Genomic DNA, 53,304 nt, shown 5'->3' with positions numbered 1-53,304 from the left:
CCGTTAGGCCCGACCACGCCGGTCCATCCGGTCGCGAGTGTGAGCGTGACGTCGTTCAGAGTGGAAACGGAATTGGTATATGAAAAAGAGAGACCTGAAAGTCGCACGAACATAGCTGCTCCCACTGAAAAACCCGCGCGCCGAAAAAAAACGCGCGAGCTGTTGTCCGAAGACACGAACGATGGAGTAACTACTTCCGCACGCCTTCAATCTCTCCTGTGTTGGATGTTGTTGAAAATATCCGCGCAGTCGGCGCGAATCAAGCCAGACGCCTGCGCGGCGGGCGGCAGGGGTGACCCCTGCACCCAGTATTAAAAAGAAATCGCGAAATCGCGCGGACGCGTTTTCGCTCTCAGGTTTGGGAGGGGAACAGTGCGACAGCTATTCGATGATCCCATTTGTCGCAATCGAGAGACGATGCCTTCAGTGCATCATCAGGGGATTGAACGCGCCTTCGGTCACCTCGCCGCTGTTGATCACCTGATTGAACTCGTTGTGCGCGGGAACCAGCGAGCGGAAGAACGATCCGCGATTCTCGGGGTGATAGAAACTGCCGGCGAGATCGAACAGGCTGCCGCCCTCCGACGACGGCCGCATCCGCCACAGCGGCATAGCGGTCGCGGTCAGGCCGCTCGAGTCGTAAAACTCAGCTGCCAGCCAGACGTACACTTCGCTGTCTATATAGATGAGAGTCCGCATCGCTGACGGCGATCCTCGCGGCCGCATCTCGAGGATGTACGCGTGGCGGAGTTCGAATGGCTCCTCGCCGAGCGTGAGGCCGTCGGCGCCAGTCTTGAATCCTGCCGGTTCGTCATCGGCCGCAAGGCACGCGAGAATCACGGTGCTGCCGAGCAGGCGATACTGATAGTTCTCGGTCTTGGGCAAAGCATAGGCCCAGTACGGCTGATGGCATCCGCGGCATGCTTCGTTCGGATAGGCCAGGTTCACGGCGATGCGACGGATGCGGCGCGACTCTTCACTGAATGAAAAAAATTCGTCGGGATGCTTCGGGTCGAGGTAACGAACCCAGATACCCGCGCCCTCGCTCGGAGTGCCGGTGATGTCGGTCATCCATCGATTGCATCTCGCCTTCCACTCGACGCCCATCGCGTCGCTGCCGATCGTCGGGCGCGGATCGACGTCGGTGCGATGAGCAAATCTCAGGAACTCGAATTGCTCGCAGGCGTAATCGGCGTCGCTGTTTGGAACGATTTTCAGCGGGCTGGCAGGATCCGATGCGTACGCGTTGCTGCTCCAGGGCGCGATCGAAAAATCATCCGGCATGAACGGTCCCATGTGCCAGTTGTACGCAATTTTCACGGCGCCCTTTGGGTCGCTCGCGTCGATCAGGGGAAACGGCATGCCGGCGACGTAGTTCTTGATGTAGTCGTCGTTGTCGAGCGCGACTTGCGCAGCATACTTTTCGGTGGCGTGCTGAAAGCCTTGCGACCATTCGACGCGCCGCTCAGGTAGCACGCGCATCCGGAACCCATGAGCAATCGCAAACCTGGCAGCGGCCGGGACATAGCGCGCGTACTGATCGACGTTGTCGGCGGCGATAACAGTACCGGGCTTCAGTTCGGCAGCAGCCGCGGGACTCGCCGATGCGTTCGGAGTCGTAGAAGCAGCAGATTGCGCTCGCACCTCGCCGCGCGCCATCAGCGACATTGCAACGATCGAGTAAAGAGTGATTCGAGCGATCAGGCGCATAGCGCGCAGAATCTTAGCTGAACTCTCTCTTCGATTGCTCCCCTTCCCTCGACGAGGGAAGGGGCCGGGGGTTAGGTTGCTCGGCGCGCCGCTCCGCTGGCTGCTACAGACTCTTCAAGAACTCGATGAGGACTTCGTTGATCTCTTTCGGGCGCTCCTGCTGCACCCAATGGCCGGCGCCGGGGACAATCACTTTCTTTTTCAGGTTTGGTGTGAACGCGCCCGCCGATTCGTAGCCGCCGGGAATCATTTTGCCGACTACGTCATGCTCACCGGCGGCGAACACCGCAGGCTGACGCAGCTTCGCACCGTCGAGGAAGGGCGTCAGTTCCCAATTGCGATCCGAATTGCGATACCAGTTAACGCCACCGCGAAAACCCGAGCGCTTGAACTCGCCTGCAAAGAAATCCAAGTCGGCTTCCGTCAGCCACGGCGGCAGCTTGTCCGGCACCATGCCGGTCTCGATAAATTTTTTCGTCTTGGGAAACAGGAACGAGAACTGTCCGTCGCGCGGCGCGTCACCCGACGCGGAGTATAGGACCATCGCCATCGAGCGGCGCGGATCGGCGTCGAGTTCCTTCTCGACTTTGCCCGGCTCCTGGAAATAGAGCTGATAAAAATGCTGGTCGCCGGCGAGAGCCTTCATTCCGTCGGTCGGACGCATTGGACCTCGCGGAAAATACGGAACGCTTAGCAATGCGATCGCGCGAAAGATGTCGGGTCGCAGCAGCGCCGAGTTCCACGCGACCGGCGCGCCCCAATCGTGACCGACGATCACCGCCGAGTCGACGCCAAGACTGTTGACCAGCCCGACGATATCGCCGACCAGGTTCAGGATGTTGTACGACTCGATCGGCGCCGGCGCGTCAGTCTGGCCGTAGCCGCGCTGGTCCGGCGCGACAACACGAAAGCCCGCGCCCGCAAGCGCGGGAATCTGATGCCGCCACGAGTACCACGACTCCGGCCATCCGTGGCACAACACAACCAGCGGCCCGCTGCCCTGCTCGACATAATGCATCCGAATGCCGTTGGTGTTGACAAATTTATGTTGCAGGTCGGCCATCGCGGATGCCTCTTTTTCTTTTAACACCGGGTGCAGGGGTCACCCCTGCCCAAGGAGGTGCGGAACCCACGGCGGGTTCCGCTTAAAATCACGAATGCTTGAGCTTTTTGATTTCTTCGGCCATCTCGGGCACCGCTTTGAACAAGTCGGCGACCAGGCCGTAGTCGGCGACGGCGAAAATCGGCGCCTCCTCATCCTTGTTAATCGCGACGATGACCTTCGAGTCTTTCATCCCCGCCAGATGCTGAATCGCACCTGAAATTCCGACTGCGATGTAGAGTTCCGGCGCAACCACCTTGCCGGTCTGCCCGACTTGCAGGTCGTTGGGCACGAAGCCCGCATCGACCGCCGCGCGCGACGCTCCCATCGCGGCGCCCATCTCGTCGACGAGCGGCTCGAGCACGGTCTTGAAGTTTTCGCCCGACTTGAGACCGCGGCCGCCCGACACAATTATCCGCGCCTCGGTCAGTTGCGGGCGATCGCTCTTGGTCGCGTTGAACGAAACAAATTCCATCTTGAGCGCGGCCGCGTCGATTTCGGCATCCTGCTTTTCGACCGGAGCAACGGCGTCGCCCGGCTTGGCGGCGTCGAATGCGGTCCCGCGCACGGTCAACACCTTGATCGGTCCGTCGAGCTCGACCGTCGCCATCACGTTGCCGGCATAAGTGGGGCGCACGAACGTGTGCTCGTCGTTGATCGCGGTGATTTCCGACGCCATCGGAGCGCCGAGTCGCGCGGCCAGCCGCGGAAACAAATCTTTGCCGATCGCCGTCGCGGTCGCGAGCATGAATTCCGCATTTTCTTTTTTGGCCAGCGCGGCGAGGGCCTGCGCATGCGCGTCGGCGAGATAGTTCTTCAAGGCCGGATGCGCCAGCGCGATCACCTTGGCGACGCCGTACTTGGCGATTTCGGCCGCCGCCGACTCGGGCGCGTCGCCCGCGACGACCGCGATTGCTTTGCCGCCGCGCTTTTTCGCCAGGTCGAGGCCCGCGTGAACCGCAGTCAGCGTAGTCTTGGGGAAATGTCCCCCCTGATGCTCCGCGAAAATCAGAACGTCACCCATTTCAATTCACTCCGGAAAATCGATCGTAAGATCGTTCAAATAACTTTGGCTTCAGTATGAAGAACAGCGACCAGCTCCTGCACTGACGCGACCTTGCGCCCGGCCTGACGCTTGGGCGGCGCGGCCATCGTCTTAATCTTCAGCTTGGGATCCAGATCGATGCCGAGGCTGTCGGCCGCGACCTCCTTCAGCTCTTTCTTGCGCGCCTTCATGATTCCCGGCAGCGACGCGTAGCGCGGCTCGTTGAGGCGCAGGTCGGTGGTGATGACGGCGGGGAGCTTGAACGCGACCGTCTCGAGGCCGCCATCAACTTCACGCACGACCGAGGTTTTTTCGGGCGTTATCTCGACCTTCGATGCGAACGTAGCCTGCGGCCATCCGAGCATCTCGGCGAGCATCTGGCCGACCTGGTTCGAATCGTCGTCGATAGCCTGCTTGCCCAATATGATGAGGTCGGGCTTCTCGTCGCCGGCAATCTTCGCGAGGATTCTGGCTATAGCAAGAGAATCGAGCGCGGTGTCGGTCTTCACCAGGATTGCGCGGTCGGCGCCCATCGCGAGCCCGGTGCGCAACTGCTCCTGCCAAGTCGATTGCCCGACCGTGACGAGCACGACCTCGCCGGTCTGCTTCTCCTTGATACGGAGCGCCTCTTCGATCGCGATTTCGCAAAACGGGTTGATAACCCATTTCACATTGTCGGTCGCGATACCGGTGCCGTCGGGCAGCACGCGAATGGTGGTCGCAGGATCGGGAACTCGCTTGATTGGAACCAGGATTTTCAACGCCTTAACACTCCACGCATGATTTCATGCATCGAAAAGAATCTGAGAACAGAACAGTTGCACAGGGAATCGCCCAGAAAGGCCGATAAACGCAAACTTTCTAACAGCGGCCCGCCAGTCAGTCAAACCATACTAATGAGAGAGCGGCGGCGCAAAGGGCGCAGGAAGGATCCGGGATTCTTCGCTTCGCTCTGAATGACACAAAGACGAGAAACACAAAAACTGGTCAAGCGGGCACGGTGCTGCGATCGCGGAACCCTCACCTACCGGCCGTGCGGCCGGCCGCCTCTTTCGTGAAATAACCGGCGAGGTAATTCCACGCCACTTTCCCCCGAACCTGAGAGCGAAATGTCGTCCTCGACGTTTCGCGATTTCTTAATACTGGGTGCAGGGGTCACCCCTGCCCAAGGAGGCGCGGAACCCACGGCGGGTTCCGCATCTGATTATTCGTTGTAGCCTAGCCGATGTGACAGTTCGCGGCCGGCGTCTAGCAGGCTGGGGGCGATTTCGGCGGTGATTCGTTCCGGGCCGATGCGGTAGGTGGGACCGGCGACCGTGACTGAGCCGACGACTGAGCGGGTGTAGTCGCGGATTGGGACTGCGACCGACGAGACCTCTTCGATGAACTCGCCGGAGTCGGTGGCGTAGCCGTCGCGCGCGACTGCTTCGAGCTGCGCTAGCAGAATTGCGCGATCAGTTATCGTGCGATCGGTGAAGCGCTTCAGAGCGTCGGGGAGCGCGGATTTCAGCTGACCTTCGGCGTCGAAGGCGAGATGCGCCTTGCCGGCTGCGGTACAATGAAGCGGGAGCGTGATTCCGATTGGCGGAGTAATCCGCACGGCGCGATCTTCGGCCTCGGCGGCTTCGAGCGGCACGACGCCGTCGCGACGGACGATCGCGACGTAGGCGCTCTCACGGCATTTTTTGGCGACATCGTTGAGGATCGGGCGCGCTTGCCTAACGAGGCCCATATGATGGATGTAACGGCGACCGAGGTGGAGGCACTTGATGCCGAGGCGATAGTTCTCGGTGGCTTTATTTTGCTCGATGTAACCGCGCGCCTCGAGCGTCGCGAGCAGTCGAAAGACGTTGTTCTTGTGCAGCTTGAGCCGTTTGGAAAGTTCCGTCACGCCGAGTTCATCGACGTCGCCGAAGAATTGTTCGAGCACGTCGAGCGCATGCGCGACGGATTGGATCACGTAGTTGGTTTTATCGCGTCGGACCATTTCTTTTCAGTGACTACTCGGGCGATTCGGAGGACGAGTCGCCCGGATATGTAAAAGTGTTTTACTTTAAGTGGCGGGCGCGAAGTTTGTCAACGATGCTTTGTAAATTCTCTCAAATTCGCGCCAACTAGTTGATATTTAAAGGAAAAGATAACCTATCAACAGGCTCTCAAAACAGGATTTCCGCATGCCCAGACAACTTCCCGCCGATTTTTTCAGACGTGTCGACGACGACGATGATGAGGTATTCTACTCGGTCCCGCGACTCGTCACCCATATCGACGACGGTGCGATCGCGAAGGTCGGCGAGATCTACGCGCAACTGCTGCCGCAGGGCGGCGCGATCCTCGACCTGATGAGCAGTTGGCGATCGCATCTGCCGACGCATATCCGGCCGTCGCGAGTGGTCGGGCTCGGGATGAATCGCGCGGAGATGGAAAATAATCCGACCCTAACCGAAGTCGTCATTCACAATCTCAATCGCGCGCCGCGGATGCCGTTTGCCGACGCCGAGTTCGACGGTGCCGTCGTGACGGTCTCGGTGCAGTACATGACGCGGCCGATCGAGACGTTCATCGAAGTCGCGCGAGTGCTCAAGCCGGGCGCGCCGTTCGTCGTCACGTTTTCAAATCGCTGTTTCCCGACCAAGGCGGTTGCGATTTGGCAGCACCTCGACGACTACGACCATGGCAAGCTGGTCGGCAGCTACTTTATGGAAAGCGGCGCGTTTGAGAATATAGATTTCATAGACCGCAGCGCGCCGACCTCGCCGCCGTCGGATCCGATTTGGGCGGTGGTGGGGTACAAGACGCGCGAGGCAACCACTTGATCAAGAATCGCGGCATGCGTCATCTGGCGCTCAAGGTTTCCGACGTCGAGCGCGCCAAGGATTTCTACGTCCGCGTGTTCGGAATGAAGCTTGTCTGGCAGCCCGACCCCGACAACGCGTATCTGAGCTCGGGATGCGACAACGTCGCGTTGCATCGCGGTGACTATGGCGGCGACGCGCAGCGGCTCGACCATCTTGGGTTTATCGTGCCGACGATCGCCGACGTCGAGGCTGGATATACGTGGGCCAAGAGCATCGGCGTCGAGATAGTGCACGAGCTCAAACACCATCGCGACGGCTCGGTGTCGTTCTACATTCGCGATCCCGACGGCAACGTGATCCAGGCGCTCTACGAACCGACGATCAGCCCGCAGTCTTTTCAATAATTTTTCAGTAAAGGTCAGTTTAAGGTGCGCGAGCGCGCAAATCCTCTGCCATAGGAGAAAACCTCATGATGCTCAAAGGGCGCGCGACCGCCGAAGCCACTGCCAAGTACGCGAGCCGATTCCCCGAGCTGCCGGGAAATTTCCGGCCGGCGCTCGGAGTGTCGGTCTCATCGATTGGAATCGGAACCTACCTGGGCGAACCCGACGAGGAGACCGATCGCGCCTACGAGGAGGCGATCAAGGCGAGTCTGCGCGGCGGGATCAATCTGATCGACACGGCGGTGAACTACCGCTTCCAGCGCAGCGAACGGAATATCGGCAAGGCTCTTGGCGAGCTGGTCGCGGCGGGCGAGATTGAGCGCGAGCAGGTGGTGGTCGCGACCAAGGGCGGGTACATCACGTTCGACGGCGAAGTGCCGCCGAATCCGCGCGCCTGGTTCGAAGAGCATTACGTGAAGACCGGAATCGTGTCGCCCGCCGATCTGGTCGACGGGTCGCATTGCATGACGCCGAAATATATCGGCACGATGCTCGAGCTGTCGCGCAGGAATCTCAATCTCGAGACGATCGACATCTACTATATTCACAATCCTGAGACGCAACTCGAAGCCGTCGACCGCAAGGAGTTCCTTAAACGAACAGCGACGATTTTCGAGTTCCTGGAAGGCGCGGTGGCCAACGGAAAGATCGGCGTCTATGGCACCGCGACCTGGAATGGCTTCCGCGCCGCGCCGACGGAGCGCGGATGGCTGTCGCTCGACGAGCTGATGCGAACCGCGCGCGAGGTGGCGGGCGACGCGCATCATTTTCGCGCGATCCAATTGCCGTACAACCTGGCGATGCCGGAAGCGGTCACGCGATCGAACCAATTCGTGCATGCTGGAAAGGCGACTCCCCTTGCCGCCGCGAAGGCGTTCGGACTCGCGGTCTGCGCGAGCGCGTCGCTGCTGCAGGGGCAGCTATCGCGCGGGCTGCCGCCGATCGTCGCGAATGCATTCGGCGGGTTCAAAACCGATGCGCAGCGATCGATTCAGTTCGTGCGCTCGACGCCCGGCGTGGACGTGGCTCTGGTCGGAATGAAATCGGTCGATCACGTTCGCGACACGCTCGAGACCGCACGCAAGCCGCCGGCTACCGTCGAGGAGCTGATGCGATTATTCCAGCAAGGCGAGGAGCCGTAGCAACATTGGCATCAAACAATTCACCTCACCCCTGACCCCTCTCCCTTCAGGAGAGGGGAATAAGGATCAAAGTTCGACGTGCAGGCGCATCCCGGGGACGACGACCGGGCCGCGCGCGCGATTGTAGCCGGGGTTGTCGATGTATTGGAGGTCCAGCGCCCCGAAAAAACCCGCGTGTATCGGAATCGGAAAGTTGTAGTAGCACTCCATAATTTTCTCAGGACCATAGGAAAGGGCGCCGTCGCCCAGTATGAAGCCCAGTCCGCCCAAAGCTAGATACTGGCGATGTCTCTGCGACAATCCGTTGCCGACGAACGCGACCCCAAACTTGTCCTGCGGCCGATTCCACACAGTGCCGCGGATATCGCCGCCGAATGCAACCGTATCGTTCACCTCGGTGTAGTTGAACGATTCGTGCTCGCTCTCGTTCCATCCGGCGCGCGCGAAGCCGCGGATCGTGTCGGTGAACTCCTGCTCGGCGTTGATGCCAAATCCGTACTTGAGTGTGTTCTGCATCCGATGATCCGTGATCTCCGGCACGGGGGTCTTTCCCGCCTCGAAGAGATCAATTGCCTGATGATAGTCGCCCATGTTCGCGAAATTCGTGAACGCGAGGAATCGAACCGCGGTGAAGCGCTTTGGAATTAATTCCGGACGAACCTCAATTTCGTAGTTCTCCGAGTGCGCATCCTGGAGGTTCTTTTGAAGATTGAGACCGTTGGCGCGCTTCGATATGAGAGCCTCGGCGAAGCGCGCGCCAAAGAATCGATCTTCGTAGTCGATCACGCCGCCATAAGTGTAGCCGCGGGTGTCGGCGGGATAGTCGTAAGCTCCGTTGTTTACGACCGTCCAGTTCATGAACTGGGTATGGCTGTCGTTGGCGACACTGTTGAGGTCGAAGAAATCCACCATCGAGAATTTGCCGATGTGGATATCGAGACGGCGCACGGGGAGCGTGGTGAGGATCGAGAGCGGTCCACGCTCGGCGTCGACCGTTTCATCGCTCAACGGAATGACCAAGCGGTACCAGAGCCGTGCGACATACGGCATTCCGTCCAGATCTCTCGTCGCATCCAGATTTGTCAGACCTGCCAGCCCGGTTGAATCGCTGAGGCCGCTGCCGCTTCCGATTTCAAAATCCGCAATTGCTTCGAGCGTCGGCGACAGCTCGAGGCCGGTGTAGAGTGTGGCTACTTCTGTAGCAGCTTGATCGGATCTGCGATCGAGGCTGTTGGGGCCGCTGTAGTCGGCGTGAAATGGCGGATGCCATTGGAAGATGGTGTTACTTTGCGCCGACAGCCACCACGGCAGCGTGTCCGAATGCGCAAAGAAGGTTTCGCTGCCGGAGGTGTAGTCGTCGATTTCGGCGAGAGCGAGGGACGACGTGACGACGATCGCGCAAAGTAGAAGAGCGGCGCCCGACAAAAATATCCTGACCAACGAGGACACGCCGATCTGTCTTATCGGATCGGTTCGGTCTAAGCGATGCGGGCGGCGGAATTGTTCCTGTCACTCGCCGACACCTGACGCATCGTGGGACTGAGAGCAACGAAAAGCGTAAACTCAAAGCCGATGGCGGCCACCCTCAAGAAGTGGGAAGAGGCGTGGAACCGGCTCGCCAAGGCACGGGAGAAACTCCAATCCTTCGAGCGCGACTATCCGATCGTCAGGCACATCCTGATTCTGGACAATATAAAACCCGGCGACACGATAAGTTTCGACAGCGGTCTCCTCGAAGGGCCACCGCCGGTTGAAGTTCGCAAAGCAATTCAGAATTTCGACAAGACGCTGCGACACGAGGACCTCGTGTTTCGAGAACTTCCCGAGCCCGACCAGGCAGTAGCCGCGGCCAAGCGGAAATTCGACTAGCGCGCGGCGACGCTCGAAGTGCCGACGCCATGTTCGTAGACCAGTTCGCCTCCGGTCTTGCCCTGGTAGAGAAGGGCGCCTGCCGCGACTGTCGCCACAACGAGGAAAGCGATTCGCGTTCCTTCGAAACGGCTGGATAACTCGAGCATCACGCGCCACGCGGCAAGAATCAGAAAGACGTACATGAGGTACTGCCCGAGTATCGCGTGAGAGAGGTAAGCCGCGCCGTTCGATGATGCGAGAATCTGCTGCGCGGCGGGCGACATCGTATCCCACAGCCGATCGGCCTCGGCGTCGCCAGTTAAATACGACATGACGCTTGCGGCCGCTCCTCCGATCATCAGCAGAAGCGACGCGCTCGCAAGCTTCTGGCCCCAAACCGCCAGGAAACCCGATTGCCCGCGAGAAAGCCGGATCGCCGCGGCGGAGAAAATTTCCGCGGCGATCCCAAAGGTCAGCAGTGCGATGGTGAAGTGATCGACGATCGGATGAAGGTGATAGGTGCTGACCAATTGCGCGAACATGACGTCACTCTTACTCGACGACGGTTACTTTCATCTTCATGTTGCCGTGGCCGGTGCCGCAGTAGTGGTCGCAGATCACGGTGAAGCTGCCGGCGGTGTCGGGAGTTACGGCGACGTCTTTGGTCGTGTCGTCGGGAATGTCTGTATCGATCTTGAGCGGCTTCGACATGAAGCCGTGCACGCGATCGCTGCTGGTCAGGCGCAGGATTACGGGCTCGCCTTTCTTGATCGTGATCTCACTCGGCGTGAACTCGAACTTTTTCGCCGTGATCTCGATCACCTTCGGGTTGTCCGCCCGAGCCAGGTTGACCTTCGGAGAGAGGACTGCCACCGCGATCCCGCACGCACCCGCCAGCAGAAACGTGTTGACGATCTTGTTTTTGAATATTGTCGTTTTCATTTTCTTACTCATCCTTTGCGTCGTTGTTTCCATGTTTGAGCATCTGATCCATTCCGACCGTCCCCGAGAACTCTGCTGTCGCCAGCGCGACTTCCTCGATCTGCAGATCGTTGCCGTAAGCGTTGCCGTTGACGCGCCTGATTCCGAGGTCCTTGAAGGGGGCAGCCTTGTCGAAGGGCGTCGGCTTTTTCACGGGACTGGTCGCGGGATCCGGGAACGCGAAGATCAACGACCGGGCCGCATACATCTTGGTGGTCCCGGCCTGGTGAAAATTCTCGCGATGAATATGGCCGTAGAGCACCGTCACGTTTTCGTACGGCGCGAGCGCGTTCATCACGTCGTCGCCGTCGCTGGTGAACCATTCCCATTCGGGCTTGAGATCGAACAGCGGACGATGGGTGAAGACGATGATGGGCGTGGTCTTCGGAAAGCGCGCGAGGTCGGATTTCATCCACGCGATCTGCGCGGCGCCCACCTCGGGCCGGCCGGCCGAGACGTTGTCGAGCGCGACGAAGTGCACGCCGCGATGATCGAACGAGTAGTGCGTCGGCCCCATGAATTCGCGGAACATGACGCCACCGTCGAGCGCGGCGTCGTTCTCGCCTGGCACGACTTTGATTTGCGCGCCACCGATTTTGCTCGAGATCTGCTTGAACAGCTTGAAGCGTTTCGCGTGCTCGTCGGACGAGTCGGCGTCGTGAGTCAGATCGCCGGTGACGATGATCAGCTCGGGGCGATTCTTCAGCCCGTTGACGGTAGCGACCGCGCTTTCGAATGCCTGGGTGCCAAGAGGATCAGGCGGTCCGTTGAATCCGACGTGAGTGTCGCTCAGCTGCATGAACGAGAACGGCGCCGGAGCTTCGCCGTTGAGCTCGGCGAGCGTGCGGGTTATTCCCTCAGCGCCGGCGCTGCGCGTGAGGCCCGGGAAGACGCTGTAGAGCGCGCCAATACTGAGCGCGGTGCCCGAGACGCGCAGGAACGATCGACGATCAAATTTCTTTTCCATCAAAATCACCTCGCGCTGATGTGCGCTTTCAGGGAGATGACTCGATGGCGCAGAGAAAATTCCCTCGACTGAGGTTAAAAAATTGTCGGGAATAAAATTGCTGTGTGCGCGGTCTGGGACTATTTGGGGACGATCGGACGCACGGGGGAGTCTATGACGACATCGCTACGCAGCTTTGGCGCAGCGACAATCGATAACTTTTGATGATTTACGATCTTGGAGATGCGGACCGTTTCGTCTGCTACCAGACTGACGACCGGCATCTCTATTCGTGACGGCGCGGAATTGGTGATTCATGTGCAATCGGCGCGATTCCTTTCCGCACGGAACCGCGGCGCTGACGATGTGCTCGCGGACTTTCGTCCATCCGAGCTATGCGGTCACTTCGAGCTCAGATGATTCTCGCTCACGGCGAGCGGGGACGCACCGGGCGCCACCGACGCGAGCCAGTGATCGATTGCCTCGACGGTAAACCGCCAATCGCTGCCGACACGGAACGCGGGCAACTGATTCCTCTTGAGCATCCTGTAAATCGTGGACGGATGCACCCTGAGATAATTGGATACGTCACGTACCGTTAGAACTTTGCCATTGATTTCATCGAATCGATCCATGTGACTCCTCTATCTTACGCGGGTTTTAGTCGATTGTCCCAAGTCTCGGATTTATGAGTCTCCACAGCTCCGAAAAGGGTAAAAGCCCACACGGCGAAACAATTTTTCTGCGGGGGAGGGGGACAGAAAAGGGGCGTCTCGGCCGTGTGGGCGATCTTTTTCCGACAATTTCACTTCCAATCTCTCCGTGGCTAAAGGCGTGAAAAATGACCGCACAAAGCGGTAGTGTGCTGGACGTCCATACTGAAATTCACCTCACGCCATTAAGTACTTTCACATTGCAGGACTCAGCAGGTGAGAGATTATTCCCCGATTGAGGCCCAATGACGGTCGGGAATAAGATTGGTCCGCTCGCGGTCTGAATCTATACGGGGACGGGCGGGCGAAAGAAAAGCGATTGCCTGACGAAGCCAAAGCCGTCGATTTCGACCGCACGTTCCTGCCGCATATGGATGCTGCGTACAACCTCGCGCGATGGCTGGTGCGTGACGAGCACGACGCCCAGGATGTCGTGCAGGAGGCCTACCTGCGCGCCTTCAGGTTTGCCGGTGGATTCCGCGGCGGCGATCCGCGCGCGTGGATTCTTGCGATCGTGCGCAACACCGCATTCACCTGGCTCAGGCGCAACCGCGGTGCCGAGTCGCCGACTGAGTTCGACGAGAAGATCCATGGCGGGTCCAGCGAGGAAGTCGGCCTCGAAGCCGATGCGGTTCGCAAGGCCGATGGCGCGATGATCCGCGCGGCGCTGGATGAGCTGGCGGACGAGTTTCGCGAGGTGATCGTGATGCGCGATATCGAAGGACTTTCGTATAAGGAAATCGCCGACGCGGCCGACGTACCGATTGGGACCGTCATGTCGCGGCTGGCTCGAGCCCGCGGCAAGCTTGCGCGTTCGCTCCAGGAGCGAATCGGCAAGGAGCGATGACGTGAACTGCGACGACGCGCGAATGCTGATGCATGGTCATCTCGACGGCGAACTGGACCTCGCCGACGACCTCGAGGTGCAGCGGCATATCGAGGAATGCCCGCGATGCGCCAGCGAGTACGCCGCCTTGCGCGCGATGCGCACGCGTCTCAAGGACGAAGCGTTTCGGTTCGAGGCGCCGCCGGCGTTGAAGGAAAAGATTCGCCGCGCAATCCCGGCGGCGACGGTATTGCGCTCGAACGGGTATCGGTCGCGGCGCGGAGCATGGGTTCAACGCACGGTTCGATTTGCGGTGCCGATGGCGATTGGCGCGATGCTCGCGCTGATCATCGCGCCACGGACTCTCACTCCTGCGCTCAATCAGCAGCTCGCGAACGAAGTGGTCACCAGCCACGTCCGGTCGCTGATGGCGACGCATCTGATGGACGTCGCCTCGACCGATCAGCACACGGTCAAGCCGTGGTTCAACGGCAAGCTGGATTTCTCGCCACCGGTGACCGATTTCGCGAAAGACGGATTCCCGCTGGTGGGCGGTCGTCTCGACTATATCGACGGGCGACCGGTAGCCGCGCTCATCTATCAGCATGGCAAGCACGTGATCAACGTTTTCATGTGGCCGACCGCCGGCGAGACCACCAGCGCTGAGCGAATCGAGACCGAACACGGATACAACGTCGAGCAAATGACGGTCGCCGGGATGAATTGCTGGGTGGTCTCTGACTTGAATCCGGTCGAGCTCGGCAAGTTCGCCGGCTTGATCCGCGCCAAGGGATGAACGCGGTTTTCCCCGCCCCTTAAACTGCGGATAACTCACGCGTTAACAGGTTGCGCAGTTGGGGCGCTGCTGAAAGAATGCATCGGTTGCCGCCCGCCCATAGAGGTGGCTCCCACCTGCCGATGCGCCGCGTCGAGACTATTTTCATCGTTATAGCGATTGCCTTCTACGCCTGGTTCCTGACTCATTACGGGCCGCGGGAGGTGATTGGCTATGTACGGATGGCGGGATGGGGGCTGGCGCTGACGATTTCGCTGGAGGCGGTTGCGCGCATCGCGAACACGTTTGGCTGGCGCGTCACGATTGAGGACTATCCCCCTGCGCTGAGGTTCTACGAACTATTTGCGGCGCGGATTGGCGGCGAGGCGGTCGACTATGTGACGCCGTCGGCCCAGCTCGGCGGTCAGTTCGTCATGGCGGTGGACGTGCGCGAGAAGTTGCGCATGCCGGTGGCTCTGGCGACGGTGGTCGTCGCGTCGCTGGCCGAAGCGATCGGGCAAATCGTGTTCATGTCGATCGCGCTGGTGATTTCGTTGCGCATCATACCGGTGGCTGCTCATCTGTACTGGGCGATCGTCGGCGGGTTCGCGCTGGCGGTTGCGCTCGCGGGCGGGTTCTTTTTCATCCAGATGAAACGGCCGTTCTCGCATCTATTTCGAGCTGCGACCAAGTTCGACATCGCGCGAATCAACACTGACGAAATCCGCGATTCCGCCGACGAGGCCGATGCGGTCCTGCTGGACTTCTATGCGCGCAATCGCGGACGGTTCGCGGCGTCATGCGTGTGCTACGCGATCGCATGGAGTCTCGGGCCGCTCGAAATCTATATACTGCTGACGCTGCTGCATCAGACGGCGACCTTTCAGACCGCGCTGTTGGTCGAGTCGGTCGGGCTGCTGATCGAGCGCGCGACCTTTCTGATTCCAGGCAAGCTGGTAAGTCAGGAGGGCGGCAAGGCGCTAATCCTGGGGATGTTGGGTTATCCGCCGGGAATCGGCTTTGCAGTCGGGTTTCTGCGGCGTATCAAGGAAATGGTATGGGTGTTGTTCGGGCTATTGGCCCTGATGATACATCGGACGATCATACGGCAGCGCGGCGATATTAAGGGCGCCGCGCCGGCCGGCCGCGACTCTGTGATGAAAATACAACGAGCACAAGGAGAGCAATCGCTATGAGGAAATTAACCGCCCTGGTTGCGGGGATGACGCTCGCAATGACCGCGCTGCCCGCGGCCGCCGGGGTCGTCATAACGCAAAAGCAGCACGTGACCAGCGGCACCAATACCCGCGACTCCGAACAAACGATTTCGGTGCAGGGCAACAAGCAGAAAATGGTGACCGAGCGTCACACGATCATAACCGACCTCGACGCTGGGAAGATGTACGTGCTCGATCCGAACGCGAAGACCTACTTCGAGATTCCGTTTCCGCCCAAGGGCCAGATGGCGACGATGATGGCGGCGAGCACCAACGCGGCAATGAACTTCAAGCGGGCCGGCAGTTCGCGTGAGATCGCCGGCTACAAGTGCACCGACTACAACGGCGGCGGGCACATGATGGCGGGCGACTATACCGTCAAGGAATGCTTCTCGACTTCGGCACCCGGCGCCCAGGAGTTTGCGGCCTTCGAGAAGAATATGGCGGACAAGCTGAAGAACGCGGGCACGGCGGCCGGCACTGGCGAGATACCCGGCGGAGTGCCGCTCGCGCTGGACTCGACGATGAAGATGGGAAAGGTGAACATCCCGGGGATGGCGCCCGATCAGGCGGCCAAGATCAACGAGATGATGGCGAAACGTCCGCCGGTCACGACCAGCACGATGGTCGAGAAGATCGAAACCAAGAAACTGGCCGAATCCGATTTCGCGCTTCCCTCGGGCTTCACCAAGCGAGAACTGCCGGGACCGGGATCTATGATGATGAAGCCGGGCGCAATGAAGCCGCCGCCGCCAGCGGGCGCACCGTCGCCAGCAGCGCATTAGGTTGTTGGTGCTGACTCGCGCCGTCGCGAGTGAGTGAAGATAAGAAAAGAGCGGGGTCCATCAGGGGCCCCGCTCTTGGTTATCAATCGGACGCGAAAACTACATCGAGTCTGATGCCCGCGCCTCGTGCTGCTTCGGCGCGTTGAGCGCGGCGCATGCGTCCCAGATCCATTTCGCGGTCGATAGCTCGTCTTCGGCGAACAGCCGCAGCGCTTCCTTGGTCGAGAGATCTTCCTTCAGCAATGCGGCGAACTCGCAGATCGGTTTGATGGCATCCTCGGGCTTGCCGACGCGCTTGGTGAAATCGAGCAGTTTTTCATTGTCGGGAATCGACGGGTCACCCAGGTAAGCGGTTGCCTTGCGTCCCGCTTCGGTGACCATCGCGCGCGCCTCACCGCCGAGTTCCGCCAACCGCTGCGCGAACACTCGGGAATGATAAGCCTCGCGCTCGGCGACCATGCGAATGCCGGTGCGGATGCAATCTGTAGTGCAGACTTCCGCCCACGCCGAGAATGCTTCGCCGCCACTGGCCTCGCCCGCGCGAACCTTGTCGAGAAAGCTGACGACTGCGGCGCGTTCGGATTTGTAGGTGCGGCCGAACGCCTTGAAGCCACCGCCGCCATTGCCGTTGCCGTTGGTCGGCGCGCCGGCTTCGAGCCACGTCAGCTCGGCCTCGAAGGTGGACTGGGAGATCACTCCGTTTCGGTAGGCCCTAAGCAGTTGTTTGAATTCAAAATCGTAGCTCATTGGGTGTGTCCTCCACCTTGCTTGACCGCTCTCATTCATTAAACGAGCGTTCAGGATGTTGGATCTCAGAGCATAGGGCGACCTTCGCGTTTCTGTCAATTGCGGATTCGCTCACTCGGAGTGCTGGCATCGATGCGAATATTGCCGGATGATTCCCGGTGCTGCGACGACGGGTATATCAGCATCACCATTTCAAAAGATGGCGGGCACGGCCGCCCGCACCACTATCAAGAACGGATTTCTTCGAGGTGCATGCGATGAGCGAAATCAAGCACAGCTTCGTCCGGACCAACGGGATCAAGATGCACGTGGCGGAGACCGGCGACGGCTTTCCGGTGGTGTTTTGCCACGGCTTTCCCGAGATGTGGTACTCGTGGCGGCATCAGATGAAGGCGCTGGCCGAGGCGGGCTTTCGCGCGATCGCACCCGACCAACGCGGCTATGGCGAGACTGAAGCGCCCGCGCCGATCGAAGCGTACACGCAGCGAAAACTGGTCGGCGACATAGTCGGCATGCTCGACGCGCTCGGAATCGGCAAGTGCGTGATCGTCGGTCACGATTGGGGCGGCATGGTCGCGTGGAACACCGCGCTGATGGCGCGCGACAGCGTCGAGCGCGTGATTGGCGTCAATACGCCGTTCATCCCGCGGGCACCGATCAAGCCGACCGAGGCGATGCGCGCGATGGCGGCGGGCGGCTTCCACTACATTCTCTATTTTCAAACGCCGGGAGTGGCGGAGGCGGAACTCGAACGCGACGTCGCTCGATCGCTGCGCGGCTTCTACCAGGATCCGCCGGAAGTCGATCCAACCGGGATTCGTAAGACAGTTCCGGGCGTGTTCGGGGCGGCGGGTGGCGGACTGCTCGATCGATTCGCGGATCGTCCGCATGGAAAGTTTCTCACCGATGGCGACTTCGAGGTCTTTGTGAACGCGTTCAAGAAGAGCGGCTTTCGCGGCGGCCTGAACTGGTATCGATGCATCGATCGGAGCTGGGAGGAAAGCGCCGGTCAGACTGATCGCGTCGAGCAGCCCGCGCTGATGATCACGGCCGAGCGCGATGTCGTGCTGCGACCCGAGATGGCAGAGGGCATGAGCACGTGGGTGCCGAACCTGCGCAAAACCGTGCTGGTCAAAGGCTCGGGACATTGGACGCAGCAGGAGAAACCTGCCGAGGTGAACGAGGCCATTCTGGATTTTCTTTCGGATATGAAGAAGTAGCTCCGCCTATTCGAGCGGTGGCGGCGAGACAGGCTCGCCATTTTTCAAAATCAGGTACTGGCGATCGGGCGCGGCGCAGGCAGTATCGGTCTGCACGATTCGCGCGCCGTCGGGGGCGTACTGCAGGATGTACGACTTGCGAACGCCCGCGGTGACGTTGGGGCCGGTGCGATGCGGCATCAGCGACGAAAAGACGACGGCGCTGCCGGCGCGGACAGGAACGGCGAGCGCTTCGGGGCCGTCCTCTTCGCGGCATACATAACCGAGCTTCGAAGCGCGATGCGCCAGCGTCCCGCGCAGGTGGCCGCCCGGAATCACCCACGGACAACCGTTGTCGAGGGTCGCGTCGTTGAGCGCGATCCAGCAGGTCAGGTACGCCTGCGGCTCGATGTAGGTGTAGCCGTTGTCCTGATGCCACGGGAACGGTTTCGGATATTCGGGCTTCTTGTACACGGCCTGGTCCCAGTAAAGGCGCACGTCGGAGCCGATGACGTCGTGGCAGAGATCCTGGAAGACGCGGCTCGCCGAGAAGTCGCGCAGGACTTTGGAAAGTTTAACCAGATGAACGGTGAAGGTTATTCCGTCGGCCTTTGCGATGCCCATCCGGCCGTCGGGACGCGAGCGCAGGAATTCCTCGGCGCGCACCTCGAAAGGATCGATCGCGTCGCGGACGCGCTCGACGGTCGCGGGATCGATCGCATTCTCGAGCACGAAGAAGCCGCGCTCATCGAACGATCGCGCCTGCTCGTCGGTGATCAAGCGAAATGGCCCGTGCACCGGCGTCCAAGTGAATCCATGGTTGAGCGGATGCAGCGCGGAGATCGAGTCGCTAGTCGTTGAGAGTGCGCTCACTTTCCTTAGCCAAAGTACGATTAGCGGCGCGCACGAGCGCGACCGCTTCCTTCAGATTTGCACGAGTCTGAGCCAATGTACGACCCTGCGCATTTGCTCCGGGCAGTTCCTCGACAAATCCGACGTAGCCACCTCGCACTTTCTTAAATACTGCTGTGAGTATCATTGTTCTGCTTCGCCCGAGTCGTGGGCGATCATATCACGACGCCTTCGCTTTGCGGTGATGCAGGTGGATTCTGCGACCAGTTTGGCGAGGTCGGAAGTCGGTGGCCCGCCCAAGGCGGGCGACTGGAAACCGGAACCGGGTTCGCGTCGCGCGAACCTGTCCGGAGGCCAGAAGCCATGTCCTGCCGCTCGCGTTGCTCGCTTCGTCAGGATGACACGTTCTGGTTTGGCGTCCCCTATGAGATTAGCGCCCATTCACTTCGTGGTGACGCCGGTGGATTCGGCGACCAGTTCGGCGAGGTCGCGGACGCGCATCGTTTCTTCGAGCGAGCGGGATTTCACTGCGTCTTCGAGCATCGTCATGCAGAACGGGCATCCTACGGCGACGCATTTCGGCTTGGCTTCCTGCAATTGATCGAAGCGCTTCTGATTGATGCGGGTGCCCTCGTGTTCCTCTTTCCAGAAGCATCCGCCGCCTGCGCCGCAGCAGAAAGTGCGATTCTTCGACTGCTCGACTTCTGCGATTTCGGCGCCGGGAATTGCGCCGAGCGCGCTGCGGGCGCTGTCCCATTTGCGATTGTGCCGCGCCATGTAGCACGGGTCGTGATAGGTGATGCGCTCGTCGATCTTGCCGCGAGGCTTCAGCCGGCCGGCCTGGATTAGCTCGTCGATAAATTCCGCTTCGTGCAGGACAGTGTAGTTGCCGCCGAAGTCGGGATACTCATTTTTCAGATTGTGAAAACAATGCGGGCATTGAGTGACTATGCGCCGCGGCTTGTAACGATTGAGGGTCTCGACGTTTTGTGCGGCGACTGTGGCATAGAGGTATTCGTTGCCGAGGCGCCGCGCCGGGTCGCCGGTGCAAGTCTCTTCGCGTCCGAGGATGGCAAACTTGACGCCCGCCTGTTTCATCAAGCCCGAGAAGGACTTGCTGACGCGCTGATTGCGCTCGTCGTAGGAGCCGGCGCATCCGACCCAGTACAGCACGTCGATCTCTGACGGATCTTCGAGCTCGGCAATTTCAGGAATCTCGAGTCCATTCGCCCATTCGGCGCGCTTCTCCTGTGCGAGTCCCCACGGATTGCCCTGGTTCTCGATTCCTTTGAAGGCGCCGGTCAGCTCGGTCGGGAATCTCGATTCCATCAGCACGTCGTAACGCCGCATGTCGACGATTCGCTGGATGTGCTCGATACTTACAGGGCATCCCTCTTCGCACCATCCGCAGGTCGTGCATCCCCACACGGCTTCTTCGGTCGCGACCTGCGTGATCATGTCGGGACCGTTCCACGCGGGGGCTTCGGTGCTTTCGCTGCCGTTTTTGCCGTTTGCTTTCGCCGCGAGCAGAAACGGCGCCTTGTCCAACAGATGCTCGCGCTGCTCGATCACCAGATACTTGGGATTCAACACTTTGCCGGTGTTGACGGTGGGGCAGTTGATCGTGCAGCGGCCGCATTCGAGGCACGAGCTCATGTCGAGCAGTTGCTTCCAGGTGTACTGCTCGACTTGCGAGACCCCGAAGGTTTCCGCGGTTTCGAAATCCTTGATTGGCGCCAGACGTCCGCGCGGACCCAGGTTGCGGAAGAAAAGATTCAGCGGCCCGAAAATCAGATGACGCAGCTTGGTGAACGGAAAACAAAACAGCAGCACGAACACGCACAGGACGTGCACCAGCCACAGCCATCGATGGTACGTCGCGCCCGCGCCGAGCCCGCCCTCGATTCGTCCCACGACGCGTCCCACGTAGGCCCATTCGTGGAACGCCGGATGCGCCGCGTTGATCCGCGCGCCCTCGAGCATCAGGCCGGTGACGGCAGCCAGCACCATCATAGTCATCGGGAAGCCATAGCCGAGCCGGTTCTCGAGATTGTCGCGAATTTTCTCGGCGGGCGGTTCGTTCAGCAATGTTGGTTTGCGAAACGCACGCCGCGCACCTTCCATCAGCACGCCGAGAATCAGCAGCAGGAAGAAAGTGTCCATCGCGGCTTTGAAGTAGAGATAGAAGTCGCCGTAGTAGAAATAGAAATCGAGGCCGAACAGATCAAAGAGGTCGCGCAGGTCGCTGTTGATCAGCACGATGGTGGTGCCGATGAACAGTCCGACGAAGGCGACGTAGAACGAGTAATGCATCCAGCCCCAGCTCTCGCGAATCACGTTGCCCTGCCCGAACGAATCGCGAAGTGAGAGCATCAGGCGCTCGAAGGGATGATCGAGGCGATTTTCGGAGACGCCGAGGGTGACGAGGCGATACCATTTCAGGAACGCGTAGACGCATCCGACCATCAGCAAGACGAGCAGCCCGTACATCAGCACGATGAAGGGCGCGGGGATGTTCCACAGGATCTGGCGGGTAACTTGCTCGTTCATTTGCGCTCCATCGGGAAAGCCGGTGTGAAGGTGCCTTGTAACAGACTCTTAAATCAGACCATCGCGGATGAATTCAATCGGTCGCAAAAGTTTGGCGGTGCTTTCGTTTGGAAAGATCGCAAAGTGGCGTGATTCTGACAGATCAAATGGGAGCGAAAGAGCGATTTCATACCATGGGATGTGGTTTTGGGGCGGCCGACCACCACGGGTAGCTTCGTTCCGTCGAAAATTGTTTTTGCAGAAGGCCGCGTTGGCCTGATGTCGGGCGCGAGTTGGGCGAGCGTGAGGCAGCTTGACGGATCGTCCATACCGTATTGGTAGCACGTATATTCGGGCGGGTTCAGGCTGAAAAGTTCATCTCCCCAAAGAAGGATAGAAAATAAGCTGGAGCGTCGTTGTCGGTCGGTCGCAGGAAGCTCACAATCGAAGGCCGTGAACGTGCGAATCACCGACGTTGAAGCGAGCGACCAATCGCTAGTCCAAGCCATCGCAAAGATGCTGGTGGAGGGCTTCAGACGGAACGCACCGGAAGCATTTCCAGACCTCCCCACCGCCATTGCTGAAGTGCGCGAATCATTCGCGCCTGATCGCGTCAGCCGGGTCGCGGTAGACGATCAAGGCAGGGCGGTCGGCTGGATTGGCGGCATCAAACACTACAACGGACACGCGTGGGAGCTTCATCCTCTCGTCGTAAGGCTCGACCAACAACGACGCGGGAATAGGTCGCGCACTGGTACGCGACCTCGAGCAGCGCGTCGTCGCGCTTGGCGGCAGCACCATCTATCTCGGCACCGACGACGAGCAAAGCCAAACTTCGATCGCAGGAATCGATTTGTATCCTGACGTCTGGCAGCACGTTCGAAACATCAGGAACTTTCGCGATCATCCCTACGAGTTCTATCAAAAGATCGGCTTCGTCATCGTGGGAGTGATCCACGACGCCAACGGTGTCGGCAAGCCGGACATTTTCATGGCTAAGCGCGTCGGCTCGATGGCAGCGTTCCGGCAACAGGAATAAGAACCGGGACCGGCTTCGCGTGCGCGAAGCTGTCCGAGATCCTTCCTGCCGCTCGCGTTGCTCACTCTGTCAGGATGACAAATCGGCAAATCGATCTGACAACCTAACCCCTAACCCCTTCCCGAGCGGGAAGGGGGACCGGAATTAAAGAATTGGAGATCAATCGTCGATTGTCAGGCGGTCTTGTTCGACGTCTTCGAACCATGCGGCCAAAGCGTTTGTCATTTGCGAGACGCGGTCGGGGTGTTGCGCGGCCAGGTCGTTGCGTTCGAAGGGGTCGCTTACGATGTCGAAGAGTTGCGCGGGAGGTGGTGGCGGCTTGATGCGGTCGGGCTCGGGGGTATGCACGATGTCGTGGAAATTTTCGGGGTTGTACTTTGACTGGATGTCCATGGCGAGGTCGTCGTTCGATACCATCATCAATTCGCGAATTGCCGGGCGCACCAGTTTCCATCGACCGTCGCGCATCGCGGCGTTGCATTCGGCGTCGGGCGTGTAGCGGTTCCATTGCCAGTAGCGCTCGGTCGGGACCTCGCCATAATCGCCTTGCAGCGTCGGCGTCACGTTGATTCCGTCGAGCAGCAAGTCGCGCGGTGGCTCGGCGCCCGCGAGAGTCAGGAGGGTAGGCATCCAGTCGGTGAAATGAATCATGTCGTGGACCTGGCGGCGGCCGTCGAGCCCGGCGGGCCATCGCATGACCATCGGGAGGCGGATTCCGCCTTCGTACACGAGCGTCTTTGATCCGGCGAAACCGCAATTGAAGCGGTCGGTACACATCTCGCCCTTGCCGCCGAACTGCGGACCGTTGTCGCTCGAGAACATCACCATTGTATTGTCGGTGAGCCCGGAGCGGTCGAGGGCCTCGAGCACTCGCGCAACTCCGCGATCCATACATTCGATCATCCCGTAGATTTGGCTGACGGCGGGCGTGAAGTTGCCGCTGGCGTGGTAGGGCGCGGCGTCAGCCTCGTGCGCTTCGAACGGAAAGTGGGGAGCGTTGTACGCAAGAAAGAGAAAAAACGCGTCGCGACGATGGCGCCGGATGAAGGCTATCGCTTCCTCGGTGAAAACGTCGGTCAGGTAGCGGCCGTCCGCGTGCAAGATCGAGCCGTTGCGATCGAGGTTCCATTGGTAGTACGGCTGCCATCCGCCGGAGAATCCTGCGAACTCTTCGAAGCCGCGACGGTTCGGATGGTAGCGCGAATCGTACGCGCCGTTGTGCCATTTGCCGACGAGGCCGGTCTTATAGCCTGATCGCTTCAGCAGTTCGGCGACGGTCAATTCGCGAAGCGCAAGACGATCGAGCCCGCGCGTTTCGAGCGTATCGAGCACGCCGGTGCGATGCGGATAGCGGCCCGTCATCAGCGAGGCTCGCGCGGGCGCACAAACCGGGGACGCCGAGTAGTGTTGCGTCAGGCAGACTCCCTCGTTCACGAGATGGTCGAGAGTGGGCGTGCGCGAGGCGCCGTAGTTGAAGCATCCGAAGTCGCCATAACCCATGTCGTCGGCGAGGATGAGGATGATGTTCGGGCGCGAGGTCATCGAGTCTCAATCGAATTCGTAGCACAAAAAGAAGCGGGCGGATGTGCCTCGGGCTCCTGACGTGATCGAGCAGTTGCGCGCGGCGGGCGGGTGCGCGATACCTTCAACTACAATCGAGGTTTTTAACATGGCTGAAAATCCAATCAAAGTTCGAGTCGAAGGGGAGATCGCGTATATCGCGCTCAACCGGCCCGAGAAGCGCAATGCGATCAACCAGGCGATGCTCCGCGCGCTGCCAGAGGCGATCGACGAGGTCGATCGTAACGACGTTCGCGCGATCATCATCTACGGCGAAGGGCAGGCGTTCTCGGCGGGGATCGATTTCACCTCGCTCAGCAACGACAGCGGTGCGCAGAGCGGGCAGGGCGGCGGTCCTGACATGCAGCGCTTTCGGCGTTTCGTCGCGGAGTCGCAGGCGTCGTTGAACCGGATCGAGAGTATCGAGAAGCCGGTCATCGGCGCGCTGCACGGATTCGTCGGCGGTCTCGGCCTCGAGCTGGCGCTCGCGTGCGATGCGCGAATCGCGTCGGTGGGCGCGCGGCTCGGGATGCCGGAGGTGCGCATCGGCCTGGTGCCCGACGTCGGTGGCACCACGCGCCTGACGCGCACGGTCGGCTACGCGCGCTCGAAGGAACTGATCATGACGGCGCGGATGATCGAGGCGGCCGACGCTGAAAAGATCGGGCTGGTGAATCGCGTCGTCGCGGAGGGGACGCATCTCGAGGCGGCCGAAGAGCTTGCGCGCGAGATGGCGCGTAACGCGCCGCTGGCAGTTGGACTCGCGAAGCGGATCATCGACAAGGGTCACGGCCTCGACAAGATGACGTTCCAGGAGCTCGAGGTGCTCGCGCAGAGCTCGTTGCTAATGACGGAGGATTTTCGCGAGGGTGCGACTGCCCTGGCGCAGCGGCGCGAGCCGCGCTTCAAGGGGCGCTGACGCGAATCTCGAAGCTCGCCTCGAAAGTCTGGCCGGGTGCGAGTGATCGCATCCCGGCCGCGACACCACGAGCCGCTAGATTGAAGGCGTCGGGCGCGCAGGTATACGGCTCGAGCGCGACGACGGGATTGTTCGGCGGCGCGAAGACCACGAACTCGCCGAACACGGCGTCAGCGCGAACTTCCACCGCAATCTTCATCGACGGATCGATTAGCCGCGCGCGCGCCATCGACGGGTCGTCCGTCGAGACAGGCGCCATGCGGAAAACGTCATCGTAAGTATCAGTTCCAATCGCACGCGGCGCGCGAAGATCGAACCTGCCTGACAGCGGCTCGAGGCTACCAGTCGGAACGAGGCGCGAGTCGAGTGCCCATTGAGCGTCGGCGTCGAGCTGAATCAGCATCGCATCGCGCGAGCCCTTGGGGTTCAGCGGCGCGCGAAAGTACGGATGCGCGCCGAATCCGAATGGCATGACCGAGTCGCCGGTGTTGGTAATGCGCGCCTTCAATCTCAGTCCATTACCTACTTGGTAGTCTATTTCGAGCGTGAACGGCCACGGCCAGATAGCATTGAGATCCGAATAGTCAGAAGAATCGAGAATCGCGGTGACGAAGTAGGGTCCGCGACGTGTCACACGAAACGCACGTTCGCACGCGAAGCCGTGAATCGCGTTGCCGCGCGCGGGCTCGTTCACCGGCAGCCGGTATTCGCGGCCCTCGAAGGTGAAGCGTGCGCCGGCGATACGGCTGGGCCAGGGAAAGAGAATTGGAATGCCGCCGCGATGCGGATGCTCGCGCCATGCGTCGGGACTGGCAGGGCCCGCGATGACGTCGAGCGTCCCGGCGCGATAACTGAGACACTGGCACCCGGCGCCCGGCACGATAACCGCGCGCTCGCTCTGAACTTCAAGCGTGATCAATTCCACAGTTATGATTTAGCGCTACGAACGAACAGACGCGAGGGTTCGGCCCGAAAATCGGGCGTACCTCAAGTGGGCTGAGTATATTTTGCCCGGCGACGAGAGGGCGAACTACAATCGCGGGACTATTCCGAATAGGAACTGACTAATGATCGCGTCCGCCGCCGCCGCGACGTTCGCCACCGCCGCCACCGGCACCGCCGCTGCGCGCCTGTGCCTCGTTGACGCGAATCGGGCGGCCCTTGATGTCGCGGCCGTTCAGTTTCTTGATTGCGCCTTCGGCCGCCTCATCGGTTCCCATCTCGACGAAACCGAATCCTCGCGAGCGGTTGGTGGCGCGGTCGATGATGACTTGCGAGCTGTCCACCTTTCCTGCTTCTGAAAATACGTCGAGCAGATCCTGGTCGGTCACAGTCCAAGCCAGATTCCCAACATACAGTCTGCGGCCCATTACCCCTCTCCTTGCGCGCAACCCCGAGTGTCTCGAGGCGTCCAGCATTTGCCTATACCAAGAGCGCGCATCTAGTCAAAATCCGACATGCTTATACCATCGTACCAAGCGCAAACATAGTGCTGTTTTCGTCAAATTCCCTGCTTTTTGTTTGCCGATTTGCCCAAATGTTTAGGTGTGATACCGCGAGCATTTTGCTCTCTGGTTGATTCTAAAATCGTTTTAGCGTCCGAGGTCAGCATTAGGATTTCGGCTAGCACCATCACACCAGGGCTGTATGACTCGTCGCACAACATGCTGACTTGCGAGAGTCGCGCGATAGATTGCCATCGAACGACGCTTGTTCTGATGGATAAGTTTCGATGATGTTCGCCGTGAAGATGAGAAACATCGGGGCGTCGATCGTTGCGAACCGGTTGACGCGTCAAATCACTTTGATAACTGAGAAAACTTTTGAGCGTGTGACTATCTGGGTGCACAAATCAACATCAATTCAAAACACTATCGGCTATATCCAGTTGGCTGATGTTGATAGTAGACAAACTGACTTTGATACTTGTAGGTATGGGATTAATTGTGTATCTTCCAATTTGATTTGTACTGGTCACTTCCGGGAAAGGAGATAGCTATATGCCTCGCAAAGATACTACTCGCGGAGCCGCATCAGCCTTCCAGCAAGTGCAGCGGCAAGCGCGCACCTTGTTACTCAATCTACGCAAGGAGATCCGTCTGAAGGAATCGGCACTGAGTAAACTGAAACAAGAGGAAGCGCGACTCGGATCGTTGATCGGTAGAGTGGGCGGTTCGGCAAAGTCGGTCAGCAGCGGACCGACCGGCCGGGTCAATTGGCGCGCAGTGCTTTCGGCACTTCCCAAGCAATTCAAAGCGGCCGACGTGCGCAACGTGCGGGGACTCAAAGGGAAGCGGCCGTCGGAGATTTTTGCGGCGATTACGCGATGGATCGATGCCGGCGCGGCAAAACGAAAAGCGCGGGGAGTATACGAAAAAGTTTAATTGAAGATTCGCGCGAGCCGGCCACAATGCGGTATCGTGCGATCGAAGCTAGTTGAGCGGCGCGGCGAATATCAGCAGCGCCGTTTTCTATTCCTCAAAACAATGCAGAGTTTGAAACCTCACGCGCGAGCGAAAAAGTCAGACGACATGGCTGTGATGACTATTGAATGGCGGGCGGATACCGTTCGCATGATCGATCAGCGCCTGCTCCCGGCGCGCGAGGTGATTCGAACCTATCGCGACTACCGCGGCGTCGCCGAAGCAATCCGCACGATGGTGATTCGCGGCGCGCCCGCGATAGGAGTCGCAGCCGCGATGGGGGTCGCACTAGGAATCAAAGGCACCGCGGGCGCGAAGGCGAAAAAACGCTTCGAGGTCGTCGCGAAGGCTCTCAAAGCCACTCGGCCAACTGCAGTAAACCTGGCATGGGCCGTGGATCGGATGGAACGGGTGCTCGAAGAGAGCGATTCGCTGGATGCGGCAGAACTGTTTGGGCGCATGCGCGCGGAAGCGATCGCGATATACACGGAGGACGTGGCGGCGAATCGCGCGATGGGTCAGTTCGGCGCCGAACTCATCGGAGACCCGGCCACTGTGCTGACACATTGCAACGCCGGCGCGCTCGCGACGGCTGGATACGGCACGGCACTCGGAGTGGTCCGCGCAGCGCGCGACGCCGGCAAAAAGATCCAGGTGTTCGCCGACGAGACGCGGCCATTTTTGCAGGGCTCGCGCCTGACCGCATGGGAACTGCACAAGGATCGAATACCGGTGACGGTAATCGCCGACAACATGGCGGCGACGGTGCTCTCGCAACATAAGATTGATTGCGTGGTGGTAGGGACAGATCGCACCGCAGCTAACGGCGACGTGGCGAACAAAATCGGCACCTACCCGCTCGCGGTAATGGCACGGAGGCATGGCGTCCCGTTTTACGTCGCGGCGCCGCTGTCGTCGATCGACTTGGACTGTCCCGACGGCGCGTCGATTCCGATTGAAGAGCGCTCGGGCCGCGAGCTTACTGAGTACGGCGGCAAGCAGATCGCACCCAAGGGCGTCCGCACTTTCAATCCCGCGTTCGATGTCACGCCGGCCGAGTTGGTAACGGCAATTATCACCGAGCGCGGCGTCGCATATCCGCCTTACACGGAAAGTTTGCGCGCGCTCAAGAGCAGACGCTGATCGACTGACTATTCCTCGAAGTGGTCGAGATACTCAGAAAGCCCATAGCCTATCTTGCCGTCCCAGTTCCACTCGGTCATACCTTCCGCGATGCGAGTGACTATACCGGCGCGACGGTTGCGCAACGGGATCATAGATAGCACCTTACCCGTTATGACTATTGGCGCTCCGCCATCGGAGGTCTGACAGACCGCTTTGATCTTGTCGTGGAGCTGCTGATCGCCGGCGAATTCGGTTTGCACATCGACCTTTACGATATTGAGAAAGGGCTTGCCTTTGCGCGCAATGAACCCGCCCGGGCGTTCGCTACCATCGCGATTCACGGTGATCGTCGCCATACCACCGAGATCCTGGTCGAAGTTCATCGTGAGCCATCGATAGAACTTCGGCGCCTGCCAATAGCGCGGTCCCCAACTGTGGTCGCGCAGACCGAGCGCATCAATTTTGAACTCGCGCTCGTTGCCGTCAGTCGAGAGAAGAAGTTTTCCGGTTGCGTGTCCGAGCTGCTCGAGGTGACCCTTGGCGAACTGAGCCTCGGGGTCGCCGGATGGCTTAGGCGAGATCCACTGATCTCCGCTCTTCTCGCGCAATTCGCCGCCCCAACCGGGAGAAGTCGCGACATAGTCAATCTCAAGCGCGGCTTTCGAGTATGGATTGGTCTTGAACGCCTTGGCTGGATCGGCCATCTCTAGCGGATTCTTGAGAACGCAAAGTTTGCCGTGATAGGTGACGCGATGGTGCTGGAACGGTTTGATCACCTCGAATTTTGCGCCACCCGCATTGTGAGCGTCATTGTTCGTGATCTCAGGCCGCTGGAACATGAAGCCGACGGTTCCATCCGGTAGGTAGATGCACGCGGTCATCTCCGCGTAACCTTCGTTCGCGCGATTACCCAGTCGGATAAAACCGCCCAGACGCTGAGTGCGATCGTAAAAATTATAATATGCACTTTCGTTGAAATTGGACTCGCCGGTGTTCGGATGCATCAGGTCGTCCTGCTCGAGCAGTACCACTTTGGTTTCAGGCATTAGTCAGATCTCCTTTTTGGAGTTGCGAATGGCCAGGTCGTTTTCGAGGTAGCGAGGATTCGCGATACGCAGTTTATCCTCGACGCTCTGGCGCACAACCGCAAGCACGTCGCGGCGCCAGTCGCCGTCGTCAGCCTCGCCGGCGCGAATTTTCGAAGTCAGTTCTTCGCCCATGCTGACAGCAGCAGCGCACAGATCGTTGAGGCTATGCAGATGCGGCGCATCGTGGCCGAGCAGATGTGCCAAGGCTTTCACCTCGCTCCGAACCAACCGATCTTCGAGCTTTATTTCGCGCGCTACGACGCGCATCACATTGGCGACTACTCGGGCCTGGAATTGGCGCGCGCCCTGCACTGCAGGCACGAGTTCGCTCTCGACGAAGTCGGCGGCCGCTTCGAGCAGTTCAATTGAAGTCGGTCGGTCCTGCATATTGATTACTCACTTGATTACCATGTCTCTATTCAATGAGATTCAGCAACTCCAATTCAGTTTCGGCCGTTCGCCGTCCGATACTAGCCAGTTCGACGCTCTTCACGAATCCGTCGATATGAGTTCGGGCCTGGCTGATGGTGATTATGCCCCAGCGCAAATTGCCGAAGACTTCCCAGAAGCGCGCCGCTTCAGGATCGACTGCGGTGCCGCTGGCTTTTTCGTAAGCGCGAAAGAAATCCTCGCGAGTGCCGAGTCCGCCGACCGGTTTCTGATCGTTGCCGAACCGCCATGCACGCACGCACATCCATCCGACGTCCTCCATCGGATCGCCGAGATGTGCCAACTCCCAATCGAGGATTGATCGCACGCCTTCGGGACCGAAAATGACATTGCCGATTCGGTAGTCGCCATGCACCAGCGTCTTTCGCGGAGTCCTTGGAATGCGCTTCAGGAGCCATCGGAAAGCCAGCTCGAACGCCGGATGAGGTTCGAGCGCGAGGCGTCGAAAGTTTTCCTCGTAGCGTTTGACCTCGGTCAGCGCCGCGTTGTCGCCCGGCTCCGGCAGGAAGTCGAGCTTGTGTTTAACGGGATCGATCCGATGAATCTTCGCAAGAATGTCGGCGAGCTGAGTGGGCATCACGTCGCGCGCGCGTGCATAGGCGTCGTCGCGTAGCAGTCGGCGCGCGATAGTCTCACCATCGACGCGTTCCATGATGAAAAAAGCGGAGCCAAGCACGGCCGGATCTTCGGAAACCCAGAACACCTCGGGGACAGGAATGCGTTCTTCGAAAGCTGCGCGAATCACCATGAACTCGTGACGGCGATTGGTCGAGATGTTGTGGGCGCCGGGATCGCGCCGCAACACCATCGCGCGCCGAATAGTTTCGCCGCCCCGATCCATCGCGCAATCGAATGACCAGATCTCGCGCGACGCGCCGCCGGGCATCTTGCGGAAGTTCTCGATCGCGACGTTATCGAAGCGGCCTTCAGTGCGAATGAAGCCGGTCAGGCGCTGGACTATTTCTGCGGGTTCGATTCTCTCCACTACCTACGCTCACTTCCGATCAGAATAAGTATCACGAAATTTCGGCGGTTCGCATACCGAAGGATAGTAAGTCAGGCTCGATGCCCGACCTTCTGCGCGATTCCGTCGCCGAGCAGGTTGAAGCCGAGAATCGAAAATCCGATCGCGAGTCCCGGCGCCGTCGTGAGATGCGGCGCGACGAGCAGGAACGCGCGGCCGGCGTCGAGCATGTTGCCCCAAGTGGGAGTGGGCGGGAGCGCGCCGAGGCCGAGGAACGAAAGCGCGGCTTCGGCCCCGATTATTCCGCCGACTCCGAATGTCGCCTGCACCGCGAGTGGTCCGACGACTCCGGGTAGAATGTGGCGCATCAGCAGTCGCGACCGGCCGGCGCCGAGAGTTTCTGCCGCGAGCACATACTCGCGCTCGCGCAAAGTCAGCACTTCGCCGCGGACGATGCGCGCGTAGCCAGTCCATCCCATTGCGGTCAGCGCAATCACGAGATCGATCAGCCCCGGACCGAGAATGGCGGCCAGCGCTATCGCGAGCAGGATTCCGGGAAACGCGAGGACGATATCCACGCCGCGCATTATGAGATTGTCGATTCGACCGCCCGACAGCGCCGCGGTAGCGCCAATCAGGCTGCCGACAACTAGCGAGATCGCAACCACGACGGTGGAAATCGAGAGTGAAAGACGCGCGCCCGACAGGATTCGGGCAAGAATGTCACGGCCGAGGGCGTCGCAGCCAAACGGATGCGCACGGCTGGGTCCGGCGAGAATGTTTGCAAGATCGATCGAGAGAGGATCGGTGCGAAACACTATCGGACCGAAAATTGCTGCCGCGACGGTCGCGACGACAATAGTCACTCCAATAGCCAGTGACGGATTGCGGAAGAATGATTTCACGAGATTCTTACTCGCGGATCGACCATCGCATAGACCAGATCAGTCGCCATGTTCACGACGACGTAAGTCATCGCGAAGGTGAGGACGCATCCCTCGACGACGGGATAGTCGCGCGCACCGATCGCGGTAATCAGCAGGCGGCCGATTCCGGGCCATGAGAAGATTATTTCGGTGATGAGCGTGCCGCTCAGCAGCGCGCCCATCTGAAGCCCGATGATCGTCACGACGGAGGTGAGCGCGTTCTTGAGGCCGTGGCGAAAAAGGGCGGCCCGCGCGCTCAACCCCTTGCTGAGAGCGGTGCGCATGTAGTCGCTCTCGCGCACGCGAATCAGGCTCTGGCGCAGCATCCGCGCGAGAATCGCGGCGAGCGCGGTGCCAAGAGTGACCGCGGGCAAGACAAGATGAGAGATTCCTCCGCGGCCGGTTAGCGGCAGCCAGCGCAGATCCAGAGAAAACAAAATCATGAGCAGCGGACCGAGGTAGATGTGCGGAACCGAAATGCCGACGATCGCAAATCCCATTGCGCCGAGGTCGCCGGCGCCGCCCGGATTCGAACCCGCGATTAGTCCCAGCGGGAATGCCAGCAGTATCGCGACGAGCATTCCCGCGGCGGCGAGTTCGATTGTTGCGGGGAAGCGTTCGGCAATGAGGCGCGCGACGGGCTTGCGATACGAAATCGACACGCCGAGATCGCCGACAGCGAGTCCGCCGAAATAGGCCGCGTATTGTGCCAGCATAGGACGGTCGAGGCCGAGCTGACGGCGCATCCCGACAATGTCGGCGGGCGCGGCGGTTTCGCCGAGCATCGCGATCACGGGATCGCCGGGCACCAGGTGGATGATCGCGAAGGTCAGCGTCGCGACACCAATCGCTACGGGTACCAGCGCGAGCAGGCGTCGCATCAGATGATTGATCACTGGATCGATGCGACGGGTTCTCCGCCGCCGCCGTGGGGTGCAGCGAGCTTAAGCGTCGCGAGCGAGCGGAGGCTGCCGTTGGGATACGCCTCGAAGCCGACCAGTCGTCGATTCATCACGGCTACGTTGTCGACCCACCACAGCGACACATACGGCAGATCTTCGGCAGCCAGTTGCTGTACCTGCGCGTAAATTTTCTTCCGGGCCTCAGGATCGAGGTTAGTTTTTCCCGCCTCGACAAGACGGTCCATCTCAGGATTCGAATAGTATCCGCGGTTCTCACCGTGCGCAGGCGTCTTCTTCGAATCAAATACTCTGTAGTATTGGTTCGGATCGTTTATGCCGACCCACTGCAACGACGTGATATCGAAGTTCCCGGCCTGAATGTCGGCATAGTAGGTGGCAAACTCGAGCGTTCGTATAGTCAGTTCGATACCCATTCGCTGAAGCATCGCTTGAAAGATTTCGCCAATGCGCGCGCCTTCGGCAGAGGTCTTGAATTCGAATCGAAGCCCGCGCATACCATCTTTGCCGGCAGGATAGCCTGCTTGATCGAGAAGTTGACGCGCTTTTTCAGGATCGTAAGAATAGCTAGTGACGTTGCCTTGGTATGCCCAACTCTCCGGCGAGAGCATGCCAGTGGCTATTCGGCCATCACCCAATAATACGGAACTGACTATTGCATTGCGATCGATCGCGTAGGCGATCGCTCGCCGCACGCGCAGATCGCGCAGTCGTGGATTTCGAAAATTGAAACTCAGGTAGCGATAGGTAGTTCCGGGAGTCTTGCTGATCTCAATCGACTGATGCGCAGCAAGCCACGGCAGGACGTCGTTCTGGATATTGTTCCCCGAGAAATCGCAAACCCCTTCTGCCAGTTCGAGCGCGCGCACTGTGGGGTCGGGTACGATCTTGAAAAAGATCGACTCGACGCCGCCGGGCGGATGCGGATAGTACGGATTGCGCTCGAGCCGGATGGCTTCGTCGCGCGAGTAGGCGACCATCTTAAAAGGTCCACTACCGACAGGCGCGGCACTGCTTCCTTGCGCAGGCAGCGGGGTCCCGAGCGGCACGATACCTTCAGTCGCTATTTCGACCGCGGGCGCATATGGATGCGCCACCGTAATGACGACAGTGTAATCGTCGGGCGCTTCGATTGATTTCAATTCCTCGAGGCTGGCGCGCTTCGGCGACATCGATTCGGGAGCGAGTATCGAATTGTAAGTGAACAGCACATCGCGTGCTGTAAGTTCCCGGCCGTCGCTGAAGCGCACTCCGTGATTGAGGTGATAGACGGTCGTCGTCGGGGAGGGATGCTCAATGCTTTGGGCAAGTCGACCGACGAACTGGCCGTTGCGATCGTTCCTAACCAGAGAATCGAAAATCAGTTCATTGACGCGTGAGGACATCGCGTCAGTGCCAAAACGCGGGTCGGCCGAGGTCGGCGAGGTTTCAATATCAACCTGGATCGTCCCGGGAGTGCAATCGTTACGACGATGATCGCATCCCGCGAGCGCGACGAGCGCCGCAGTAATCTGCGCGAGCAATAACAGCCGCTGGGTTGTCTTCCGCGTCCACACAGTTGGCGCGATAATAACATGACGATGAGCAAAAATTGGCGCGACAAGATTGGCTTGCGGCAGGGCGACCTGACGGAAGCGGACGTTGACGCGATCGTGAACGCGGCGAACAACGGCCTGATGCTGGGCGGCGGCGTCGCGGGCGCGATTCGCGTCAAGGGCGGCCCGGCGATTCAACAGGAGTGCGACAAGATAGGTACGATCCCTCTCGGCGAGGCCGCGATCACGGGCGCAGGACGGCTGCGTGCGCGGCATGTGATTCACGCGGCCAGCATGCGGCTGGGAGAATCCACGTCGGAAGCGAAATTACGCGCGGCGACTCGCAACTCACTCATGCGCGCCAATGAGAACTCGCTCAAGACGATCGCGTTTCCCGCGATCGGCACGGGTATCGCAGGTTTTCCGATCGAGCGATGCGGGCAGGTGATGCTCGAGGAAGCTCGCGCGCATCTCAGCGGTCAAACGACCCTGGAGCGGGTGGAATTTGTGCTGTACGATCGCCGTTCGCTGGAGGTCTTCGAGCGAGTGCTCGCCGAGATGAAATAGCTAGTGCGCGGCCATGCCGCCGGCGGGTTGTGCGCGACGCAATAGTAAGAAGGTCGGAATCAGAATCATCATTACAATAGCCAGTGTGCGGTAGATGTCGTTGAACGACAGCATCATCGCTTGCCGCTGAATCATCCCATACACCATTCCGAGCCCTTGCTTCTGGCCAGTGAGCATTTGCGGCATATAGTCAAAGCTGCGCGCGCCGGGAGTGAGCCGCGCCGCATCGCTCATCTTCCATGCGTCAAAAACAGTGAAGTGCGCGACCAGGTACGACTGATGCGTCTGCTCGTGATTCACGAGCACCGTCGTCATGTACGAAATGCCGATCGCCGCGCCCGTGTTGCGCATCATGTTGTAGAGGCTCGCGGCGTAGCCGACGCGCTCGCGGCTGACGCATGAAAGCGTGGTGGCTGACAGGGTAGGGAAGATCATGCCCATCCCGACTCCCATGACGAGGCTGGGCCAGGTCACAGTCCACGTGCCGACGTCAGTGTTCCATCCCGCCATCTGCCACAGCGCAATTGCCATGATGACGAAGCCGACGCCGATCAGCGGGCGCGTGTCGTAACGGTAGCGCGCAAGTTGTCCTACGATCAGCATCGCCGCCATCGTGCCGAGCCCTCGAGGAGCGAGCACCAGGCCGGCCTTCCACGCGCTGTATCCCATGACTTCCTGCAGAAAAATCGGATTCAGTAGACCCGTTCCGAACAACGCGAAACTCATCGCGACCATCAGCATTACCGACATCGTGAAGACGGGAATTCCGAGGATTGAGAGATCGAGGATCGGTTCCGGCGTGCGCAATTCGTTGATCGTGAGACCGATGATGCAGAACGCGGCGAAAATCGTACACCAGACCACCCACGGCGAGCTGAACCAATCGGCGCGCTGTCCGCGATCGAGCACGAGTTGCGCGAGTCCGAGCCCGACGACGAGCAGTATGATCCCGGTGTAGTCGGTCTTGCCGCCCTTGGCGCGGCGGGTGCGCAGGTAAGCGGGGTCGTGCACGAAGGTCCAGACCATCAGGAACGCCGCGGCGCCAATCGGCAGGTTGATGTAAAAATTCCAGCGCCAGTTCCAATTATCGGTGATCCATCCGCCGAGCGTCGGACCCATGATCGGCGCGACCATCAGGCCCATGCCCCAGGTCGCCATCGCGAGCTGCTGCTCGTTGGGCGGGAACGTTTCCATCAAGATGGCCTGCGACGACGGGACCATCGCAGCGCCAGCCGCGCCCTGTATCAATCGAAAGACGACCATCTGATCCAGAGATTGAGCTGCGCCGCAGAGTCCCGATGCGGCGACGAAAACAGCGACCGACATCAGGAAGTAGCGCTTGCGGCCGAAGCGCGACGAGATCCACCCCGTCATCGGAATCATGATGCCGTTGGCGACCAGGTAGCTGGTGAGCACCCACGCGATCTCGTCGACGCTCGCGGAAAAGCTGCCTTGCATATGCGGCAGCGCGACGTTGACGATCGACGTGTCGAGGACTTCGAGCGTCGTGCCAAGCATCACGGCCAGCGCGATCAGCCACTTGTGGCTGGAGGATCCATACTCGGGAAAGTCGGTTCCAATCGGGGTCGAGGTTGCGACTGCCAAAACGTTCGTCCGCGCGGCGTACTTATTTCAGATTAGACTCGATGGATTTCCGATGATACCGCGAAAACGAATTCGACACCCCGTGTTCATCACGTCGTAACGCGCGTAGAGTTTTATGGTCATTGGGTGAGTGCGCGAATTTTTAGCCGCGCTGGTGCGGATGTGGGGCAACATGGATGACATCGAGCGCCTGGGACGTTACCTTCTAACGATGCGGCTGGGCGCTATCGACGTCGGATCCAACTCCGTACATATGATCGTGGCCGACGTTAGCCGTGAGGGCCATCTCGAGGTCGTCGATCGCGTCAAGGAGATGGTGCGGCTGGGCAGGCGCTCGTTCACGACCGGACGCCTCACGACCGAGTCGATGGATCTCGCGGTGCGCGCATTGATGAATTTCAAGCGGCTGCTGCGAGTGCGCCGCGTCGTCCGTCTGCGCGCGGTCGCGACCAGCGCGGTGCGCGAAGCGCGCAATCGGACCGAGTTCATTCGCCGCATCAAGCGCGAAACCGGCCTCACTGTTGAAGTGATCTCCGGACTCGACGAGGCGCGCCTGATCTTCCAGGCTGCTCGTCATGCGCTCGGCCTCGACGGCGGACCTCATCTGCTGGTCGACGTCGGCGGCGGCAGCGTGGAATTGGTGCTGGTGCGCGACGGCAAGCCGCTGTGGATGCGCAGTGTGAAGCTGGGAGCCGCGCGTCTGGCCGAGCGGTTTCTCGTCGACGATCCGCCGACGCGCGATCAGTTGAGCAAGCTCGACAGGCATCTCGAGCGCGTGATCGGCCCACTGATGCGGAAGGCGCGGCGCGCAGGCGTGATCCGCGCAATCGGAACTTCGGGGACGATCAATACCCTGGTGGCGATGGCGCGATCGTCGCGCGGCGAGGAGCTGGGCAGATTGCATGGCGCGAGCGCGTCGGCCGGCGAGATTTCCGAACTGTCGCGCGACCTGGTTGAGGCCAACGCTGCGCTGCGGGTCGATCTCCCCGGGATGGACGCCAAGCGCGTAGACCTGATGCCCGCGGCCGCGACGCTGGTCAACTTTATTCTGAAGAATTCCGGAGCGCCCGAGCTTATCGCATGCACCTGGGCGCTGCGCGAGGGCGTGCTGCTCGGGCTCGCGCGCAAGATCGACTCGCGTTCCGCCGCCGACGCGCGACGCCGATCGGTGAACGCTCTCGCTGCAAGATTCACCGGTACCAACGAGCATGGCAAACAGGTGGCGAAGCTTGCGCTGAAGCTGTTCGACGCGACCGCGCCGGTTTTGGGGCTGCCCAAGTCCTCGCGAGAACTCCTTGAATTCGGGGCTTTGCTGCACGACATAGGCCATGCGATTGATCATGACCGGCATAATCGCCATTCTTACTACCTGATTAAGAATGCGGAGCTGTTCGGCTTCGACACTGACGAAATCGAGGTCATCGCGCAGGCGGCTCGCGGGCATCGCAAGCAGGCCCCGAAACTCGATTCGCCGGATTTGAAATCGCTCAGCCCTGCCAAGCGCCGTGTGATCAGGGGCCTCGCCGCGATTTTGCGTGTCGCTGATGCGCTGGATCGAAGCCACTTCGGTGTGGTTAAGAATATCGAGGTCAGATATTCACCGGGTCGAGTGATCGTCGGAGTCGATTCGAAGCGCGAAAAGGCCGACCTCGAACTATGGACATGCGAGAGAAGGACCGACTTGTTATCGAGACTGCTGGATCGCCAGGTGGTCCTGCAACGCTAGAGCTGCCGGCCAACGGCCACGCTACTTCATCCTCGAACGGCGCCAATCCCGTAACTCGCACCGCGCCCAAGACTCTGCTCGAAACTCCGCATCCTTATAAGGGCCGCCTGATCTGCGTCGAGGGAATCGACGGCTCGGGAAAATCGACGCAACTGTTGCTGCTCGAACGATGGCTGCGGGCGCGCGGCTACCCTGTCCATTTTACCGAGTGGAATTCGTCGCGGCTGGTGCGGCGTTCGATGCAGCGCGGCAAGAAAAAGAATCTGCTGACGCCGACGACCTTTTCGCTGCTGCACGCAGTCGATTTTGCCGATCGGCTGACCTACCAGATCCTGCCGCCGCTGAAGGCCGGCATGATCGTGCTCGCCGATCGTTATGTTTACACCGCCTTTGCGCGCGATGTCGCACGCGGTGTGCACCCCGATTGGGTCCGTGCGGTTTACAGTCCGGCACTGCGGCCAGACCTGACACTTTATTTCCGTGTGCCCATCGACATTTCTCTCGAGCGCCTGCTGTCGGGACGCGCCAAGCTCAAATACCATGAGGCCGGCATGGACGTTGGTCTCTCGGCCGATCCGGTCGAGAGCTTCCGGATGTTCCAGAGCCGGGTGCTCGAAATTTACGATCGATTGACGACCGAATTCGGGATGCGCCCGATCGACGCGACTGCTGAAATCCCCAATCAACAGAAGGTCGTGCGTACGATGGTCCAGGAAATTCTCAACGACTACGATCTCACGCGAGCCAACGGAAAAAGCGGAAAAAATGGGGCCACCTCGCAGCCGCGCTAAATCCTGGTACGGGCATGGCCTGCCGTACGTCGCGAAAAAGCGCCTGCCCGGCCATTTGATCGCGATCGAAGGAACCGACGGCGTCGGACGCTCCGCGCAAATCGAGTTGCTGCGCCCGTGGCTAGAGCTTGAAGGTTATGCCGTCAGCAACACCGGTTGGACCCGCTCGCCGCTGCTCTCCGAGACTATCAACGAGGCCAAGGCGGGGCATCAGCTCACAGTCACGACCTTCTCGCTGCTCTACGCCGCGGACTTTGCCGATCGCCTCGAGCACGAAATCCTGCCGGCGCTGCAGGCGGGCTTCATCGTGATCGCCGATCGCTACATGTACACCGCGTTCGCGCGCAACTCGGTGATGGGCGCCGACCCGGACTGGACGCGCGAGGTCTTCGGCATGGCGCTGGTGCCCGACCTCGTCCTCTACCTCGACATCGACGTCGAATCTCTCATCCCGCGCGTCATAATGGGCAAGGGGATGGACTACTGGGAGTCCGGGATGCACCTCGCGCTCGGCACGGACCTGTTCGATTCGTTCGAGCACTACCAGGGCCGGCTGATAGAGGAGTACCGGCGATTGTCCAGCGAGTTCGGCTTCGTCTCCGTCGATGCGCGCATGCCAGTCGAGGAAGTTCAGAACGAGCTCAGAAAACACATCGCCGAATATTTGTCGCACTCAAATAGCAAGCCTCATCCCGATTCGGCCGAGAACGCGGTATCGACACGCAAGGAATAGCCACGGTGATAGATGAGTCGCGCTCCGATGCGCCGCCGCGCAGGGTAACGCTTTCTCCCGGGGAAACAGTGGCAGACGCCGCGCGCAAAGCGATCGCGTCAGGGCTTGAATCCCTGCTACGGCATCACAGCGCGGCGGAGTCTGGAGAAGCGGAGCCGCTGCATCAACTGCGCGTCGCCACGCGGCGACTGCGCGCCACGATCGAGTTGTTCTCGAGTGTCATCTACGCAGCGCAGCTCAAAATTTTCCGGCGCGACCTTCCGTGGATTGGCAGTATGGCCGGCGGCGCCCGCGAATGCGACGTGACATCGACCTTGATCACCGCTCGCGCCACCAAACTCGATCCCGCTCTGAAAGACGCGATCGCGCCGATGATCGCGGCGCTCGGCGAAGGGCGTAAGTCCGAGCGCGCCAAGCTGGATGAGCTGCTAGCGTCGAAGCGTTATCGGAGTTTGCTCGCGAAGCTGGCACGGCCGGCAATTAAAAAAATCGGCGCCGACCGCAGGCTCGGCATCGTCGCCGCTCAATTGGTCCGCCCGGCTTCGCGCGGCGCATCTCGTCTGGGTGGAAAACTCGCGGCTGACGCTCCGGATCCGGTTTTCCATAAGCTCCGGGTTCGCATCAAGCGGCTGCGTTACGAACTCGAGATGATTACGCCATTGGGCGCCAAGCGCCACCGAAAAACCCTCAAGCGACTCGAGGAGTTGCAGGAACTACTCGGGACGTATCACGACATCTCGGTCGCATCCGCATGGTTGCTGTCGTATGCGGAGACGTCCTCGGCGCCACCCAAAACGATGCTAGCAGCCGGTGCATTAATCCAGTCGCTGAGCAGCCGCGAAAGTAAATTGCGCCGGCAGTGCATGCGAGCGTGGCGGCGGTTCGAGCGCTCCGACGCGATGCATGACACGCTCGAGGAAATTCGGCGTGCCGGAAGATTGGCGCTGAAGCCCGTCAGCTCGCCTGTCCCGATGCCGGAAAAAACTGAAAAAAGCGAGTCCGATCCGCCGAATCATCCGCCCGTCGAGGACCCGCACCTCGAAGACGCGGCGGACTCCAATCACCATGCGACGAACTCGCACTCGGTTACGGAATCAAATCCATGATGCTCTATATTTTGCGTCATGCGACCGCCGAAGAGGCCGCTTCGAGCGGCGACGACGGCGCGCGCAAGCTGACAGAACGTTCGAAGGAAAAGATGCGCGGAGCCGCATCGGGCCTGCGCGCGATGGGTCTGAAGTTCGACGTAATTCTAACCAGCCCGCTCGCGCGCGCGGCCGAAACCGCTGAGATCGTGTCATCCGCCTACGAGAACATTCCGCCGCCACAGGTCCTCCCCGCGCTCGCGACGGGAGTTGCCGCGACCGACGCGGTGAACGCGCTGCGCGCATTTTCAAAGCATGAGGACGTGATGATCGTGGGTCACGAGCCGCAACTCAGCGCTGTCGCGTCGATTCTACTGACCGGTTCAAGCGACGTCGCGCATCTGAAGCTGAAAACCGGCGGATGCATCGCGATCGACCTTCCGGCCCGCTTCGAACGCGGCGGCGGCGAGCTCCGCTGGATGCTAACCCATCGCCAACTACGCACAATGCGCAAATAATTCGGCTCTAACTTCACTTACTCCCAAATCGCCTTCACTGGAACTTTCTCCGGGGCAGCGCCCTGAGTTCCGATAGCGCGCTCCGGAAATTTGTCAGCCAGCCAAATCTCTCCCGGCGTGAGCTTGGTGACGACGCCTGCGGGCCTGACCTGGTCGCGAATGTGAATCGCGCACGACCATCGCGCGGGCTCTCCGTTTATTGCCGGCAACGTCCCAGTCATCGCCTCGCAGATGGAATTGTCTGCCAGCCGAAATATCCACGGCTCCGCTTTCCGTGGATGCGAGGACTTGGGCAGCGGCTTCGTCAGCTTCAGGACAAAGCCGTCGGTCTTCAGCGCGGGATCGGCGCCGCAGACGAGTTGGTCGTGATTTGCCGGGATCGTGAAACATGGATCGCTGATGCCGTTATCAACCATGCATCGCCACGCGCCGCTTCGGGTGACGGCGATCGATTCCGTCCAGCACATCCCTTCGCGCACGTCGCCGCTCGTGACCGCAGGCATGAACCGAATCACGCTCGTCTGCGACACAACCAAAGGACTGACCGGCACCTGCGCCCGCGCGGAGGCTGCGCAGAGCATCAGCACGAAGCTGGCTAGAAGCGATTTGCCTTTCATCAATCTACGGCCATAGCAGCAGCAAGTTGGGGAAGGGCTGCATGCCGGAATGATGCGCCCGGTGATCACGCATCCGCAACCTCGGTCAGTTCTATTGTGATTCAAGCAGCCATCTCGCTATTCGCTCGCCGACGACCAGTGCCGGAAGATTAGTGTTGGCGCGAGGAATCACGGGCATGATCGACGCGTCGGCGACGTAAGCGTTGTCGAGTCCGTGGATTCTTCCGCGCGCATCGACCACCGCGGATCGATCGGTCGCCGGCCCCATCCTGCACGTGCCCACCGGATGGTAGTAGTGCAGGCAATTGGACCTGACGAATGCCTCAGTCTCGGCGCGTGTCTGACCTGAGCCGCCCAATGAAATCTCACTACCCAGAAGAGGTGACAGCGCAGGCCTCAAGGCTATCTCGCGGGCCAGCGCTACCCCGTCCGCGAGCACTCGCAAATCTTCGTCGCCGGGATCGGACAAGTAGCGATGGTCAATGATCGGCGCCGCTGCAATGTCCGCGCTCATAATCCTGAGCGCGCCCCGCGACCGTGGCGTCAGGCACGCCACTTCGAGGGTCCATCGCCAGCCGGTTGGAGTTGTTAGGTCTCGTCCGCCAACCGGATAGATGTGCAGATCAAACGCCTGCGCACATCGTGAAGATCGCGCCTTGGCGATCGTCTGCTCCTCGGGCATCCAATGATCGCGCGCAAACTCTCCCATCATCTCTTCGAGTTCGCGCGTTCCCGCGTAGCTAATCGAAACGCGCGGATGGTCATGCAGATTGCGACCGACGCCCGGCAAATCATGCGTCGGCGCGATGCCCGCGGCGTGAAGCTCGGAGGGATTGCCGATACCTGAGCGAAGCAGAATCGCAGGAGAGCCATAGGTTCCCGCAGCCACGATCACGCGGCCCGCTTCGATGCGGACCGGGCCGTCACGTCCAGCTACGACGACGGCGTTCACTCGTCCTGACCTGATTTCGAGGTGGTCGCATGCCGAGTTGCCGACGATCGTCAGGTTCGATCGCTCGCGGACCGGATCGAGATACGCGAACGCGGTGTTCCAACGGACGCCGTTGACGATATTCGCCGGACTCGGCGCCATACCGAGGTTCTCATCGAGATTGTTAAGGTCAGCGACGCGCGGGATTCCGGCATCGGCCGCGGCGTCCATTGCTATGCGCTGGAAAGGAGTGACCTCGCCCGGCTCAGGAATTCGAACTCGAAGGCGCTCGGAGGCATCGCGGAACAGTGGACGCAGTTCGTCCGTGGACCATCCCGGATTTCCGAGCGCGGCCCACCCGTCGTAATCGACGCTGCTGCCCCAGATAGCCGCGCATCCGTTATGCGACGAGCATCCACCAATCACCCGCGCGCGCTCGAAGCTGATAACGCGCGATGCGGACTGGTCCCCGCTGTTGTACCCCCAGTCGTGCGTGACCGGGATCGCGCCAGCGTCGATAAGTTCCGCGGGCCATCGTCCGTCGGCGAACGAACCATAATCCGGACCGGCTTCGAGCAGCAGCACCGTCTGTTCCGAATGCTCGGCGAGCAGACCCGCGACCGCTGCTCCCGAAGTGCCGCCACCAATAACGACGGTATCGGCGAACTTCGGAAGTTGGACACCTGCTCGAGAGCGATTTTGTTTTGGCGTCATCTGATTCAGATCAGAAAATCGGCAGCTTGATTCCTGCCGTGACCATCGCGCCGCTCGCAACACCCATCAGCGCCTCGCCCGCCACCAGACCGGCCGCGAGCAGGATACCGGGGCCGCTCTCGGCTTCATCCTGCGATCCAAAAAGCGAATGAGCCAGTGCGCCGACAAAAATCGCGACGCTGAGTCCGAACGGAAGGTAGAGACCGATCGCGGCGGGCATGATGGGCGTGCGCCACTTCGATCCAATCCGTTCCAGGTAGCGATCGCTGAATCCGAGAATCGCCGCGAGTGCCGCGCCCGCCGCGATCGTCCCGAGCGGCAATCCGCCATGGAAAACTCCCTGCGTCACTTTCGCCATCAGGAATGCTTGCGGTGCGGCGAGAGCGCCAGCCCGCGCGGTCGCAGTGCCTGCGATTCCGTAGCCGGCGATCAGCAGGTTCAGAACCGGCGCCATCACGAACGATGACGCAATCGCGCCGACCAACACTCCGATTTCGAGCGAGCGCGGCGTCGCGCCAACGTGAAAACCGGTCGCGAGATCGTGCGTCGAGTCACCCGCCATCGCGGCCGCGGTGCACACGATCGCGCCCGAGAGAATCGCCAGCTGCGGCCCGACGCTTTGCGACACGCCTACCAATTTCAGAAACAGCGCAACGGCGAGCAATACGATCACCGTCACGCCCGAAACCGGATTGTTCGACGCGCCGACTATTCCGGTCAGGTAGCCCGCGATCGCCGTCGCGAAGAAACAGATCAGCGTCAGCAATACTGCAAGCGCAGCACTGAGCGCGATTTGTCCGCTCAGCCCGAGGCAGATGGCGAAGATAACCGGCACGCAAAGCGCCACCGCGGTCAGCACGGCGCGCGCCGAGAGATCGGTGTCCTCGCGCGCCGTCGCGACGGCTTGCGTCGCGCGCACGACGCGGATGCTGTCGGCGATCGCGGACGCGATTCGCGTGCGCAACTTCCACAGCGTCACGACTCCTCCCGTGAGCATCGCGCCTACGCCGAGATAGCGCACCTGTCCGCTCCACAGTTGCGACGCGGTCGTCGCGGCGTCTCCGGTTCCGTTTCCGTGATGAAACGTGGTGAGCAGGGGAATCGCGACCAGCCATGCGAATGCGCCTCCGGCGAACACCAGCGCGGCGATCCTGATTCCTATGATGTAGCCGACGCCGAGCAGCGCCGCCGAAATGTCGAGCGACCCCGCGACCGCCGCGCCACCGACCCATCGTGCGCCCGACACCGCGCCGGGGATAATTCCTGCCACGTCCTGAAGCGCTTTCAGAGCTGCCGAGATCAATCCTCCGATCACCAGCGGCCGAACGTTGGCCTGCGCATCACCGGCGCGGAGCACCTGCGCACACGCGACGCCTTCGGGAAACGGCAGCCGCTCCTCGACGATGTATGCACGGCGCAGAAACACAACGAGTAGCGCGCCCATCGTCGCGCCCACGACGCAAAGCGCCGTCACCTCGACGTACGGCAGCGTTCTGACGCCGCCAAGAATCACCAGGGCAGGGAACGTGAAGATCGCGCCGGCCGCGACCGCCTCGCCCGCCGACGCAATCGTCTGCACCACGTTGTTCTCGAGAATCGTCGAGCCGCCGAGAATCCGCAGTATCGCCATCGAAATGACGGCGGCTGGAATGCTCGCGGACACGGTCAGCCCCGCATACAAACCGAGATAGGCATTCGCCGCCCCAAGGATCAGTGCGAGCGCAATGCCAAGCAAGACGCTCCGCGGCGTCAGCTCGCGGATCGCCGGTGTAGATACTAAAAAAGAAGGATCGTCGCGCTGCACGGCAACACTATATGGCATCAAGCGGCGGCGAGTGCACCCATGTCATCCTGAGGAAGCGAGCATCGCGAGCGGCACGAAGGATCTCGGACAGCTTCGCGCCATGCGAAGCCGGTTCCGGTTTCTTATTCGCGCGCTTCGCGCGCTCCACTCGCTAGCTGTTCTTCGACTCTTGGAGCTTTGGGTAGTCCACTGGCTTGCCGGCTTGCTTCCAGCCCTCGATGCCGTCGCTCATCACGCTAACGTCGCTGTAACCTGCGGCTTCCGCCCGACGGGCGGCTTCATGCGACGCCGTTCAATGCAAGTCGGCGCAGTAGAAGACCAGCTTCGCGTTTTTCGCAGGCGGCAACTCCTTTTCGACATCGTATTTGTCGTCGCTGGTGAGAAGATGCGCACCGGGAATCACGCCGGCGGTCGAGCGCAGGCCCCATCCGTTCGCGTCATAGATATTAACGTGCGAGTTCGGATCGGCCATCAGCGAAGCAAGCTTGTCGACGCGGATAACCGCGAACTTGTCCGGCTCTTTGGGCTTGTTGTTGAGCAGCGATCCGATATCGAACGCGAACGCCGACGCCGTCGAAAAAAGAATCGCGCCAACGATCGCTGAAACGATCGACCGGCGCGTGCGCAAATGCATACTCATATTTCCAAGCGTACCAAACAGATGGACGGCATCAAAGAATGAAATTTTTCGATCAACCGCTACTACACCCCGTCAAATACTCGCGCCCAATCGTCTAGCGCGGACTCGCTTCCAGGCACGAGCTGAATCACGAACTGGTTGAAGCCGCCATCGCGAAGCGCGCGGATTCTTTCACGCAGTTCGGTCGCGGTCGCGGTGAAGGTGGTCGCAGCGATGAATTCCGGGGTGAGGAATTTCTCCTCTTCGGGCCGCACCCCAATCAGGTGCATCTTGTGCATTTGCAGATAGCGGGCGTCGGCGGGCTCGTACGTCGCATACTGCTTGCGATAGGCGTCGAGCACCGGCGCAATTTCAGGTGACAGTTGCAAGCCCAGGCTCGCCTCGACCAGGCCGTGCAGGAACACCACCGACATGGGACCCGCTTGCGCCTTTGCGCGCGGGCTGGCGGCAGATTCGCCATCGGCCAGCACGCATCCGAGAGCAAACGCAGTGCGGTAAAGACTCTCGGCCGCGCGACCTGACTCGCGGCACGATTTCGCCAGCTCGCCGGCCTCGTGCAGCGCGCGCGGAACCTGAGCGCTGAAAGTCATCCATCCGTCGGCGATCTCCGCCGTCAGCTTGCGCGCCTTTGGCGCGAAGGCCGAGATATGGAGCGGTATTCGATCGCTTATGTTGATCATTCCCGCCTCGGGATTGAGAAATCGAATCTTGTGCCGCGCACCCTCGGTTTCCCACTCCACTGTCTCGCCCGCCAGCAGCCTGCGCACCACGCGCAAGTACTCGCGCAGCTCAGACAGGCGCATCGGGCCGAGGCCCATCGTGTTGCGAGCAGTGAAACCGGTGCCGACGCCAAAAATAATTCTTCCCGGCGCAAGTTTATTCAGCGATGCGAGCGCGTTCGCGGCAACCGGCGCGATCCGGTTGGTTGGGACCATCACACCCATGCCGAGCTTGATCTTCGAGGTCTTGTCAGCTGCCAGAGCCATCGTGACGAGGATATCCGGGACCAGCATCTGCGAATCGTAGAACCACGCATGGCTGAAACCCAGTTCCTCGGCACGCTTGACCGTCTTCCAGGCGTCGACGTTTGAAGCTAACGCGATTCCAAAATCCATCGTCTTTCACCTCGAATGGCTTGTCGCGATCAATATTAAGCCGCGAATGATTCGGCATCATTATCATTTCCGGGACGCTAAAATCCGCGTATCTTCCCAGTTTATCAAGCTGGATGGCAATCGAGCCAAGAGGAACAGAGCAAAGATGAAACTATACGAGCATCCGTTTTCGCCGTACGTGCAGAAAATCAAAATCGCGCTCTACGAAAAGAACGTCGCGTTCGAAGTCGAAGTCCCCGACGCATTCAGCGGCGCGCCTACCCAATTCGGCAAGACCAACCCGCGGCTCGAAGTGCCTGCGCTGGTCGATGACGGTTTTGCGATTTTCGATTCGACCATCATCCTCGACTATATCGAGGAGACATGGCCTGCGCCCGCGCTGCTGCCGTCTTTGCCGCGCGAACGTGCGCGCGTGCGGATGATCGAAGACGTGTGCGACACGTATTACGAGGCAATAAATTGGGGCCTGATGGAAGTGCTCGCATGGAAGCGCGTGACGGGTGACGCCGCAAAGCAGCTTAAAGCGAAAGCGTCCGAGCAAACGGCCGGCGTGTTCGCATGGCTCGAGCGCGAACTCGGTGCGGCGAATTATTTCAACGGCGCGTCATTCGGCTACGGCGACTTGAGCGTTTATCCGCACGTGCGCGGCTCGATAGTGTGGGGCAATCCGCCGAAAGCCGGAACGCGCCTCGCCGCATGGACCGCTCGCGTCGAAGAGCGTCCGAGTGTTCGCAAGACGATCGAAGCGGCGCAGCAGTTCACCGACTCGATGGATATTCTGCCGCAGATGCTCGAGTCAGGGGCCTTTGCGCGCCAGTACCGCGACCATCGCCTCGAATGGATGATCCGCAGCGGTGGCGTCGACGTGGTTCTTGCTGGTTTGGCGAAGAAGACGATTCGGTTCTCGAGCGAAGTATCCTAGCCGCCGGCAGCGCGCGACGAGGACACGAGTCCCGAAATGTCGCGGACGATCTCGCCGCGCTCGATTGGTATGCATTCGGCAGGAAACTCGCGCGTGATGCGATGGCCCGCGTCCACCAGTGCGCCGATGAAACGATCGAGATGGCTCATCGCGCGCGGCAGGATGTCGTGCATCACGACCAGCGTATGCGCTTGCGTCGAAGCGTCGCGAAGCGCGCGGTCGACCCACGCATCCTGATCGATCCAATCCTCCGGCACGCAATTCCACAGGACGCAGGTGTAGCGATTAGCGACCAGGTGATCGACGGCGGCACGGCTCAGCAGATGCGGCCCAATTTTGCCGCCGCCGCCGAATGGACGAAACAGTTTAGGGCTCTCAGCAAGGGCGCCGATCAACTGCTCGGTCTTCGCGATTTCGGAATCGACCGCATCCGTTTTCGGATCATCGCCCAATGGTATGCGATGGGTGTACGAATGATTGCCGATTCGATGCCCCTCGGCTGACGCACGTTGCGCCAGCTTCATCCGCTCCGGCGATGCGAGATTTTTCCCGAGCACGAAGAACGATGCCTTCACGCCGCGCCGCGCGAGCACGTCGAGCACCATCGGCGTCACCGCCGGATCAGGCCCGTTGTCGAACGAGAGTGCGACGTCACCCATAACCGTGCTGCTACTTGGCCGCTGTGAACCTGAACGAGTCGCCGTTCTTCGAGATCTTCCCCGCCGACGGCGTCGCGAAATGTGTCCCGAACACGACGACGTTGGTGTCCGCATATTTCTCGCAGAATGCCCGCCGCGTCTTCTTCGCCATCGCGCCGTCGGAATCGAAAGCGTCGTCCCATTCAGGATAACGGCACTGAATCGGGTGATGCATCAGGTCGCCGGTGATGATCGCATCCTGTCCCTTCGATGAAATCCGCACGCTGTGATGGCCGGGCGTGTGTCCGGGCGTCGGCTCGAGCCACACTTCGTCGGTGATGCGAAAGTTGGAATCGACCAGGTCGGCAACGCCCGCCTCGACTACCGGCCGCACCGAATCCTCGACCGGATCGCGCATGTCCTTGCCGTCGAACGTCGAGAAGAAATCCCACTCGGTGCCGCCGATCAGATAGCGCGCGTTGGGGAACGTCGGTACCCATTTTCCATTCTTTAGCGTCGTGTTCCATCCGACGTGATCGACGTGCAGATGCGTGCATACGACGCGATCGATCTTGTCAGTCGCGTGTCCCGCTTTCTCCAGATCGCTCAGGAACGGCAGCTTGAGATTGCTCCACACCGGGTTCGAGCGGACCTTGTCGTTGCCGATGCAGGTATCGACGATTATGCGCTTGCCTTGCGACTCGACGATCAGCGCGTGGATGCTCATGCGCAGCTTGCCCTTCTCGTCGGAAAAAATCGGATAGAGCCAGTCCGCTTCCTTCTTGACGTTTTCGGGAGTGGCATCCTGCATGATAAAGGTGCCCGGCCATGGCGACTCGCTCTCGATGATCCGGGTTATCTTGACGTCGCCGACTTTGAACTGGTTCATCGCAGTCCTCCTGTCCTTCTCGGAGCCAACTTAGCCCGAATTTTGTAAATTCGCCAAGCGTGAACTTTTGCTGCGAACTGAGGTATAGCTACTCGCGTACCAAGAACGAACACGCTCAGCGGAGGAATCGCGATGGCAGAGATTCGTGGCGAAGGCCCGCAGAAAGATATCGACGAGATCATGCGCCTGCACAATCTTTGGGTGACGGCGAATCGCACCGGCAGCATCCCGATGATGCGCGACGCGTTCGTCGGCGGCGACAAGTTCTTCGGATGGAACCTCAACGGCTTTTCTTACGGCGCAATCGAAGAATGGGCGACGCTGTGGGAATGGCTCGCAAAATTCAAAGCAAAAGCGACGCTGGGTGAGGATGAAGATGTGCGTGTGCACGTCCGCGGTGACATGGGATGGCTGTCAAGCAGCGCGCCGTTCACGATCACACTCGAAGACGGCCAGCCTTTGCCGGGAAGCGGCAAGTTCCGCGGCACCGAGGTCTACGTGCGCGAGGACGACAAGGGCAAGCCGGTCTGGAAGATGTGGCATTGCCACTATTCATGGTGCGCGCAAGGCCCGCGGATGGCGTTCGAGAACGAGGCGTAGGGCGATGGCCAAGGTTCGCGAATTCGGCGTCGGTGTCGAGAATCTGCATTCGCGCGAGTTCGTCGTGCAGGCCAAGCGCGCCGAAGATGCGGGCTTCGGCACGTTCTGGGTGCCTGAAGATCCCTTCTATCGCGGCGCGTTCACGGTAGCGTCGGCGATCGCCTGCGGCACCTCGAAGATCAAGATCGGCCTCGGCATCGTGAATCCCTATTTGCGGCATCCTGCGCTCACCGCGATGGAGTTCGCGGCGCTCGACGAACTCGCGGATGGGCGCGCGATTCTCGGGATCGGCGCCGGTCTGAAGGATTGGATCGAGGGCCGGCTGAAGATTCCCTACAAAATGCCGACCTCCGCGATGCGCGAGACGGTCGAGATCGTCCGGCGATTCTTTCGCGGCGAGGAGCTTTCTTTCGCTGGCCGCGTCTTCAATGCAGAGCGGGTCAAATTGAGTTTCAAACCGGCGCGATCCGAAATCCCGATCTACCTGGGAATACTCGGCCCCAAGAATTGCGAACTGACCGGCGAAGTTGCCGACGGTCTGCTGCTCAGCATCATGTCGTCGCCGGCCTACGTCAGATTCGCGCTCGAGCATGCGCGGCAGGGGCTCAAGAAGTCGGGGCGCAGCGAAAGCAACTTCAACGTCGCCGCGTATATCTTCTCGTCGATTTCGGAGGACGAGCGCGCCGCGCGTGATCGTCTGCGGCCCATCGTTGCGACCATGGTTTCGCTGATGGCGCCGCAGCCGAACACGCCGCTCTTCTCCGCCGCGGGTTTGCCGGCCGAGACGATCGTCAAATTCGGCGAGAGTTTTGCACGGGGCAAGCTTCCCGTCGACATGGTGACGGACGACATGCTCGATACCTTCACGATCGCCGGCAGCCCCGCGCGATGCCGCGAGAACCTGGCGCGCCTTATCGAAGCCGGAGTCACGGCGCCAGTATTTTTCGAAGTGCCGGGCGTGCCACCACAACAGACGATGGACGACGTGCATCGGCATCTTTTACCGTACTTCACCTGAGAGAGGATTCGACGATGGCATTCGAAGTTCCCAGCGCAGAAGAACTGAAGCGAATCGCGCGCGCGAACCATATCGATCTGACCAACGATGAACTCGCGGCGCTCCAGGGCATGATGCCCGGGCAGATGGCGATCTTTGAGAAAATCGACGCGATCGAAATGGCTCCGCATGAGTCAGTTACGCGTTATCGCGATCGCAAGGCGGGCGTGCGCCCGTCGCCCAAGGACGATCCGCTCAACGCAATCGTCACGCGATGCGTTGTCAAGGGCGCGGCGAGCGGTCCGCTCAAGGGCAAGCGTGTCGGAGTGAAGGACAGCGTATGCGTGGCTGGAATTCCCGCGAGCGGCGGATCTTCGGTGCTGAAGGGTCACGTGGCCGCGAGCGACGCAACCATCGTGACGCGGATGCTCGACGCGGGCGCGGAAATCGTCGCGACGCTGAACATGGACGACTTCGCGCTATCGGGCGACGGCCGCACCAGCTTTTTTGGACCGTCGCGCAATCCGCACAACCCGGAATACTGCGCGGGCGGCTCGTCATGCGGATCGGCGGCGGCGTTGTACTACGACGATATCGATCTGACTATCGGCACCGACCAGGGCGGTTCGATCAGAATTCCCGCGTCGTGGTCGGGCGTCGTCGGCATCAAGCCGACCTACGGTCTGGTGCCTTACACGGGCGTGATGAGTATCGACCCGACCCTGGACCATGTCGGCCCGATGGCGCGCAGCGTGAGCGACGTCGCGATGCTGCTCGAAGTGATCGCGGGCAAGGACCGCCTCGATCCTCGCCAGCGCGAGGTCACAACCGCGCCGTATCGCGAGGCGCTCGGCAAGTCGGTCGACGGAATCAAGCTGGGCGTTGTGCGCGAGGGCTTTGCCCATGCCGGCGCCGAGGCCGACGTGAATGCTGCGGTGAATCGCGCGGTCGCGGCGCTCGGCAAGCTCGGCGCGCGCGCGACCGAGATTTCGATTCCGGCGCATCGCGACGCCTCCGATTTGCTATACGCGATTGTGCCCGAGGGAATGGCGATGCTGGCGCGGACCAATCTGCACGGGACGCATCACACGGGTGCGTACATGCCGGAACTCGCCGCGCATTTCGGCCAGCACTTTCCGGAGCGCGCGAACGACGTAGCGCTAACCGTCAAGTTCATGCTGCTGTTCGGCGACCTGATGCGCGAGCGCTATCACGGAAAATATTATGCAAAGGTGCAGAGCTATCGGCCGGTGCTGACCGCGAAATACGACGCAGCGCTCGCCGAGTACGACGTGCTCGTGATGCCGTCGACGCCGATGAAGGCGCATCGCCTCGACGAGCGCGCGCCCTATTCGATGATCACCAACACCGCGCCGTTCGACATCACCGGCCATCCCGCGATCAGTGTCCCGTGCGCAAAGTCCAACGGGCTGCCGGTCGGCTTGATGATCGTGGGGCGCCATTTCGAGGACTCGAGGCCGCTGAAGATTGCGTATGCCTACGAGCAGAGCGTCGATTGGCTGAGGCAGTAGAAATGGAACTGGCAAAGCGATTCGTCGACGTCGGAATTTTCACCAATCGGCTGGACGAGATGCGCGCCTTTTACAGCGAACGAATCAGATTGCCTTACGAGGAGTTGCTGCCGGTCGGCGGCGGCGTCAGGCAATATCGTTACGGACTGCTAGGCTCTGTGCTCAAGATAAATCACTCGCGCGATCTTCTTCCCGCGCGAATCGCGGGCGGCTACCGAATGCTTTCGATCTCCGATCCGCGCACTCCCATGCCGCTCCCGATGCAGGACC

At 60.4% G+C, this 53,304-nt stretch carries 54 protein-coding genes and 1 pseudogene; 24 read left to right on the top strand and 31 right to left on the bottom strand.

The features are described from left to right. Window positions 1-423: 423 nt before the first annotated feature. The 5 genes from WB650_RS13630 to WB650_RS13610 all read right to left on the bottom strand — a co-directional run bounded on the left by WB650_RS13630 (window position 424) and on the right by WB650_RS13610 (window position 5,844). Complete coding sequence (locus WB650_RS13630) at window positions 424-1,710, bottom strand: DUF1329 domain-containing protein (protein WP_423960829.1); 1,287 nt, start codon at window positions 1,708-1,710, stop codon at window positions 424-426. Between the two features lie 103 nt (window positions 1,711-1,813). Then, complete coding sequence (locus WB650_RS13625; protein WP_422305149.1) at window positions 1,814-2,773, bottom strand: alpha/beta fold hydrolase; 960 nt, start codon at window positions 2,771-2,773, stop codon at window positions 1,814-1,816. 88 nt (window positions 2,774-2,861) lie between these two features. Then, on the bottom strand, window positions 2,862-3,836 hold the full coding sequence (locus WB650_RS13620) for an electron transfer flavoprotein subunit alpha/FixB family protein (RefSeq protein WP_422305147.1): 975 nt from the start codon (window positions 3,834-3,836) through the stop codon (window positions 2,862-2,864). A 35-nt stretch (window positions 3,837-3,871) separates the two neighbouring features. Next, window positions 3,872-4,618, bottom strand: coding sequence for an electron transfer flavoprotein subunit beta/FixA family protein (locus WB650_RS13615; RefSeq protein ID WP_422305145.1), 747 nt, complete (start codon window positions 4,616-4,618; stop codon window positions 3,872-3,874). 443 nt (window positions 4,619-5,061) lie between these two features. Continuing rightward, on the bottom strand, window positions 5,062-5,844 hold the full coding sequence (locus WB650_RS13610; protein ID WP_422307317.1) for an IclR family transcriptional regulator: 783 nt from the start codon (window positions 5,842-5,844) through the stop codon (window positions 5,062-5,064). 187 nt (window positions 5,845-6,031) lie between these two features. Between WB650_RS13610 and WB650_RS13605 the strand changes: the two genes are divergently transcribed. The 3 genes from WB650_RS13605 to WB650_RS13595 all read left to right on the top strand — a co-directional run bounded on the left by WB650_RS13605 (window position 6,032) and on the right by WB650_RS13595 (window position 8,240). Beyond that, window positions 6,032-6,673, top strand: coding sequence for a class I SAM-dependent methyltransferase (locus tag WB650_RS13605; RefSeq protein ID WP_423960827.1), 642 nt, complete (start codon window positions 6,032-6,034; stop codon window positions 6,671-6,673). Next, the gene (locus WB650_RS13600) at window positions 6,670-7,059 is read left to right on the top strand and encodes a VOC family protein (RefSeq protein ID WP_422307321.1); all 390 of its coding nucleotides are present in this window, start codon (window positions 6,670-6,672) and stop codon (window positions 7,057-7,059) included. Before WB650_RS13605 ends, WB650_RS13600 begins: the two co-directional genes overlap by 4 nt. Window positions 7,060-7,124: 65 nt before the next feature. Beyond that, window positions 7,125-8,240, top strand: a complete 1,116-nt coding sequence (locus WB650_RS13595; RefSeq protein ID WP_422307323.1) for an aldo/keto reductase — start codon at window positions 7,125-7,127, stop codon at window positions 8,238-8,240. 66 nt (window positions 8,241-8,306) lie between these two features. On the opposite strand, the gene WB650_RS13590 is transcribed toward WB650_RS13595, so the two are convergent. After that, window positions 8,307-9,680, bottom strand: coding sequence for a carbohydrate porin (locus WB650_RS13590; RefSeq protein WP_422307325.1), 1,374 nt, complete (start codon window positions 9,678-9,680; stop codon window positions 8,307-8,309). A gap of 132 nt (window positions 9,681-9,812) precedes the next feature. Between WB650_RS13590 and WB650_RS13585 the strand changes: the two genes are divergently transcribed. Further along, window positions 9,813-10,109, top strand: a complete 297-nt coding sequence (locus WB650_RS13585; protein WP_422307327.1) for a hypothetical protein — start codon at window positions 9,813-9,815, stop codon at window positions 10,107-10,109. Here the strand turns inward: WB650_RS13585 and WB650_RS13580 are convergent. From WB650_RS13580 to WB650_RS13565, 4 genes are all read right to left on the bottom strand, one after another. After that, on the bottom strand, window positions 10,106-10,633 hold the full coding sequence (locus WB650_RS13580; RefSeq protein ID WP_422307329.1) for a DUF2231 domain-containing protein: 528 nt from the start codon (window positions 10,631-10,633) through the stop codon (window positions 10,106-10,108). The two genes, WB650_RS13585 and WB650_RS13580, sit on opposite strands and share 4 nt — an antisense overlap. A 10-nt stretch (window positions 10,634-10,643) precedes the next feature. Continuing rightward, window positions 10,644-11,033 carry a cupredoxin domain-containing protein gene (locus WB650_RS13575; RefSeq protein ID WP_422307331.1) on the bottom strand — a complete coding sequence of 130 codons (390 nt, stop codon included), beginning with the start codon at window positions 11,031-11,033 and terminating at the stop codon, window positions 10,644-10,646. Window positions 11,034-11,037: 4 nt separating this feature from the next. After that, window positions 11,038-12,039 (bottom strand): metallophosphoesterase family protein, encoded by a 1,002-nt coding sequence (locus WB650_RS13570; protein WP_422307333.1) that lies wholly within the window; start codon window positions 12,037-12,039, stop codon window positions 11,038-11,040. A 380-nt stretch (window positions 12,040-12,419) separates the two neighbouring features. Further along, the gene (locus WB650_RS13565) at window positions 12,420-12,653 is read right to left on the bottom strand and encodes a helix-turn-helix domain-containing protein (protein WP_422307334.1); all 234 of its coding nucleotides are present in this window, start codon (window positions 12,651-12,653) and stop codon (window positions 12,420-12,422) included. Between the two features lie 397 nt (window positions 12,654-13,050). Between WB650_RS13565 and WB650_RS13560 the strand changes: the two genes are divergently transcribed. The 4 genes from WB650_RS13560 to WB650_RS13545 all read left to right on the top strand — a co-directional run bounded on the left by WB650_RS13560 (window position 13,051) and on the right by WB650_RS13545 (window position 16,334). Next, entirely contained in the window at window positions 13,051-13,578 is a 528-nt protein-coding gene (locus WB650_RS13560; RefSeq protein ID WP_422307336.1) for a sigma-70 family RNA polymerase sigma factor, read from the top strand. 1 nt (window position 13,579) lies between these two features. Continuing rightward, window positions 13,580-14,353, top strand: a complete 774-nt coding sequence (locus tag WB650_RS13555) for an anti-sigma factor family protein (RefSeq protein ID WP_423960823.1) — start codon at window positions 13,580-13,582, stop codon at window positions 14,351-14,353. Between the two features lie 86 nt (window positions 14,354-14,439). Further along, a complete protein-coding gene (locus WB650_RS13550; RefSeq protein WP_423960821.1) occupies window positions 14,440-15,528 on the top strand; it encodes a lysylphosphatidylglycerol synthase domain-containing protein in 1,089 nt (362 codons plus the stop codon). Next, window positions 15,525-16,334 carry a DUF4412 domain-containing protein gene (locus WB650_RS13545; RefSeq protein WP_422304550.1) on the top strand — a complete coding sequence of 270 codons (810 nt, stop codon included), beginning with the start codon at window positions 15,525-15,527 and terminating at the stop codon, window positions 16,332-16,334. Before WB650_RS13550 ends, WB650_RS13545 begins: the two co-directional genes overlap by 4 nt. A gap of 99 nt (window positions 16,335-16,433) precedes the next feature. Here the strand turns inward: WB650_RS13545 and WB650_RS13540 are convergent, their stop codons facing one another. Next, complete coding sequence (locus tag WB650_RS13540) at window positions 16,434-17,081, bottom strand: hypothetical protein (protein WP_422304548.1); 648 nt, start codon at window positions 17,079-17,081, stop codon at window positions 16,434-16,436. 257 nt (window positions 17,082-17,338) lie between these two features. Here WB650_RS13540 and WB650_RS13535 point away from each other — a divergent pair, with 257 nt between their 5' ends. Then, entirely contained in the window at window positions 17,339-18,301 is a 963-nt protein-coding gene (locus tag WB650_RS13535) for an alpha/beta fold hydrolase (protein WP_422304546.1), read from the top strand. Between the two features lie 6 nt (window positions 18,302-18,307). Here the strand turns inward: WB650_RS13535 and WB650_RS13530 are convergent, their stop codons facing one another. The 3 genes from WB650_RS13530 to WB650_RS13520 all read right to left on the bottom strand — a co-directional run bounded on the left by WB650_RS13530 (window position 18,308) and on the right by WB650_RS13520 (window position 21,682). After that, on the bottom strand, window positions 18,308-19,153 hold the full coding sequence (locus tag WB650_RS13530) for a phytanoyl-CoA dioxygenase family protein (protein WP_422304544.1): 846 nt from the start codon (window positions 19,151-19,153) through the stop codon (window positions 18,308-18,310). After that, a complete protein-coding gene (locus WB650_RS13525) occupies window positions 19,131-19,319 on the bottom strand; it encodes a type II toxin-antitoxin system HicB family antitoxin (protein WP_422304543.1) in 189 nt (62 codons plus the stop codon). The genes WB650_RS13530 and WB650_RS13525 overlap by 23 nt, the downstream gene beginning before the upstream one ends. Window positions 19,320-19,573: 254 nt before the next feature. After that, window positions 19,574-21,682, bottom strand: coding sequence for a heterodisulfide reductase-related iron-sulfur binding cluster (locus WB650_RS13520; protein ID WP_422304541.1), 2,109 nt, complete (start codon window positions 21,680-21,682; stop codon window positions 19,574-19,576). An 832-nt stretch (window positions 21,683-22,514) separates the two neighbouring features. On the opposite strand from WB650_RS13520, the gene WB650_RS13515 reads away from it, so the two are divergent. Beyond that, complete coding sequence (locus WB650_RS13515; RefSeq protein WP_422304539.1) at window positions 22,515-22,700, top strand: hypothetical protein; 186 nt, start codon at window positions 22,515-22,517, stop codon at window positions 22,698-22,700. Between the two features lie 159 nt (window positions 22,701-22,859). Here WB650_RS13515 and WB650_RS13510 read toward each other — a convergent pair whose 3' ends face one another. Then, a complete protein-coding gene (locus tag WB650_RS13510; RefSeq protein ID WP_422304537.1) occupies window positions 22,860-24,242 on the bottom strand; it encodes a sulfatase-like hydrolase/transferase in 1,383 nt (460 codons plus the stop codon). Between the two features lie 127 nt (window positions 24,243-24,369). Here WB650_RS13510 and WB650_RS13505 point away from each other — a divergent pair, with 127 nt between their 5' ends. Further along, window positions 24,370-25,179, top strand: a complete 810-nt coding sequence (locus WB650_RS13505; RefSeq protein ID WP_423960819.1) for an enoyl-CoA hydratase/isomerase family protein — start codon at window positions 24,370-24,372, stop codon at window positions 25,177-25,179. On the opposite strand, the gene WB650_RS13500 is transcribed toward WB650_RS13505, so the two are convergent. Then, a complete protein-coding gene (locus WB650_RS13500) occupies window positions 25,166-26,104 on the bottom strand; it encodes an aldose 1-epimerase (protein WP_422304533.1) in 939 nt (312 codons plus the stop codon). The two genes, WB650_RS13505 and WB650_RS13500, sit on opposite strands and share 14 nt — an antisense overlap. 139 nt (window positions 26,105-26,243) lie before the next feature. After that, window positions 26,244-26,549, bottom strand: coding sequence for an RNA recognition motif domain-containing protein (locus WB650_RS13495; protein WP_422304531.1), 306 nt, complete (start codon window positions 26,547-26,549; stop codon window positions 26,244-26,246). Between the two features lie 630 nt (window positions 26,550-27,179). Between WB650_RS13495 and WB650_RS13490 the strand changes: the two genes are divergently transcribed. After that, on the top strand, window positions 27,180-27,563 hold the full coding sequence (locus tag WB650_RS13490) for a hypothetical protein (protein WP_423960816.1): 384 nt from the start codon (window positions 27,180-27,182) through the stop codon (window positions 27,561-27,563). Window positions 27,564-27,710: 147 nt separating this feature from the next. Then, a complete protein-coding gene (gene mtnA, locus WB650_RS13485; protein ID WP_422303676.1) occupies window positions 27,711-28,745 on the top strand; it encodes an S-methyl-5-thioribose-1-phosphate isomerase in 1,035 nt (344 codons plus the stop codon). 8 nt (window positions 28,746-28,753) lie between these two features. Here mtnA and WB650_RS13480 read toward each other — a convergent pair whose 3' ends face one another. The 6 genes from WB650_RS13480 to WB650_RS13455 form a co-directional block, all read right to left on the bottom strand. Next, entirely contained in the window at window positions 28,754-29,773 is a 1,020-nt protein-coding gene (locus WB650_RS13480) for a DUF7064 domain-containing protein (protein WP_422303675.1), read from the bottom strand. 3 nt (window positions 29,774-29,776) lie between these two features. Beyond that, the gene (locus tag WB650_RS13475) at window positions 29,777-30,202 is read right to left on the bottom strand and encodes a DUF6285 domain-containing protein (RefSeq protein WP_422303674.1); all 426 of its coding nucleotides are present in this window, start codon (window positions 30,200-30,202) and stop codon (window positions 29,777-29,779) included. A gap of 28 nt (window positions 30,203-30,230) precedes the next feature. After that, entirely contained in the window at window positions 30,231-31,250 is a 1,020-nt protein-coding gene (locus WB650_RS13470) for a phosphotransferase family protein (RefSeq protein ID WP_422303673.1), read from the bottom strand. 71 nt (window positions 31,251-31,321) lie between these two features. Continuing rightward, entirely contained in the window at window positions 31,322-32,134 is an 813-nt protein-coding gene (locus WB650_RS13465) for an ABC transporter permease (RefSeq protein WP_422303672.1), read from the bottom strand. Continuing rightward, window positions 32,131-33,051, bottom strand: coding sequence for an ABC transporter permease (locus WB650_RS13460; protein WP_422303671.1), 921 nt, complete (start codon window positions 33,049-33,051; stop codon window positions 32,131-32,133). Before WB650_RS13460 ends, WB650_RS13465 begins: the two co-directional genes overlap by 4 nt. After that, window positions 33,048-34,631 (bottom strand): ABC transporter substrate-binding protein, encoded by a 1,584-nt coding sequence (locus WB650_RS13455; protein WP_422303670.1) that lies wholly within the window; start codon window positions 34,629-34,631, stop codon window positions 33,048-33,050. The genes WB650_RS13460 and WB650_RS13455 overlap by 4 nt, the downstream gene beginning before the upstream one ends. A gap of 24 nt (window positions 34,632-34,655) precedes the next feature. Here WB650_RS13455 and WB650_RS13450 point away from each other — a divergent pair, with 24 nt between their 5' ends. Then, window positions 34,656-35,177 carry a macro domain-containing protein gene (locus WB650_RS13450; RefSeq protein WP_422303669.1) on the top strand — a complete coding sequence of 174 codons (522 nt, stop codon included), beginning with the start codon at window positions 34,656-34,658 and terminating at the stop codon, window positions 35,175-35,177. Here the strand turns inward: WB650_RS13450 and WB650_RS13445 are convergent, their stop codons facing one another. Further along, window positions 35,178-36,782: a DHA2 family efflux MFS transporter permease subunit gene (locus WB650_RS13445; protein WP_422303668.1), complete on the bottom strand. Its 1,605-nt coding sequence runs from the start codon at window positions 36,780-36,782 to the stop codon at window positions 35,178-35,180. A 130-nt stretch (window positions 36,783-36,912) separates the two neighbouring features. Here WB650_RS13445 and WB650_RS13440 point away from each other — a divergent pair, with 130 nt between their 5' ends. The 5 genes from WB650_RS13440 to sixA all read left to right on the top strand — a co-directional run bounded on the left by WB650_RS13440 (window position 36,913) and on the right by sixA (window position 41,635). After that, window positions 36,913-38,508, top strand: coding sequence for an HD domain-containing protein (locus tag WB650_RS13440; RefSeq protein ID WP_422303667.1), 1,596 nt, complete (start codon window positions 36,913-36,915; stop codon window positions 38,506-38,508). After that, window positions 38,445-39,299, top strand: coding sequence for a dTMP kinase (locus tag WB650_RS13435; RefSeq protein ID WP_422303666.1), 855 nt, complete (start codon window positions 38,445-38,447; stop codon window positions 39,297-39,299). Before WB650_RS13440 ends, WB650_RS13435 begins: the two co-directional genes overlap by 64 nt. After that, window positions 39,274-40,032 (top strand): dTMP kinase, encoded by a 759-nt coding sequence (locus WB650_RS13430; RefSeq protein ID WP_422303665.1) that lies wholly within the window; start codon window positions 39,274-39,276, stop codon window positions 40,030-40,032. The genes WB650_RS13435 and WB650_RS13430 overlap by 26 nt, the downstream gene beginning before the upstream one ends. Window positions 40,033-40,100: 68 nt before the next feature. Next, entirely contained in the window at window positions 40,101-41,138 is a 1,038-nt protein-coding gene (locus WB650_RS13425) for a CHAD domain-containing protein (RefSeq protein WP_422303664.1), read from the top strand. Beyond that, complete coding sequence (gene sixA / locus WB650_RS13420) at window positions 41,135-41,635, top strand: phosphohistidine phosphatase SixA (protein WP_422303663.1); 501 nt, start codon at window positions 41,135-41,137, stop codon at window positions 41,633-41,635. Before WB650_RS13425 ends, sixA begins: the two co-directional genes overlap by 4 nt. Before the next feature lie 17 nt (window positions 41,636-41,652). On the opposite strand, the gene WB650_RS13415 is transcribed toward sixA, so the two are convergent. The 5 genes from WB650_RS13415 to WB650_RS13395 all read right to left on the bottom strand — a co-directional run bounded on the left by WB650_RS13415 (window position 41,653) and on the right by WB650_RS13395 (window position 47,456). Further along, entirely contained in the window at window positions 41,653-42,252 is a 600-nt protein-coding gene (locus WB650_RS13415; protein WP_422303662.1) for a hypothetical protein, read from the bottom strand. Window positions 42,253-42,343: 91 nt separating this feature from the next. Next, the gene (locus tag WB650_RS13410; RefSeq protein ID WP_422303661.1) at window positions 42,344-43,897 is read right to left on the bottom strand and encodes a GMC family oxidoreductase; all 1,554 of its coding nucleotides are present in this window, start codon (window positions 43,895-43,897) and stop codon (window positions 42,344-42,346) included. 10 nt (window positions 43,898-43,907) lie between these two features. After that, entirely contained in the window at window positions 43,908-45,719 is a 1,812-nt protein-coding gene (locus WB650_RS13405; protein WP_422303660.1) for an OPT family oligopeptide transporter, read from the bottom strand. Between the two features lie 274 nt (window positions 45,720-45,993). Further along, entirely contained in the window at window positions 45,994-46,335 is a 342-nt protein-coding gene (locus tag WB650_RS13400) for a hypothetical protein (protein WP_423960811.1), read from the bottom strand. 68 nt (window positions 46,336-46,403) lie between these two features. After that, window positions 46,404-47,456 (bottom strand): LLM class flavin-dependent oxidoreductase, encoded by a 1,053-nt coding sequence (locus tag WB650_RS13395; RefSeq protein WP_422303658.1) that lies wholly within the window; start codon window positions 47,454-47,456, stop codon window positions 46,404-46,406. A gap of 145 nt (window positions 47,457-47,601) precedes the next feature. Here WB650_RS13395 and WB650_RS13390 point away from each other — a divergent pair, with 145 nt between their 5' ends. Continuing rightward, window positions 47,602-48,378 (top strand): glutathione S-transferase family protein, encoded by a 777-nt coding sequence (locus WB650_RS13390; protein ID WP_422303657.1) that lies wholly within the window; start codon window positions 47,602-47,604, stop codon window positions 48,376-48,378. Here WB650_RS13390 and WB650_RS13385 read toward each other — a convergent pair. Together WB650_RS13385 and WB650_RS13380 are read right to left on the bottom strand one after the other, a co-directional pair. After that, window positions 48,375-49,037, bottom strand: coding sequence for a polysaccharide deacetylase family protein (locus WB650_RS13385; RefSeq protein ID WP_422303656.1), 663 nt, complete (start codon window positions 49,035-49,037; stop codon window positions 48,375-48,377). The genes WB650_RS13390 and WB650_RS13385 overlap by 4 nt on opposite strands. Before the next feature lie 10 nt (window positions 49,038-49,047). Then, window positions 49,048-49,905 (bottom strand): MBL fold metallo-hydrolase, encoded by an 858-nt coding sequence (locus WB650_RS13380; RefSeq protein WP_422303655.1) that lies wholly within the window; start codon window positions 49,903-49,905, stop codon window positions 49,048-49,050. A gap of 132 nt (window positions 49,906-50,037) precedes the next feature. Between WB650_RS13380 and WB650_RS13375 the strand changes: the two genes are divergently transcribed. The 4 genes and pseudogenes from WB650_RS13375 to WB650_RS13360 all read left to right on the top strand — a co-directional run. Further along, complete coding sequence (locus WB650_RS13375) at window positions 50,038-50,505, top strand: YybH family protein (protein WP_423960808.1); 468 nt, start codon at window positions 50,038-50,040, stop codon at window positions 50,503-50,505. 4 nt (window positions 50,506-50,509) lie between these two features. Then, entirely contained in the window at window positions 50,510-51,523 is a 1,014-nt protein-coding gene (locus WB650_RS13370; protein ID WP_422303653.1) for an LLM class flavin-dependent oxidoreductase, read from the top strand. 14 nt (window positions 51,524-51,537) lie between these two features. Further along, on the top strand, window positions 51,538-53,034 hold the full coding sequence (locus WB650_RS13365; protein WP_422303652.1) for an amidase: 1,497 nt from the start codon (window positions 51,538-51,540) through the stop codon (window positions 53,032-53,034). A 2-nt stretch (window positions 53,035-53,036) separates the two neighbouring features. Then, a pseudogene (locus WB650_RS13360) lies at window positions 53,037-53,304 on the top strand (hypothetical protein); the annotation flags it as partial.

Source organism: Binatus sp. (SeqCode) (assembly GCF_049584895.1).
Taxonomy (GTDB): Bacteria; Desulfobacterota; Binatia; order Binatales; family Binataceae; genus Binatus.
Note: the sequence above shows the minus strand (reverse complement) of the source record. Positions and strands in the feature narration are given on the sequence as shown.

What these genes read in the sequence shown, in the direction of transcription:
- WB650_RS13630 (WP_423960829.1), bottom strand. Translation starts at nt 1,710, where the DNA reads ATGCGCCTGATCGCTCGAATCACTCTTTACTCGATCGTTGCAATGTCG.
- WB650_RS13625 (WP_422305149.1), bottom strand. Translation starts at nt 2,773, where the DNA reads ATGGCCGACCTGCAACATAAATTTGTCAACACCAACGGCATTCGGATG.
- WB650_RS13620 (WP_422305147.1), bottom strand. Translation starts at nt 3,836, where the DNA reads ATGGGTGACGTTCTGATTTTCGCGGAGCATCAGGGGGGACATTTCCCC.
- WB650_RS13610 (WP_422307317.1), bottom strand. Translation starts at nt 5,844, where the DNA reads ATGGTCCGACGCGATAAAACCAACTACGTGATCCAATCCGTCGCGCAT.
- WB650_RS13605 (WP_423960827.1), top strand. Translation starts at nt 6,032, where the DNA reads ATGCCCAGACAACTTCCCGCCGATTTTTTCAGACGTGTCGACGACGAC.
- WB650_RS13595 (WP_422307323.1), top strand. Translation starts at nt 7,125, where the DNA reads ATGATGCTCAAAGGGCGCGCGACCGCCGAAGCCACTGCCAAGTACGCG.
- WB650_RS13585 (WP_422307327.1), top strand. Translation starts at nt 9,813, where the DNA reads ATGGCGGCCACCCTCAAGAAGTGGGAAGAGGCGTGGAACCGGCTCGCC.
- WB650_RS13580 (WP_422307329.1), bottom strand. Translation starts at nt 10,633, where the DNA reads ATGTTCGCGCAATTGGTCAGCACCTATCACCTTCATCCGATCGTCGAT.
- WB650_RS13575 (WP_422307331.1), bottom strand. Translation starts at nt 11,033, where the DNA reads ATGAAAACGACAATATTCAAAAACAAGATCGTCAACACGTTTCTGCTG.
- WB650_RS13570 (WP_422307333.1), bottom strand. Translation starts at nt 12,039, where the DNA reads ATGGAAAAGAAATTTGATCGTCGATCGTTCCTGCGCGTCTCGGGCACC.
- WB650_RS13565 (WP_422307334.1), bottom strand. Translation starts at nt 12,653, where the DNA reads ATGGATCGATTCGATGAAATCAATGGCAAAGTTCTAACGGTACGTGAC.
- WB650_RS13545 (WP_422304550.1), top strand. Translation starts at nt 15,525, where the DNA reads ATGAGGAAATTAACCGCCCTGGTTGCGGGGATGACGCTCGCAATGACC.
- WB650_RS13540 (WP_422304548.1), bottom strand. Translation starts at nt 17,081, where the DNA reads ATGAGCTACGATTTTGAATTCAAACAACTGCTTAGGGCCTACCGAAAC.
- WB650_RS13535 (WP_422304546.1), top strand. Translation starts at nt 17,339, where the DNA reads ATGAGCGAAATCAAGCACAGCTTCGTCCGGACCAACGGGATCAAGATG.
- WB650_RS13525 (WP_422304543.1), bottom strand. Translation starts at nt 19,319, where the DNA reads ATGATACTCACAGCAGTATTTAAGAAAGTGCGAGGTGGCTACGTCGGA.
- WB650_RS13520 (WP_422304541.1), bottom strand. Translation starts at nt 21,682, where the DNA reads ATGAACGAGCAAGTTACCCGCCAGATCCTGTGGAACATCCCCGCGCCC.
- WB650_RS13510 (WP_422304537.1), bottom strand. Translation starts at nt 24,242, where the DNA reads ATGACCTCGCGCCCGAACATCATCCTCATCCTCGCCGACGACATGGGT.
- WB650_RS13505 (WP_423960819.1), top strand. Translation starts at nt 24,370, where the DNA reads ATGGCTGAAAATCCAATCAAAGTTCGAGTCGAAGGGGAGATCGCGTAT.
- WB650_RS13495 (WP_422304531.1), bottom strand. Translation starts at nt 26,549, where the DNA reads ATGGGCCGCAGACTGTATGTTGGGAATCTGGCTTGGACTGTGACCGAC.
- WB650_RS13490 (WP_423960816.1), top strand. Translation starts at nt 27,180, where the DNA reads ATGCCTCGCAAAGATACTACTCGCGGAGCCGCATCAGCCTTCCAGCAA.
- mtnA (WP_422303676.1), top strand. Translation starts at nt 27,711, where the DNA reads ATGGCTGTGATGACTATTGAATGGCGGGCGGATACCGTTCGCATGATC.
- WB650_RS13480 (WP_422303675.1), bottom strand. Translation starts at nt 29,773, where the DNA reads ATGCCTGAAACCAAAGTGGTACTGCTCGAGCAGGACGACCTGATGCAT.
- WB650_RS13475 (WP_422303674.1), bottom strand. Translation starts at nt 30,202, where the DNA reads ATGCAGGACCGACCGACTTCAATTGAACTGCTCGAAGCGGCCGCCGAC.
- WB650_RS13450 (WP_422303669.1), top strand. Translation starts at nt 34,656, where the DNA reads ATGAGCAAAAATTGGCGCGACAAGATTGGCTTGCGGCAGGGCGACCTG.
- WB650_RS13435 (WP_422303666.1), top strand. Translation starts at nt 38,445, where the DNA reads ATGCGAGAGAAGGACCGACTTGTTATCGAGACTGCTGGATCGCCAGGT.
- WB650_RS13430 (WP_422303665.1), top strand. Translation starts at nt 39,274, where the DNA reads ATGGGGCCACCTCGCAGCCGCGCTAAATCCTGGTACGGGCATGGCCTG.
- sixA (WP_422303663.1), top strand. Translation starts at nt 41,135, where the DNA reads ATGATGCTCTATATTTTGCGTCATGCGACCGCCGAAGAGGCCGCTTCG.
- WB650_RS13415 (WP_422303662.1), bottom strand. Translation starts at nt 42,252, where the DNA reads ATGAAAGGCAAATCGCTTCTAGCCAGCTTCGTGCTGATGCTCTGCGCA.
- WB650_RS13410 (WP_422303661.1), bottom strand. Translation starts at nt 43,897, where the DNA reads ATGACGCCAAAACAAAATCGCTCTCGAGCAGGTGTCCAACTTCCGAAG.
- WB650_RS13405 (WP_422303660.1), bottom strand. Translation starts at nt 45,719, where the DNA reads ATGCCATATAGTGTTGCCGTGCAGCGCGACGATCCTTCTTTTTTAGTA.
- WB650_RS13400 (WP_423960811.1), bottom strand. Translation starts at nt 46,335, where the DNA reads ATGCATTTGCGCACGCGCCGGTCGATCGTTTCAGCGATCGTTGGCGCG.
- WB650_RS13395 (WP_422303658.1), bottom strand. Translation starts at nt 47,456, where the DNA reads ATGGATTTTGGAATCGCGTTAGCTTCAAACGTCGACGCCTGGAAGACG.
- WB650_RS13390 (WP_422303657.1), top strand. Translation starts at nt 47,602, where the DNA reads ATGAAACTATACGAGCATCCGTTTTCGCCGTACGTGCAGAAAATCAAA.
- WB650_RS13385 (WP_422303656.1), bottom strand. Translation starts at nt 49,037, where the DNA reads ATGGGTGACGTCGCACTCTCGTTCGACAACGGGCCTGATCCGGCGGTG.
- WB650_RS13380 (WP_422303655.1), bottom strand. Translation starts at nt 49,905, where the DNA reads ATGAACCAGTTCAAAGTCGGCGACGTCAAGATAACCCGGATCATCGAG.
- WB650_RS13375 (WP_423960808.1), top strand. Translation starts at nt 50,038, where the DNA reads ATGGCAGAGATTCGTGGCGAAGGCCCGCAGAAAGATATCGACGAGATC.
- WB650_RS13370 (WP_422303653.1), top strand. Translation starts at nt 50,510, where the DNA reads ATGGCCAAGGTTCGCGAATTCGGCGTCGGTGTCGAGAATCTGCATTCG.
- WB650_RS13365 (WP_422303652.1), top strand. Translation starts at nt 51,538, where the DNA reads ATGGCATTCGAAGTTCCCAGCGCAGAAGAACTGAAGCGAATCGCGCGC.